The 57,671-nt window shown below is 71.5% G+C and carries 45 protein-coding genes (1 of these 45 only partly in view); 21 read left to right on the plus strand and 24 right to left on the minus strand.

All coding sequences use genetic code 11. The annotated features are described in order from the left end of the window. The first annotated feature begins 711 nt into the window (after positions 1-711). The 3 genes from ACFZBB_RS07340 to ACFZBB_RS07350 are packed head-to-tail and all read left to right on the plus strand — an operon-like array spanning position 712 to position 2,686. Positions 712-1,134 (plus strand): hypothetical protein, encoded by a 423-nt coding sequence (locus ACFZBB_RS07340; protein ID WP_188284393.1) that lies wholly within the window; start codon positions 712-714, stop codon positions 1,132-1,134. A gap of 11 nt (positions 1,135-1,145) precedes the next feature. Then, entirely contained in the window at positions 1,146-1,775 is a 630-nt protein-coding gene (locus ACFZBB_RS07345; RefSeq protein ID WP_391118743.1) for a cell wall protein, read from the plus strand. An 11-nt stretch (positions 1,776-1,786) separates the two neighbouring features. Continuing rightward, positions 1,787-2,686 (plus strand): MauE/DoxX family redox-associated membrane protein, encoded by a 900-nt coding sequence (locus ACFZBB_RS07350; RefSeq protein WP_391118745.1) that lies wholly within the window; start codon positions 1,787-1,789, stop codon positions 2,684-2,686. A gap of 77 nt (positions 2,687-2,763) precedes the next feature. Here the strand turns inward: ACFZBB_RS07350 and ACFZBB_RS07355 are convergent, their stop codons facing one another. Both ACFZBB_RS07355 and ACFZBB_RS07360 read right to left on the minus strand, forming a co-directional pair. After that, a complete protein-coding gene (locus ACFZBB_RS07355) occupies positions 2,764-7,356 on the minus strand; it encodes an endo-alpha-N-acetylgalactosaminidase family protein (protein WP_391118747.1) in 4,593 nt (1,530 codons plus the stop codon). Between the two features lie 243 nt (positions 7,357-7,599). Continuing rightward, the gene (locus ACFZBB_RS07360) at positions 7,600-8,628 is read right to left on the minus strand and encodes a substrate-binding domain-containing protein (RefSeq protein ID WP_391118749.1); all 1,029 of its coding nucleotides are present in this window, start codon (positions 8,626-8,628) and stop codon (positions 7,600-7,602) included. A 144-nt stretch (positions 8,629-8,772) separates the two neighbouring features. Here ACFZBB_RS07360 and ACFZBB_RS07365 point away from each other — a divergent pair, with 144 nt between their 5' ends. Continuing rightward, on the plus strand, positions 8,773-10,605 hold the full coding sequence (locus ACFZBB_RS07365) for a beta-galactosidase (RefSeq protein WP_391118751.1): 1,833 nt from the start codon (positions 8,773-8,775) through the stop codon (positions 10,603-10,605). Positions 10,606-10,637: 32 nt separating this feature from the next. On the opposite strand, the gene ligD is transcribed toward ACFZBB_RS07365, so the two are convergent. After that, complete coding sequence (ligD, locus tag ACFZBB_RS07370; protein WP_391118753.1) at positions 10,638-11,669, minus strand: non-homologous end-joining DNA ligase; 1,032 nt, start codon at positions 11,667-11,669, stop codon at positions 10,638-10,640. 77 nt (positions 11,670-11,746) lie between these two features. Here ligD and ACFZBB_RS07375 point away from each other — a divergent pair, with 77 nt between their 5' ends. Then, positions 11,747-12,808 carry an ATP-dependent DNA ligase gene (locus ACFZBB_RS07375; protein ID WP_391118755.1) on the plus strand — a complete coding sequence of 354 codons (1,062 nt, stop codon included), beginning with the start codon at positions 11,747-11,749 and terminating at the stop codon, positions 12,806-12,808. A gap of 36 nt (positions 12,809-12,844) precedes the next feature. On the opposite strand, the gene ACFZBB_RS07380 is transcribed toward ACFZBB_RS07375, so the two are convergent. Beyond that, the gene (locus tag ACFZBB_RS07380) at positions 12,845-14,062 is read right to left on the minus strand and encodes an extracellular solute-binding protein (RefSeq protein WP_391118757.1); all 1,218 of its coding nucleotides are present in this window, start codon (positions 14,060-14,062) and stop codon (positions 12,845-12,847) included. 326 nt (positions 14,063-14,388) lie between these two features. After that, positions 14,389-14,811 carry a secondary thiamine-phosphate synthase enzyme YjbQ gene (locus ACFZBB_RS07385; protein ID WP_355343711.1) on the minus strand — a complete coding sequence of 141 codons (423 nt, stop codon included), beginning with the start codon at positions 14,809-14,811 and terminating at the stop codon, positions 14,389-14,391. A 442-nt stretch (positions 14,812-15,253) separates the two neighbouring features. Here ACFZBB_RS07385 and ACFZBB_RS07390 point away from each other — a divergent pair, with 442 nt between their 5' ends. From ACFZBB_RS07390 to ACFZBB_RS07400, 3 genes are all read left to right on the plus strand, one after another. Beyond that, positions 15,254-16,459 (plus strand): LLM class flavin-dependent oxidoreductase, encoded by a 1,206-nt coding sequence (locus ACFZBB_RS07390; protein ID WP_391118759.1) that lies wholly within the window; start codon positions 15,254-15,256, stop codon positions 16,457-16,459. 167 nt (positions 16,460-16,626) lie between these two features. Beyond that, positions 16,627-17,460 carry a glycoside hydrolase family 3 N-terminal domain-containing protein gene (locus ACFZBB_RS07395; protein ID WP_391118761.1) on the plus strand — a complete coding sequence of 278 codons (834 nt, stop codon included), beginning with the start codon at positions 16,627-16,629 and terminating at the stop codon, positions 17,458-17,460. A gap of 230 nt (positions 17,461-17,690) precedes the next feature. Continuing rightward, positions 17,691-18,533 (plus strand): NAD(P)H-binding protein, encoded by an 843-nt coding sequence (locus tag ACFZBB_RS07400; protein ID WP_391118763.1) that lies wholly within the window; start codon positions 17,691-17,693, stop codon positions 18,531-18,533. Between the two features lie 13 nt (positions 18,534-18,546). Here the strand turns inward: ACFZBB_RS07400 and ACFZBB_RS07405 are convergent, their stop codons facing one another. Further along, on the minus strand, positions 18,547-19,065 hold the full coding sequence (locus ACFZBB_RS07405; protein WP_391118765.1) for a MarR family transcriptional regulator: 519 nt from the start codon (positions 19,063-19,065) through the stop codon (positions 18,547-18,549). A gap of 177 nt (positions 19,066-19,242) precedes the next feature. Here ACFZBB_RS07405 and ACFZBB_RS07410 point away from each other — a divergent pair, with 177 nt between their 5' ends. Both ACFZBB_RS07410 and ACFZBB_RS07415 read left to right on the plus strand, forming a co-directional pair. Beyond that, on the plus strand, positions 19,243-20,382 hold the full coding sequence (locus ACFZBB_RS07410; RefSeq protein ID WP_391118767.1) for an NAD(P)-binding domain-containing protein: 1,140 nt from the start codon (positions 19,243-19,245) through the stop codon (positions 20,380-20,382). A 169-nt stretch (positions 20,383-20,551) separates the two neighbouring features. Beyond that, on the plus strand, positions 20,552-21,190 hold the full coding sequence (locus ACFZBB_RS07415) for an LUD domain-containing protein (protein WP_391118769.1): 639 nt from the start codon (positions 20,552-20,554) through the stop codon (positions 21,188-21,190). On the opposite strand, the gene ACFZBB_RS07420 is transcribed toward ACFZBB_RS07415, so the two are convergent. Continuing rightward, positions 21,159-21,536: a hypothetical protein gene (locus ACFZBB_RS07420; RefSeq protein WP_355346613.1), complete on the minus strand. Its 378-nt coding sequence runs from the start codon at positions 21,534-21,536 to the stop codon at positions 21,159-21,161. The two genes, ACFZBB_RS07415 and ACFZBB_RS07420, sit on opposite strands and share 32 nt — an antisense overlap. 84 nt (positions 21,537-21,620) lie before the next feature. Continuing rightward, on the minus strand, positions 21,621-23,441 hold the full coding sequence (locus ACFZBB_RS07425; RefSeq protein WP_391118771.1) for an ABC transporter transmembrane domain-containing protein: 1,821 nt from the start codon (positions 23,439-23,441) through the stop codon (positions 21,621-21,623). A 95-nt stretch (positions 23,442-23,536) separates the two neighbouring features. Here ACFZBB_RS07425 and ACFZBB_RS07430 point away from each other — a divergent pair, with 95 nt between their 5' ends. Continuing rightward, positions 23,537-24,052, plus strand: a complete 516-nt coding sequence (locus tag ACFZBB_RS07430; protein ID WP_391118773.1) for a MarR family transcriptional regulator — start codon at positions 23,537-23,539, stop codon at positions 24,050-24,052. A 15-nt stretch (positions 24,053-24,067) separates the two neighbouring features. On the opposite strand, the gene mscL is transcribed toward ACFZBB_RS07430, so the two are convergent. Both mscL and ACFZBB_RS07440 read right to left on the minus strand, forming a co-directional pair. Next, positions 24,068-24,508 (minus strand): large conductance mechanosensitive channel protein MscL, encoded by a 441-nt coding sequence (mscL, locus tag ACFZBB_RS07435; protein ID WP_391118775.1) that lies wholly within the window; start codon positions 24,506-24,508, stop codon positions 24,068-24,070. An 87-nt stretch (positions 24,509-24,595) separates the two neighbouring features. Further along, a complete protein-coding gene (locus tag ACFZBB_RS07440; protein ID WP_391118777.1) occupies positions 24,596-26,350 on the minus strand; it encodes a carbohydrate-binding module family 20 domain-containing protein in 1,755 nt (584 codons plus the stop codon). A 440-nt stretch (positions 26,351-26,790) separates the two neighbouring features. On the opposite strand from ACFZBB_RS07440, the gene ACFZBB_RS07445 reads away from it, so the two are divergent. After that, on the plus strand, positions 26,791-28,665 hold the full coding sequence (locus ACFZBB_RS07445) for an ABC transporter transmembrane domain-containing protein (RefSeq protein WP_391118779.1): 1,875 nt from the start codon (positions 26,791-26,793) through the stop codon (positions 28,663-28,665). Further along, on the plus strand, positions 28,662-30,443 hold the full coding sequence (locus ACFZBB_RS07450) for an ABC transporter transmembrane domain-containing protein (RefSeq protein WP_391118781.1): 1,782 nt from the start codon (positions 28,662-28,664) through the stop codon (positions 30,441-30,443). Before ACFZBB_RS07445 ends, ACFZBB_RS07450 begins: the two co-directional genes overlap by 4 nt. Positions 30,444-30,512: 69 nt before the next feature. Here ACFZBB_RS07450 and ACFZBB_RS07455 read toward each other — a convergent pair whose 3' ends face one another. After that, positions 30,513-31,307, minus strand: a complete 795-nt coding sequence (locus tag ACFZBB_RS07455) for a metal-dependent hydrolase (RefSeq protein WP_391118783.1) — start codon at positions 31,305-31,307, stop codon at positions 30,513-30,515. Between the two features lie 133 nt (positions 31,308-31,440). Here ACFZBB_RS07455 and ACFZBB_RS07460 point away from each other — a divergent pair, with 133 nt between their 5' ends. Both ACFZBB_RS07460 and ACFZBB_RS07465 read left to right on the plus strand, forming a co-directional pair. Then, the gene (locus ACFZBB_RS07460) at positions 31,441-33,954 is read left to right on the plus strand and encodes a DUF3516 domain-containing protein (RefSeq protein WP_391118785.1); all 2,514 of its coding nucleotides are present in this window, start codon (positions 31,441-31,443) and stop codon (positions 33,952-33,954) included. Positions 33,955-33,979: 25 nt separating this feature from the next. Then, entirely contained in the window at positions 33,980-34,846 is an 867-nt protein-coding gene (locus ACFZBB_RS07465; protein WP_355346636.1) for an acyl-CoA thioesterase II, read from the plus strand. On the opposite strand, the gene ACFZBB_RS07470 is transcribed toward ACFZBB_RS07465, so the two are convergent. From ACFZBB_RS07470 to ACFZBB_RS07480, 3 genes are all read right to left on the minus strand, one after another. Further along, positions 34,733-36,124 carry a DUF6397 family protein gene (locus tag ACFZBB_RS07470; protein ID WP_391118787.1) on the minus strand — a complete coding sequence of 464 codons (1,392 nt, stop codon included), beginning with the start codon at positions 36,122-36,124 and terminating at the stop codon, positions 34,733-34,735. The genes ACFZBB_RS07465 and ACFZBB_RS07470 overlap by 114 nt on opposite strands. Before the next feature lie 103 nt (positions 36,125-36,227). After that, complete coding sequence (locus ACFZBB_RS07475; RefSeq protein WP_188284368.1) at positions 36,228-36,632, minus strand: roadblock/LC7 domain-containing protein; 405 nt, start codon at positions 36,630-36,632, stop codon at positions 36,228-36,230. 117 nt (positions 36,633-36,749) lie between these two features. Next, a complete protein-coding gene (locus tag ACFZBB_RS07480) occupies positions 36,750-37,085 on the minus strand; it encodes a YnfA family protein (RefSeq protein ID WP_355346642.1) in 336 nt (111 codons plus the stop codon). Between the two features lie 13 nt (positions 37,086-37,098). Between ACFZBB_RS07480 and ACFZBB_RS07485 the strand changes: the two genes are divergently transcribed. Then, positions 37,099-37,707, plus strand: coding sequence for a methyltransferase domain-containing protein (locus tag ACFZBB_RS07485; RefSeq protein WP_391118789.1), 609 nt, complete (start codon positions 37,099-37,101; stop codon positions 37,705-37,707). Positions 37,708-37,777: 70 nt separating this feature from the next. On the opposite strand, the gene ACFZBB_RS07490 is transcribed toward ACFZBB_RS07485, so the two are convergent. Then, positions 37,778-38,539 (minus strand): alpha/beta fold hydrolase, encoded by a 762-nt coding sequence (locus ACFZBB_RS07490; RefSeq protein ID WP_391118791.1) that lies wholly within the window; start codon positions 38,537-38,539, stop codon positions 37,778-37,780. A gap of 111 nt (positions 38,540-38,650) precedes the next feature. Here ACFZBB_RS07490 and ACFZBB_RS07495 point away from each other — a divergent pair, with 111 nt between their 5' ends. Together ACFZBB_RS07495 and ACFZBB_RS07500 are read left to right on the plus strand one after the other, a co-directional pair. Further along, positions 38,651-39,181 (plus strand): helix-turn-helix transcriptional regulator, encoded by a 531-nt coding sequence (locus ACFZBB_RS07495; RefSeq protein WP_391118793.1) that lies wholly within the window; start codon positions 38,651-38,653, stop codon positions 39,179-39,181. Positions 39,182-39,362: 181 nt separating this feature from the next. Then, the gene (locus tag ACFZBB_RS07500) at positions 39,363-40,262 is read left to right on the plus strand and encodes a hypothetical protein (RefSeq protein WP_391118795.1); all 900 of its coding nucleotides are present in this window, start codon (positions 39,363-39,365) and stop codon (positions 40,260-40,262) included. Positions 40,263-40,403: 141 nt separating this feature from the next. On the opposite strand, the gene ACFZBB_RS07505 is transcribed toward ACFZBB_RS07500, so the two are convergent. After that, positions 40,404-41,783: an FAD-dependent oxidoreductase gene (locus ACFZBB_RS07505; RefSeq protein WP_391118797.1), complete on the minus strand. Its 1,380-nt coding sequence runs from the start codon at positions 41,781-41,783 to the stop codon at positions 40,404-40,406. Between the two features lie 371 nt (positions 41,784-42,154). Here ACFZBB_RS07505 and ACFZBB_RS07510 point away from each other — a divergent pair, with 371 nt between their 5' ends. Next, entirely contained in the window at positions 42,155-45,133 is a 2,979-nt protein-coding gene (locus tag ACFZBB_RS07510) for a carbohydrate binding domain-containing protein (RefSeq protein WP_391118800.1), read from the plus strand. A gap of 57 nt (positions 45,134-45,190) precedes the next feature. Here the strand turns inward: ACFZBB_RS07510 and ACFZBB_RS07515 are convergent, their stop codons facing one another. The 5 genes from ACFZBB_RS07515 to ACFZBB_RS07535 form a co-directional block, all read right to left on the minus strand. Beyond that, the gene (locus tag ACFZBB_RS07515; RefSeq protein ID WP_391118803.1) at positions 45,191-45,748 is read right to left on the minus strand and encodes an NADAR domain-containing protein; all 558 of its coding nucleotides are present in this window, start codon (positions 45,746-45,748) and stop codon (positions 45,191-45,193) included. 104 nt (positions 45,749-45,852) lie between these two features. Beyond that, positions 45,853-46,035, minus strand: a complete 183-nt coding sequence (locus tag ACFZBB_RS07520; RefSeq protein ID WP_188284361.1) for a hypothetical protein — start codon at positions 46,033-46,035, stop codon at positions 45,853-45,855. A gap of 150 nt (positions 46,036-46,185) precedes the next feature. Next, on the minus strand, positions 46,186-48,168 hold the full coding sequence (locus ACFZBB_RS07525) for a Xaa-Pro dipeptidyl-peptidase (RefSeq protein ID WP_391118805.1): 1,983 nt from the start codon (positions 48,166-48,168) through the stop codon (positions 46,186-46,188). 126 nt (positions 48,169-48,294) lie between these two features. Continuing rightward, the gene (locus ACFZBB_RS07530) at positions 48,295-50,730 is read right to left on the minus strand and encodes a Tex-like N-terminal domain-containing protein (protein WP_391119287.1); all 2,436 of its coding nucleotides are present in this window, start codon (positions 50,728-50,730) and stop codon (positions 48,295-48,297) included. Between the two features lie 164 nt (positions 50,731-50,894). Then, positions 50,895-51,416, minus strand: coding sequence for a GNAT family N-acetyltransferase (locus ACFZBB_RS07535; protein ID WP_391118807.1), 522 nt, complete (start codon positions 51,414-51,416; stop codon positions 50,895-50,897). Positions 51,417-51,599: 183 nt separating this feature from the next. On the opposite strand from ACFZBB_RS07535, the gene ACFZBB_RS07540 reads away from it, so the two are divergent. Next, positions 51,600-52,742: a fatty acid desaturase gene (locus ACFZBB_RS07540; RefSeq protein ID WP_391118809.1), complete on the plus strand. Its 1,143-nt coding sequence runs from the start codon at positions 51,600-51,602 to the stop codon at positions 52,740-52,742. Between the two features lie 41 nt (positions 52,743-52,783). Here ACFZBB_RS07540 and ACFZBB_RS07545 read toward each other — a convergent pair whose 3' ends face one another. After that, positions 52,784-53,254: a macro domain-containing protein gene (locus ACFZBB_RS07545; RefSeq protein WP_391119289.1), complete on the minus strand. Its 471-nt coding sequence runs from the start codon at positions 53,252-53,254 to the stop codon at positions 52,784-52,786. Between the two features lie 48 nt (positions 53,255-53,302). After that, entirely contained in the window at positions 53,303-54,754 is a 1,452-nt protein-coding gene (locus ACFZBB_RS07550) for a M1 family aminopeptidase (protein ID WP_391118812.1), read from the minus strand. A 96-nt stretch (positions 54,755-54,850) separates the two neighbouring features. Between ACFZBB_RS07550 and ACFZBB_RS07555 the strand changes: the two genes are divergently transcribed. Beyond that, positions 54,851-55,582, plus strand: a complete 732-nt coding sequence (locus ACFZBB_RS07555; RefSeq protein ID WP_391118814.1) for a MerR family transcriptional regulator — start codon at positions 54,851-54,853, stop codon at positions 55,580-55,582. Positions 55,583-55,628: 46 nt separating this feature from the next. Here the strand turns inward: ACFZBB_RS07555 and ACFZBB_RS07560 are convergent, their stop codons facing one another. Continuing rightward, on the minus strand, positions 55,629-57,671 hold the 3' portion of the coding sequence (locus tag ACFZBB_RS07560; RefSeq protein ID WP_391118816.1) for a 3-hydroxyacyl-CoA dehydrogenase NAD-binding domain-containing protein. The gene runs 132 nt beyond the window's last position; only the last 2,043 of its 2,175 coding nucleotides appear in the window; the start codon falls outside the window, past its right edge; it ends in the stop codon at positions 55,629-55,631.

Consider the following 57,671-nt stretch of genomic DNA (forward strand, 5'->3'; position numbering starts at 1 on the left):
CGGCAGGCGGCAGGCGGCAGGCGGCAGGCGGCAGGCGGCAGGCGGCAGGCGGCAGGCGGCAGGCGGCAGGCGGCAGGCGGCAGGCGGCAGGCGGCAGGCGGCAGATCGTAGGCGTACGCGAGCCGCCGTGGCCGCGCCTGGCTGGATCACGACATCCCGGGCACCCCGCGAAAGACGGTCCACGCGTCCGCGCGGCGCGCCACGGCCGTGATGCCCGAGGCCAACACCCGGTCCCCCGCACCGCGCGGCTCGTGCCGCCCGCACCAAGGGCCTCTCGTGTCTCCCGCCCTCTGGCGGACGCGCGTAGAAGCGCGCATCATGGCCGTGTTCCACCATCACTGCCGACCCATCCGACGCACACCTTGTCATGGGCATGCAATTCTCCCGGCGTCCCCATATGCCCCGGAATCCCCGCAGGACCCGCGCCGCCCTCAGTACTCGCAGTGCCCGAACCCCCCACCGTCCCCCTACGCATCGAGCGCACCACGCGCCTCGCACATCCGCGCGATTCACGCCACACCGCCCCACCGCCTCGCGGTCCCGCCCGTCGCCCCACTCCCCCGCGAGCGCGCGCATCGCGGACGCCGAACGCCCAGCACCGCCGCCGTCCCCGCCGGCGGCCCAGTGTCACGTGTCACGCATGGCGCGGCACGCACCCATGTGTTGTCATGCGCAGGTCACAACACCTGCGCGCGAGCGAAGGGAATCGACATGGCTTGCGGATCGACCAGTCTCTGGGCAGGTGAGACCACCTGGTTCTGCTGCGGCAGCGCCTGGGGCCCCTGCGGCAGCACCGGCACCGGTGCCTGCGGCACCTGCCAGTCCAACGCCCACCAGGCGGCGTGGCCGAACGCCTCCCAGGCGTGCTTCGACATCACCCGGCCCGACCTGTGCGGTGAGACGATCGCGCGCCGCGGCTGCGGCTCGGTGATGAACGTCAAGCACCAGTGCTCCGGCGCGACGGTCTGCGTCACGGTCTCCGACTGCGGACCGCGCACCAAGAGCTTCTGCGGCGAGTCCGCGTGCTGCAACGGCGTCTGCCGCACCAACCGCGTCATCGACCTGACCCCGGCCGCGTTCTCCGCGATCGGCAATCTCAGCTCCGGCAAGCTCCCCGTCTACATCTACGAGTGAGGAGGACCGACATGAGCCACGACCAGAATCCCGCGGGCCGCAGCCGGATGGACCGCCGGCGCTTCCTCACCACCGCCGCGCTCGGCGGTGCGACCATCGTCGGCGCCACCGCGCTCGGCGGCATCGACGCGGACGCCGCCTTCGCCGCGCCGATGCCGTCGCTCGACCCGGCGATCTCCAAGTCGGCGTTCGCCGAGGGCCGGATCACCGCGATCAACGGCACCGTGCTGGAGGTCGCCGGTTCCTACGGCGACCAGCACCTCATCCAGCTCACCAACGCCACCAGCGTCTGGAAGCTGCGCCCGACCACCGCGGCGGAGATCAAGGTCGGCGACGGCCTGTACGCGCGCGGTGTCGACATGCCCGACGGCACCATCGCGGCCGACGCGGTGTGGGTGAACATCGTGAATCTCTTCTGCGAGATCCAGGGCATCGCCAAGGACCGGCTGCACCTCACGCACGGCAACAACCACGCCGTCGTGGGCCGGATCGTCACCGAGACGACCACCGCCTCGTACCTGGGCGGCGCGCTCACCTCGGACCTGTCGCGGGTGCGGATCGGGCAGTCGGCGCAGATCCTCGGCGCCTGGCGTCCCGAGGACGACACCATCGACATCGCCCGCGTGACCGTCGGCCACTAGGAGGGAGCGCGATGATCTCCGTCATCCCGAGTCTGGCGCCGCTGCTGTGCGGGGTCCTGCTCACCGTGACCGGCGCGCCGAAGCTCTTCGGCCGCCGTACGGCCCAACTGGCCGCGAACACCGTCCTGGTGCGGGTCCTGGGCAACGGCCACCGCGCCACCCGGGCACTGCGCGCGGTGGGCGCGGTCGAGCTGCTGATCGCGGCGGCGCTGCTCGCCGTTCCCGAGGCCGTGGCGCCCGCCGTGGCAACGGCGGTGCTGGGCGCGGGCTTCACCGCGTATCTGGGGTACGCGCGGGCGACGGCGCCCGAGTCGTCCTGCGGGTGCAGCGCCCGTGACGAGGGGCCGATCGGCTGGCGGTCCTTCACCCGTGCCGGTCTGGTCGTCGTGGGCGGTCTGGCCGCCGTGGCCGCCGACCGTACGTGGTGGTCGAGGATCGGCGGGGATCCGGTGCCGTCGGCCGTCGTCGTGGTGGTGGCCGCGGCGGTGCTGCTCGGTCTGTCCTCCGACCTCGACCAGCGGTGGCTGCGGCCGTTGCGCAAGCTGCGGCTGCGGGTCCTCGGGCATCCGCTGAGCGGTTCCGGCGAGCGGGTGCCGGTCGCGGCGTCGGTGGAGCTGCTGGAGAACTCCCTGGCCTGGCAGGCGACGGCTCCCGTCGTCCGCTCCGCCCTGCTCGACCACTGGGACGACGAGGGCTGGCGCATCCTGCGGTTCGCGGGCGTCCACGAGGACTCGCGCGGGGCGCGGCCGGTGAACGTGCTGTTCGCGCTCGACCTGGCGGCGACCATCGACACGGCGCCCGTGCCCGCGGTGCGGGTGTCCGTCATCGACGACGTCACGGAGGAGCCGGTCGACGTGGACCCGCTCATCTCGGCGGCCGAGCGCCTTCAGCTCCTCCCGCTGGTCAACTGACCCGAAAGAGACGGGGCGCGCCCCCTCCCCGGTACGGGAGGGGGACGCGCCCCGCGTGGTGCCCGGACGAACCGTGGTCAGGCGCCCGGTGCGGGATCCGGCGGGTAGCCGACGGGCGTGTCGGCGTAACTGCCGTAGGCCCGCATCTCGGCTGCCGCCGCGAACGGCAGTCCGTTGAGCGCGCTGAGCGCGGTGAAGCGGACATAGCTCGCGCGGACCCGGTCGAAGGCGATGACCTGGGTCGACGGGGAGTCCACGAGGGTGCCGCGGGCGACGGTCGTCCAGGTGGTGCCGTTGTCGGAGACGGCGACCTCGTAGCCGGCCACCCGGCCGTTCTGGCCGCCGGTCTGGCGGTCGAGGTAACCGAAGCCGTCGAGGTCGGCGGGGCCGCCCAGCTTGAGGGTCACCCAGTGCGGGTACGGCGCCTCGGAGTTGGTGTAGTCGGTGTGCCAGATGGTGCCGGGGTCACCGTCGAGCACGTTGGAGACCGGACCCTCCGCGGCTCCCGAGGAGAGGTTCTCGGAGTCCGCGGTCGCCGTCATCGAACTGGGCGAGAGCAGCGCGCGGGTCGCGACGGTCGCCTTGGCGTCCGCCGACACCGACTTGGTGGCGCCGTCGTTGGTGTAGCCCGCCACGACCTTCCAGGAGGCGGCGGTCCCCGCCGCTCCCGCGGGCGGGGTCAGCAGCCAGGTGGTGCTCACCGACGCGCCGGGCTTCACCGTGGCGAAGCTGTTGCCGTGCTCGGTCTTCACTGCCGCGGTCCACCCGGCGGGCAGGCCGTCGAGCCGCTGGACGACGCCGGTGGCGTCGGTCAGCTCGCTGTTGGTGAAGGTGGTCACGTACTCGCTCGGCACGCCGGGGCTCAGCTCGGCGGTCGGCGGCGTCGTCACACTCGCGCACGCCGGACCCGCCGGGGCGGGGCCCAGGTCGGTCACCGAGAAGTCGTCCAGCACGAAGTCCGTGCCGTTGGCGCCGCCGAGCTTGCGCAGCCCCACCCAGGTGTCGCCGCAGCCCGCGACGATCTCCTTGGAGTACGTGGCCGTGTCGAGCGCGGGCGCGAGCACGTCGCGCGTCACGTCCTTGGACGCGACCTTTCCGCCGCCGACGACGTCCGCGCCGGTCACCCAGGCCCACTGGCCGTCGAGGTTGGTCTGGTAGCGGAAGGAGACCGCGTACTTGTGGGCCGCCACGAAGGGCACGGTCGCGGGCACCGTCCGGTAGACCAGACCGCTGTTCTCCTCGTGGGCTTTGAGCGAGTGGTTCCCGCTGATGACGTCGTCCACCGCCTGGCCCTTGAGGGTCCCGGAGTTGTACGGCGAGTAGGTGTTCTTCCAGGTCTTCTGGCTGTACGGGGCGTGCAGGTCGCTGATGCTGGTGCGCGGGTCGGTGGCGCCGCCCGCGTCGCCCTTGACGAAGGGGCCCCAGCCGGGCTGATTGCCCTCGAAGTCGTCCCGAGCGAGGACGGTCCCGTCAGAACCGCCCGCTTTCTTGGGCAGCGGCAGCGTGGTGTCGGCCATCAGGCGTATGTCGTCCAGCGTGACGGCCGCGCCGCCCGCCACCGCGCTGACGGCGACGGTGACCTTGCCGTTGGACGGCGCGGTGAAGGTCACCGACGCGCGCTGCGAGTACGTGCCCTTCTTGGCGTCCGCGGCCATCTGGTTGGCGGCGGGCGTGGTGTCGAAGGTGTTCGCGGCGGGCTGCTTGCCGCCGGTGACGGCGAGGGTGGTGGCCCGGCGCTGCCCCTTGGCGATCTCGACGTTGGCGCTGAGGGTGTAGGTCTTGCCGGACGTCAGGCCCTTGACCTGCTGCGAGATGCCGGAGGCCGCGGTGCCGAGCCGGGCGACGTTGTCACCGCTGGCGGTGCGTACGGTGGTCGCGCCGCCGTGGGCGTTCCAGGCCGTGAGGTCGCCGGCGTTGAAGCCGGGGTCGTTCAGACCGGTGCCCTGCCCGAAGTCGACGTTGGTGTGCGGCGCCTTGCCGGACTGCGGGGCGAGGACGTACGGCTGATTCTTGTCGCCGCTGATCGTGACCTTGCCGGCGGTCGGGGTGATGTCACCGGCCTTCACCCGGCCCTGGTCGGTGAGCTTGTAGAGGGTGAAGCGCTTGGTGCCCGCGAACTGCCGTGTCACGTCGAAGGTGTGGGCGCCGCCGGACGCGCTGAAGTAGTACATCTTGTCGGCGTCGCTCGGCGAGGAGGTGCCGTTGCCGTGCTTGGCGTCGCCCCACGGCAGCAGGTAGCTGTCGCCGTCGAGGACGAGCGCGCCGCCCATCGTCACCTGGCGCTTGCCGCCCGCCATCGCGACGTGGACACCGCCGGTGAGGTCGGCGGAGGCGCCGAAGTCCCAGTGGGTGACCTGGTAGTGCTGGAGGAATTTGGTCGGCAGGTTGTCGGTCCAGATGTTCCGGTAGAAGGCGTTGTAGTCGTCCTGGCCGGTCCAGCCCTCGAACTCCTTGATGTCGGAGCCGCCGAGCAGCGGGTCGACGTTCCACACGTCGCGGTCGGAGTTGGCGATGAAGCGGACGATGTTGGAGTTGATGCCCTTGTTGGTGGCGCCGCCGTAGTTCTTGTCGCTCGCCCAGTGCGACCAGATCGAGTCGCCCTCGAATTTGTAGGCCCACTCGCTGGCGACCTCGAAGCCCATCGCATGGAGCTGGCGGGCCAGTTCGTCGGCGAGCCAGCCGCTGGAGTAGTAGGCGTCGATGTAGACGGTCTTGATGCCGGGCGCCTGCTTGCGCAGTTCCTTGAAGCGGTCGAGGACGGCGCCGCTGCCGAGGTCGGTGCGCTGGTCGATGTGGTACGACTGGTTGAGCCAGTCCCAGCCGTTGACCTGGCCCTGGATGAGGCCCGAGCTGAAGTTCTTGGCCTGCGGGTACGCCTCGGTCACGTTGACGTGGACGGCGATGTCCGAGTTGTAGTCGCCGCCCACGGCGGCCAGCTTGTTGAGGTCGGTGAGGCCGCCGGCCCTGACGTTGTAGTCGCCGCCGTAGTCCGGGTGCGCGGAGTCGTGGCCCTCGTTGGCGTAGCCCTTCTCCAGCACCCACTGGCCGAGGTCGTCGGTGGCCAGCGAGATCCGCTTGACGTTGTCGAGCGTCTTGAGGAACGGGTTGGTGGCCTGGCTCGCGAAGTTGAACGGGATGTGCTGCACGACGCGTTCGGGCACCCGGTCGGCGCCGAGCGGGCGCGTCATCGCGGCGCGGTAGGCGAGCGCGCCGTCCTCCCAGGTCACCTTGTTGTCGCCGTTGGCGTCACCGGAGAGCACGACCGTGGTCCGCGGCAGCGTGTACGTCGCCACCCGCCGGTCCGTGGCGCCCTTGGGCGCGTAGGTGTAGTTGCCGACGGACAGCTCCGCGCGGCGCGCGCCGCCGCCCGCGTCCACGATCCGCGACTGGAGCCGGGTGTTGCCGTTGTCGTTGTTGTCCTGCGCGGCGTCGTCGGTCGCGTCGGTGATCAGCCCGCCCGCGAGCGTGGAGTTGCTGACGAAGCCGTACGGGGTGCCGACGGACGCCTTGTCGGGCTTGGCCGCCGCGCTGATCGTGAGGAACTGGTCGGCCGTCGTCGTGGAGTCCGTGGAGATCTTCGTACGGGCCAGGCTCGCGTGCGGGTCGGAGGAGTCGACCGACAGCAGCGACTGGCCCGGGATCGAGAACTGGTTGACGGTTGGGGCGGCGCTGCCGGTGATCTTCCGGACGGCGAAGACGACGGTCTTCTTCGCTGTCACGGTGATCGTCGAGGTGATGGTGACGTTCGGCAGGTCGGCGAAGGTCGAGGTGTACGTCGCGGTGTCGCCGTGCGCGGACATCTTCGTGGTCGCGTTGTGCGCGGCGCCGTTGATGTCGAAGGTGTGCAGGACGGACGCCTGGCCGGCGAGCGTGCCGCCGTTCAGCGCGTACGAGATGACCTGGGGGAATTCCTTGGCGACTGTGACCTTGAGCGCGCCGTGCCCGATCTCGACGGGGGTCGCGGGGTCGGCCGGGGGCGGCGGGTCGACGGGCGCGGGCGTGGTGTCACCGACGGCGCGGACCCTGATCTCGGAGGCGGAGGCGTTGTCGGACCCGTTGACGGCGCTCTCGGCCTCGACCTTCACATAGCGGCCGGTGACGGGCTTGTCGAAGACGACGGTCTGCACCTCGGTGTTGCTCGTCGGCTGGTGGAAGGAGCCGGTCGCGGCGGGCGCTCCCCAGTTCCCCTTCGGGTCCTTGGCGACGGCCGCGTCGTCGGTGACGAAGATCCGGTAGCCCTTGACCGGGCCGTTGGCCTGGTTCTTCACCGAGTAGTCGACACCGGTGAGGGTGAAGGAGCCGCCGACGTCGAGGGTGATCCAGTGCGGCATCGGGGTCTTGGCGACGCCGACGCCGCCGACCACGTCGTAGGCGACCGTCCACTGCGTCGACGGGTCGTTGTCGAACGCGGCGAGCGCCGTGCCGTCCAGGGCCGGGGGCGCGGGGTAGGCGGGCGACTCGGAATCTGCCTGGACCAGCGTGTACTGGGCCGGGTCGATCGGGGTGCCCGCGGCGGCGGCCTTGTCGGCCGACGTCTGCGGCGGGGCGGCGAGCGCCGGAGTGACGCCGACCGACAGCAGGGCGAGCGAGGCGAGCAGGGCGGCGGCGGTCGCGGACCGCTGCCGCCGCCACCTTCCGCGGTGGGGTGATCGGGGCGAGCGCGAGGTCATTCCTGTACCACCTAGGGCCTTGAAGAGCCGGGAGCGAGTCGGGAGTGGTGGAGACTGTAGCGGCGATGGCATCGATAACACCAGAGCCCGACAGAGCTTCTTGAACAGGTGATAGCGGGCGACATCGGGGGGTCATGGAGCCGGTGTGGTCCGGGAACGCGGACAGGCGGCGGTACGGACGGCAGGGGTACGTACACCCCCGCGCGCGGTGAGGCCCTCCGGCCGACCGTCGGCGCCCGACCGTCAGCGGCGGGCGGGCGCCGTGCTGGCGCGGACGACCAGCGTCGGCTCCACGGAGGCCGGTTCCAAGGTGGCGTCCGGGTCCGCGATGTACCGCATGAGGTGGGAGACCGCGAGCGCCCCCATCTCGGCGAAGGGCTGGGCCACCGTGGTCAGCGAGGGCGAGCAGTACTCGGCGAGCGCGATGTCATCGACGCCCACGACGGAGATGTCCTCCGGCACCCTGCGGCCCAGTTCGTGCAGGGCCCGGATCACGCCGAACGCCATCTCGTCGCTGGCCACGAAGACCGCCGTGACGTCGGGGATCCGGCCGAGGATGAGGCCGTTGCGGTAGCCGGAGGCGGGCGACCAGTCGCCCGTCAGCTCCGGCGGCACCGTCCTGCCCTCCGCTTCGAGCACCGCGCGCCAGCCCTGCGACCGGCTCGCCGCGTCCAGCCACTCACCGGGTCCCGCGACGTGCCAGACCGTCTCGTGGCCCAGGTCCAGCAGGTGCCGGGTGGCCAGCCGCGCCGCCGCCGACTGGTCGACGGCGACCACTTCGGTCGCCGACGTGCGCGAACCGTCGACGGTGATGGTGGGCACGGCGCTGGTGAGCTGCTCGATCTGGCGGCTCACATGGATCAGCGGAACGGCCAGCACGACGCCTTCGACGTGCTGGTCGGCCAGCCGCAGCATCGAACTCTCGATGGCAGAGGTGTCCAGCGACGCGGTGGTGGCGGTGCTGACCGCGTAACCGGCTTCCTGAGCGGCCCGTTCGATGCCGAGGGTGAGGGCGGTGCGGGAGTAGAAGCTGGTCTGGAGGGTGACCACGCCGATGGTGCGGCTGCGGCCGGAGGAGAGCATGCGCGCCGCGTTGTTCCTGCGGTAACCGAGCTGGTCGACGGCGGCGAGCACCTTGGCGCGGGTCTTGTCCTGCACATTGGGGTGACCGGCCAGGGCCCGCGAGACGGTCTGCGCGGAGACCCCGGCGACCCGTGCGACATCCGCCATGCCGGGCGGACGGGAGGCGTCGCGCGCGCTCTGGTTCTTCATGGGTCCCTTCCGGCTGATCCGCTGCCGCCGATGATAGCGGTCGCACCCGCCCAAAGGGGGCGCTCTCCAGCTCGTGATCCCGCCCCGGACCGGCTGAAGGCACCGCGTTGGCATCGATAACAATCTGTGCGACAGTTCGGTGCTGTGAGCCTTCCGACCACCACCGCACCCGCGGACGCCAACGGCCGACCCGCGCCCCTGCTGTCGTATCCGCACGGCACGTTCCTGCGCGGCGGGCAGCCGCACCGCGTCCTGGCGGGGTCGCTGCACTACTTCCGGGTCCACCCCGAGCAGTGGGCCGACCGGCTGGAACGCCTCGCGGCCATGGGGCTCAACACCGTGGACACGTACGTCCCGTGGAATTTCCACGAGCCCCGCCGGGGGCGGCCGTCCTTCGAGGGCCCGCGCGACATCGAGCGGTTCGTCGCGCTCGCGCGGGACACCGGCCTGGACGTGATCGTGCGCCCCGGCCCGTACATCTGCGCCGAGTGGGACAACGGCGGGCTGCCCGCGTGGCTGACCGGGAGGCCCGGCATGCGGCTGCGCTCCTCGCACCGGCCCTTCCTCGACGAAGTGGCGCGCTGGTTCGACGCGTTGATCCCGCGCGTCGCCGCGCTCCAGGCGGCGCGCGGCGGGCCGGTGGTCGCCGTGCAGGTGGAGAACGAGTACGGCAGCTACGGCGACGACCACGGCTATGTGGCGTGGGTGCGCGACGCGCTGGTGGAGCGGGGCATCACCGAACTGCTCTACACCGCGGACGGGCCGACCGACCTGATGCTCGACGGCGGCGCCCTGCCGGGCACGCTGACCACGGCGACCTTCGGGTCCCGCGCCGCGCAGGCCGCCGAACTGCTGCGCTCGCGCAGAGCGGGCGAGCCGTTCGTCTGCGCCGAGTTCTGGAACGGCTGGTTCGACCACTGGGGCGAGAAGCACCACATCCGGACCGTCGACAGCGCCGAGGCCACGCTCGCCGAGATCCTGGACGAGGGCGGCTCGGTGAGTGTCTACATGGCGCACGGCGGCACCAACTTCGGCCTGTGGGCGGGCGCCAACCACGACGGCGACAGGCTCCAGCCGACCGTGACCAGCTACGACTCGGACGCGCCGGTCGCCGAACACGGCGGCCTCGGCCCGAAGTTCTTCGCCCTGCGCGACCGGCTGCTCGCGGTGACCGGCGCGGCCGAAGCCTCCCGGCCGCTGCCCGCGACCGCGCCGCCGCTCACCGCTCGCACGCTCCCCGTGGTCCGGGGCGCCGGCCTGCTGGACGCGCTCACCGCCCTGTCACGGCCGGTGGCGTCCCCGCATCCGCTGAGCTTCGAGGAGCTGCAACAGCCCTCGGGGCTGGTGCTCTACCGCGCCCGCCCCCGTCTGCCGCGCGGCCCGCAGGAGATCACCGTGCACGGGCTGCACGACCGCGCCCAGGTCTTCGTGGACGGCGCGCCCGCCGGTGTGCTCGACCGGGAGACCGGCTCGCTCACCGTCGAGGGCGCCGGCGAGCCCGTACTGCTGGAACTCCTGGTCGAGAACCAGGGCCGGATCAACTACGGTCCGCTGCTCGGCCAGGGCAAGGGCATCCTCGGCGGGGTCCGCGTGGAGCGCCGCCTGGTGCACAACTGGTCGGTCCACGGACTGCCGCTGGACGAATGGCCCGCGGCCGACGTGGAGCGCGCGCCGTCGGTCGCCCCGCCGTCCGGCGACGCGGGTTTCGCGAGCGCACGGTTCACGGCGGAGGCCCCGGCCGACACCTTCCTGGCCTTTCCCGGCTTCGGCAAGGGCTTCGTATGGGTGAACGGCACACTGCTCGGCCGGTACTGGGAGATCGGCCCGCAGGTCACCCTCTACGTGCCCGCGCCGCTGCTGACGGCCGGCGAGAACACCGTCACGGTGCTGGAGCTGGAGCGTTTCGGCGACCGCGTCGAGCTGCGCGACCGGCCGGAGCTGGGGCCGACCGAGGAGTACGTCGAGACGTTCGACTGAATCGCGCGGCCGGAGGCCACCGCTTCGCGTCGCTACCCGTCCGCGTCGCTGTCCGGCGCGGCCTTCTTCGCGCGGCTCGGCTGCACCCGCTTGGGCTCGCCCTTCATCTTGGGGTGCTCCGGCGGGTAGGGCAGGTCGCCGAGGCCGTGCTCGCGCTCGTCCTTGTCGGCCAGTTCGAGCGCCGCGTCCAGCCGGAAGGCGTGCTCGTCCATGTCGGCGTGCACGTCGCCGACCTCCGCGAACCGCCCCGGCATGGTGCCCAGGTCGAAGTCCTCGGGCACGGCGCTGCTCACCTCGTCCCAGCGCAGCGGCGCGGAGACCGGGGCGTGCGGGAACGGCCGTACGGAGTAGGCGCTGGCGATCGTGCGGTCGCGCGCGGTCTGGTTGTAGTCGACGAAGATCCGCTCGCCGCGCTCCTCCTTCCACCAGGCGGTGGTGATCCGGTCGGGCGCGCGGCGCTCCAGTTCGCGGCCGATCGCGATGGCCGAGCGCCGTACCTGGGTGAAGGTCCACTCCGGCGCGATCGGTACGAAGACGTGCAGGCCGCGTCCGCCGGAGGTCTTCGGCCAGCCGGTCAGGCCGAGTCCGTCCAGCACCTCGCGCAGCATGAGCGCCGCGCGTACCGCGTCACCGTAGTCCGTACCGGGCTGCGGGTCGAGGTCGATGCGCAGTTCGTCGGGGTGGTCGGTGTCGGCGCGGCGCACCGGCCAGGGGTGGAAGGTGAAGGTGCCGAGGTTGGCGGCCCACAGGACGGCGGCGGTCTCGGTGGGGCAGATCTCGTCGGCGTACCGGCCGCTGGGGAAGGCGATCCGGGCGGTGGGGATCCAGTCGGGCAGATTCTTCGGGGCCCGCTTCTGGAAGAAGGACTCGCCCTCCACGCCGTGGATGTAGCGCTCCAGTGTGGTCGGTCGGTCCCTGACCGCCCGCAGGATGCCGTCGCCGACGCTGAGGTAGTACCTCACCAGGTCGGCCTTGGTGAATCCGCGCTCCGGGAAGTAGACCTTGTCCGGGTGGGACACCCGGACGGCCCGCTCGCCGACGGTCAGTTCCAGCGTCTCGGCCATGCGACCACGCTAGGCCGTACGGCCGGGCGGCGCCCGTCGGCGGGCGCCGCCGGGCGGGGCCGCGCACAATCACCAGCATGGACCTTCCGGTGATGCCTCCTGTGCGGCCGATGCTGGCGAAGTCCGCCGCGGCCGTCCCGCCCGGCATGCTCTACGAGGCCAAGTGGGACGGGTTCCGGGCGATCGTCTTCCGCGACGGCGACGAGATCGAGTTGGGCAGCCGCTCGGGCAAGCCGCTGACCCGGTACTTTCCTGAACTGGTCGAGGCGCTGCGGGAGCGGATTCCGCCGCGCTGCGTGCTGGACGGCGAGATCGTCATCGTGCGGGGCGGCCGGCTGGACTTCGACGCGCTGCTGGAGCGGATCCACCCGGCGGAGTCCCGGGTCCGCCATCTGGCGGAGGTGACGCCCGCGTCCTTCGTCGCCTTCGACCTGCTGGCCGTGGGCGACGAGACGCTACTGCCGGTGCCGCAGCGGGACCGGCGCGAGGTGCTGGTGGAGGCGTTGCGGGAGGCGACGGCGCCGGTGTTCACCGCGCCCGCCACACAGGACATCGATACGGCCAAGGAGTGGTTCTCGCGCTTCGAGGGCGCCGGTCTCGACGGGGTCGTCGCCAAACCCCTGCATCTGCCGTACCGGCCCGGCGAGCGCGTCATGATCAAGGTCAAGCACGAGCGCACCGCGGACTGCGTGGTGGCCGGGATGCGGCTGCACAAGAGCGGTCCCGTGGTCGGCTCGCTGCTGCTCGGTCTGTACGACGCCGAGGGAATGCTTCAGCACGTCGGCGTCTGCGCGTCCTTCCCGATGCGCCGCCGCGAGGCGCTGATGACGGAACTGGAGCCGCTGCGGATGGCGTCCGTCGAGGGCCATCCGTGGCAGGAGTGGGCGAGCGAGGAGGCGCAGGCCGCCGCCCGGCTGCCAGGGGGGCCGAGCCGGTGGACCGGCAAGAAGGACCTGTCGTGGATCCCGCTGCGCCCCGAGCGGGTGGTCGAGGTGGCCTACGACCACATGCAGGGTGACCGGTTCCGCCACACCGCGCAGTTCCGCCGCTGGCGCCCGGACCGGGAGGCCGCGGAGTGCACGTACGCGCAGTTGGAGGAGCCGGTGGGGTACGACCTGGCGGAGGTGCTGGGCGCCTGACCGGCCGTCCGGCGGCGCCCTCGTCCGCTCCTCGAACTACCTGACGCCGTCGCTGCGCTGGGCGTCGCGCTGGAGGCCGGCCAGTACGACCTTGGGGTCGCGGTGCACGGCCTGTCCTATGTCCTTCTTCAGTTCGGCGCTGACCGGGGCCCAGGACGCCTTGGCGACGGGATAGAACGCCGCGTCCGACAGCAGGTTCATGAATGGCACGAGATCGCGGGACCGCGGATCCATCCTGACCGTTTCCGCGACTTTCACCGTGACCGGGAGCAACTTGTACTCCTGTTGGAATTTCAACAAATTCTCTTCGCTGTATATGTACTGGAGGAACTTGGCGTCGGCCTCCCGGTGTCCCTTCTGCCGGAAGGCCATCATCCAGTCGGCGTTCCCGAGCGCCTGCGAACTGGGGCCCGTCCTTCCGGGCAGCGGCGCCACTCCAATGTCGATTCCGGCCGCCTTCGCGGAGGGAAGCAGCGTCAGATGGCCGTTGAGCATCCCCGTGCGACCCGCGAGGAAGTCGCTGAAGGCATCGCTGACACTCGTCCTGGCCGGGTCCCTGGGGCCGACGAGACCGGCGTCGACGAGGTTCTTCTTCAGCCAGACGAAGGCGTCGACATTGCGTACCGAGTCCAGGTTGTACGAGCCGACGTTGTCGGTGTAGCCGCCGTCGTTGCCGATCATCCACATCATGGTCTCGGCTTCCGCTTCCTGCGGGCCGAGCGGCAGTCCGTACGGCACCGGGACGCCGTGCTCCTTGAGCTTGACGGCGTCGCGCCTGATGTCGGCCCAGGTCTCCGGGGCGCGGGTGACGCCCGCGCGGGCGAAGAGCTTCTTGTTGTAGAAGAACATCCGGGTGGAGGCGACCCACGGGATGCCGTACTGCACGTGGTTGACGGAACCGGCGTCCGTCAGCGACGGGACGAAGGCGGACTGCATGCTGATCGGGAACAGCTCGTCCGCGCTGTAGAGCTGCTTGTCGTCGGTGAAGGCGCTGAAGGAGTCGAGCTGCGCGAGATCGGGCGCCTGGCCGTCCTCGACCATGGTGGCGACCTGCGCGTCGGCGTCTGCGACAGGCACGAACTGCACGTCGACCGTGATGTTCGGATTCCGCTCCTCGAACGAGCGGGCCAGGCTGTTCCAGGTCTGGGCCACCGGACTCGCGGTCTTCAAACCGCTGTAGTCGGTGGCGACCACGTGCAGGGTGATGTCCTTGCTCCGCGGTGAGGTGTTCCCGCATGCGCCGAGGGTGGTCACCGCCAGCACCATCGAGCCGCCGACCGCCGCTAAGCCCAGAAATCGTCGCCGCCGCACCGCTTTCTACCGCCTTCGTATATTACTCGCCCCGTATTAACCGTGCCGAGTTTTCCGCACGCCTTCACCAACGGTCAACACCACACGTGATATCCGTCAGAAGAAGCGGAGCGCCCAGGTACAACACATCGCGGTATATCGGAAATCGCGCCAGCCATATCCGCCGCAAAAGGCGGATATGACTGGCGTGAGGTGTGTCGGGGGGTCGGGATGTGGCGGCGCTCCGGTCGAGCCGTGCGGGTCAGCGCTTCTCGGCGAGCGCCCGCCGGTCAGCCCAGAAAGCTCAGCCGGACCTGGCGGCGCGGATTGTCGACGTTGGTGTCCACCAGGACGACCGACTGCCAGGTGCCGAGTTCCAGGCGGCCGTCCAGTACCGGCAAGGTGGCGTGCGGCGGGACGAGCGCGGGGAGTACGTGGTCGCGGCCGTGCCCGCGGCTGCCGTGGCGGTGACTCCAGCGGTCGTCGGCGGGGAGCAGGTCCTGGAGCGCGGCGAGCAGGTCGTCGTCGCTGCCCGCGCCCGTCTCGATGACGGCCACGCCCGCGGTGGCGTGCGGCACGAAGACGTTCAGCAGCCCGTCGCGCCCGGCCGCCGCCTCGCGCAGGAACGACGCGCAGGCGTCGGTGAGGTCGTGGACGGTCTCGCTGGAGCCGGTCGCGATGTCGATGACGCGTGAGGTGAGGTTGTCGGCCATACGTCCATGGTCACTCAATTCCGCGGGCCGGCGGGGTGTCGGCGCGGCGGGTCGCCGGGGTCCCCGCGTCCGGCGGCGGGGCGCGGACTCCGGCCAGGCGGGCGGCTTGCGCCGCGATCAGCCGCCATCCGCCGCCATCCGCGAGGTGAGACGGCGTTGACCTGCCGACGGACGCGTGACTACCGTCGTTGTATGCCGCGTCCCTGCATGCTCACCTCGCGTGGTCACATCGACCTCCTGCGGGTGGCGTCTGCCGCGTGTTGTCGCGGTCGCTGACGTTTCGCGCCGCTTCCCCTCCCCGCGCTTCCGCAGCTCTTCTTCGCGTTCCGGCCCCGCCGGCCCCCTCGGGACGTCCCCGCGGTGATCCGGCGGACCTCCCGTGCCGCGCGCCGGGATCCCGCCGGACCGCACCGGATCCCGCCCACCGAAAGGCGTCCGCCCGATGTCCGTACACCTGCACTGGTTCCTGCCCACCGGCGGCGACGGCCGCACGCTGGTGGACCGCCACGTCTACACCGACGGAGGCGTGAAGCGCTCCCGGATCACGCCGGTCTCCGGCATCCGCGCCCCCGACATCGAGTATCTGGCCCAGATCGCGCGCGCCGCCGACCAGTTGGGGTTCGAAGGGGTGCTGACGCCGACCGGTACGTGGTGCGAGGACGCGTGGCTGACGACGCTGGCGCTGACCCAGCACACCGAGCGGCTGAAGTTCCTGGTCGCCTTCAGGCCCGGGGTGATCTCGCCGGTGCTCGCGGCGCAGATGGCGGCCACGTATCAGCGGATCAGCCGGGGGCGGCTGCTGCTCAACGTGGTGACCGGCGGCGACTCCACCGAGCAGAAGCGGTTCGGCGACCACCTCGACCACGACAGCCGGTACGGGCGCACCGCGGAGTTCCTGTCGGTGGTGCGCGGGGTGTGGGAGGGCAAGCCGTTCGACTACGACGGCGAGCACTACCAGGTGGCGGGCGGGCTGGTGGCGCTGCCGCCCGAGCCCCGCCCCGACATCTTCTTCGGCGGTTCCTCGCAGGCCGCAGGACCGGTCGCCGCCCGGTACGCCGACGTCTATCTGACCTGGGGCGAGCCGCCCGAGCAGGTGAAGCGGAAGATCGACTGGATCAGGGGGCTCGCGGAGGCCGAGGGCCGTACGGTCAGATTCGGCATCCGGCTGCACGTCATCGCGCGGGACTCGGCGCGCGACGCGTGGGCGACCGCGGACCGGCTGCTGGCCGACCTCGACGAGGACACGGTCGCCGCGGCCCAACAGGCGCTCGGCCGCAGCGAGTCGGTGGGCCAGCAGCGGATGCTGGCGCTGCACGGCGGGCAGCGGGACAAGCTGGAGATCTCGCCGAATCTGTGGGCGGGCGTCGGGCTGGTGCGCGGCGGCGCCGGTACGGCGCTGGTCGGCGCCCACGCGGAGGTCGCCGACCGGATCGAGGAGTACCACGCGCTGGGCATCGACCACTTCATCTTCTCCGGCTATCCGCACCTGGAGGAGGCGTACTGGTTCGGCGAGGGCGTGATGCCGGAACTGGCCGCGCGCGGTCTGCTGGAGGCCCTTCCGTCGCCGCTGTCCGCCGTGCCCGCCGCCAACGGCCGCCCGCCGTCCGCTCCGGGCGGGGCGCCGCTGCTGCTGTCCGGGGGCCGCTGAGCGGTCCGCGGCCGTGGGGCCGGCTGTGGTCGCGGGGGTCACCGAGGGGACGCGGACCTGGGGTGATTGCCGCCTCCGGGCATTGGTCTGTACCATTCGGCGGGCCTCGGGATATCGCCGGGGCTCGGGACATCCGCCTCTGTCGCGCCCCGAAGGGGGACCACCACGTGAACGCGCTGCACCGGCTCGCCGTGCTCGTCGACTCGTGCCTGCTGCCCGCCGTCGACGGCGCGGACGAGAGACTTCCCGACTGGATCCTGCGCGGCCTGGAACGCGGCACCCCCGGCGTCGCGGTGCACGCGCGCGGCCAGGTGGCGCGCAAGGCGTCCGACGCGCTGCGTGCGGCGCTCCCCGACGCCCTCACCGGCCACCCGGAGCCGCACCGGCCGGGTGGCGGCAGCGCCGCGGCGGCCGAACTCATGGCGGCCGGTGCCAATCTGCACCTCGCCGTACGGCCCGGCACCCGCGCTGACGAGACGCGGGTCTTCGTGACCGACCTCCAGACACACGGAGTGGCCGCCGCACTGGGGCCGTTCACCGGTACGGGCAGCCTGCGGCCCTTCGCCGAGGGGGCCGCGGCCGGTGTCCGCGCGATCACCGCGGGGCGCTCCCCCGTACCCGGTGAGGACGGTCTGCCCGCCACGCTCAGCGGCCCGGCCGTCACCGGCATCCTGCGCGGCGAGCTGGGTTACGGCGGGGTCGTGGTCAGCGACACCCTGGACGCGCCGTCGATCGTCGACGGCTGGGGCGTGCCGGGCGCCGCCGTCCTCGCCTGGATCGCCGGGGTCGACCTGGTACGCCTCGGCCCCGCGAGCGGCGCGGGTGTGCACGACGCGATCCACACGGCGGCGGCCCGCGCGGTCGCCGACGGCGACCTGCCGCTGTCCCGGTTGGAGGAGGCGGCGGAACGCGTCTCCCGGCTGCGCCGTTGGGCCTCGGAACCGCGCATGCCCGCCCCGGCCGGGGTCACGGGTCCGTCGGCCCGCACACCGGCCCCCTGAGGCGGCGCACGCTCCTCGGATCGCGGCGGCGGCGCGGCTCCGTCGCGCGCCTGCGCCCTGTAACCCATCCGTTTGACAGCCCTGGAGATGACGCCCATATTTATCTGCGTGACACAGATTCTTCGTCGCACATAGTTTTTGCCACGACTGCTCCCTCCGACCTTCCGTCGGCCGCACGGCTCCTTGTGCCACCCGCTCCCAAGTCCTTTCCACGAACGGGGAACACCGCCATGACCGTCCTCATCACCGGAAGCCGCGGGCGCGTCGCCCGCGCCCTCACCGCGCTCCTTCACGACCGGGGCTCCGACGTACGCGTCGCCTCGCGGAAGCCGGAGGAGGTCGAACCGCCGGTAGGGGTGCGGACCACCGCCCTGAGCCTGGACGAACCGTCCGGCTTCCCCGCCGCGCTCGCGGGGGTCGACTCGGTGTTCCTCTACGCCGAGGCGTCGCACATCGGCGCGTTCCTGGAGCAGGCGGAACGGGCGGGGGTCGGGCACGTGGTGCTGCTCTCGTCCGCCAGCGTCATGGAGCCCGACGCCGAGCGGGACCCGATCGCCCGGCACCACTTGGAGGTGGAGACCGCGCTCGCCGCCTCACCGATCGCCTCGACCGTGCTGCGCCCCGGCGCCTTCGCCGCCAACGCCCTCCAGTGGGCGTGGCCCATCAAGGCGTCAGGCGCGGTGAATCTGCCGTATCCCGGCGCCTACACCGACCCCGTGCACGAGGCCGATCTCGCCGAGGCGGCCTGCGCGGCGCTCACCGATTCCCGCGTGCGCGGCGGGACATACCACCTGACGGGACCCGAGTCGCTGAGCTTCGCCGAGCAGGTCGAGGTGCTCGCGGACGCCACGGGACAGCCGATCGCCGCCGTGCCGGTCAGCCGTGAGGCTTGGCGGGCGGAGACAGCCGAGCATCTGCCCGAGGCGTTCGCCGAGGCGCTGCTCGACTGGTGGAAGGCGCTCGACGGTACGCCCACGGTGGTGACCGACACTCTTGAACGGCTGATCGGGCGCCCGCCGCGCACCTTCACGTCCTGGGCGGCGGAGAACGCCGCCGCCTTCACCCGCCCGTAGCGGGTACGGCGGATCAGGCCCCGGCGGCGGCGCCGCCGGGGCCTGCCACGTCACCCGCCCGCAGCCGGGCGATCTGTGCGGTGCTCAGGTCGACGGTGCGGCGCATATGGGCGAGCAGGAGCGCGAGTTGGTCGTCGTCGTAGGCCTCGAGCATCCGCCACCAGCCGCCGCTCAGGCCGCCCCACACACGGCCGAAGTCCGCCATCCGGTCGGGCACTGTGGTCACCATGACCCGGCGCCGGTCCTCGGTGTCCCGCTCGCGGACCACGTAACCCGCGCGTTCCAGCCGGTCCACGAGCCGGGTGGCGGAGCCGGTGGTGAGGCCGGTCAGCTCGGCGATCCGCCCGATGGTGACCGCGCGCGACTCCAGACTCAGCAGATTGAGGCACTGCACGTCCGTGGGGTGCAGCCCGAAGTAGTCGGCGAGCGCCTGGTTGAACAGCGCGTACGACGCCGTGTAGTGGCGCGAGGCCACGGACAGCTCGGACAGCAGATCGGAGCGGCGGCCGGTGGGGGCGTCGATCCGCGCCATGGTGCCTCCTGCGTGGTTCCGCGCGGCCGCGGGGGCCCGCGCCCGTGCCGTCGCGCTTCTCTGCGCGACGCAGACAGTTTGGCAGACCGCCGCCCGCCCGGAGACCGACGTCTCCCGGGTCCCCCGGCCGCCTGCGCGCGGGGGAAGCTTTCACTCGCCCCCACCGTTGGGTGAAACATGAACGACTTGGGTGACGCGGCGGACGGGCCGGACGTGGCCGGCGTGCGGAACGTGCGGACGGTCGTGGTCGGCGCCGGGCAGGCGGGGCTCTCGGCCGGGTATTTCCTGCGCCGCGCGGGGCTGCGGTCCGGCACGGACTTCGTCGTCCTCGACCACTCCCCCGGCGCGGGCGGCGCCTGGCAGTTCCGCTGGCCGTCCCTCACCTACGGCAAGGCGCACCGCGTGCACGAGCTGCCCGGCATGCCGCTGGGCGACGCCGACCCCGACCGGCCGTCCGCCGAGGTGGTCGGCGAGTACTTCGCGCGCTACGAGCGGGAGTTCGACCTGGATGTCCGGCGGCCGGTCGACGTCACCGCCGTACGGGAGGGGGTCGCGGGGCGGCTGCGGGTGGAGACCGACGCGGGTGTGTGGTCCACGCGGACACTGATCAACGCGACCGGCACCTGGGACCGGCCGTTCCTGCCGTACTACCCGGGCCAGGAGACCTTCCTCGGGCGGCAGTTGCACACGGCGGAGTACCGGGGAGCGGCGGAGTTCACCGGGAAACACGTCCTGGTGGTCGGCGGCGGTACGTCGGCGGTACAGCTGCTGATGGAGCTGGCCGAGGTCGCCCGCACCACCTGGCTGACCCGGCGCCCGCCGGTCTTCCACAGCGCGCCCTTCGACCAGGAGTGGGGACGTTCCGCGGTCGCGCTCGTCGAGGACCGGGTCCGCCGGGGGCTGCCGCCGCAGAGCGTCGTCAGCGTCACCGGGCTGGCCGCGACCGACGCGATCCGCGACGCGCGGGACCGCGGTGTCCTGCGGCCCGAGCCCGTCTTCGACCGGATCACCCCGTACGGCGTCGCGTGGTCCGACGGCCGCACCCTGGACGCCGACGTCATCTTGTGGGCGACCGGCTTCCGCGCGGCCCTCGACCACCTGGCGCCGCTCAAGCTGCGCGAGCCCGGCGGCGGCGTCCGGCTCGACGGCACCCGCGTGGTCAAGGACCCCCGCATCCACCTGGTCGGCTACGGCCCGTCGGCGAGCACGATCGGCGCCAACCGGGCCGGGCGGAGCGCCGTACGCGAGATCCGCGCCTTCCTGGCCACCCGAACAGCCGAACCCACGAGCGAGCGTTCGCTCGAACGCGTGCACTGAACGCGAGTTGTCCCCTGCGACCCACGGGACGGGTGATGCTTACCGAACGCGAGCGACGGACTGCAGAACGTCATCGCGACTCCGGCCGAAGCCCGCTTCCGCGCCGGAGAGTTGGTCCCACACTCACAGTGCAATGCGCAAGACTGCCGCGGCGCGGCACGGAGGGGACATGCGCGTAGCGCTTTTCGTGACATGCGTGAACGACCTGCTGTACCCGGACACCGGGCGGGCCGTCGTCACACTGCTGGAACGGCTCGGCGTCGAGGTGGACTTCCCCGCCGCTCAAACGTGCTGCGGACAGCCCCAGTTCAACACCGGCTACCGGCACGAGACCGAACCGCTGGTCCGCCGCTACGCCGCCGCCTTCGACGCCTACGACCACGCGCTCGACAGCGGCGCGCAGGTGCTGTGCGGCGCGGACAACTCCTGCCTGATGCACTTGGACGGTCTGTTGCGGCGGCAGGACGCCGATCTGCGGGCCGTGCATCTGTTGGACGAGGTCGACAGTGTGATCACCGGCTGCGCGCTGGCCATCGCCGAGACCGGCGCCATCGTGCTGGACGCGGGCGCCGACCAGGGGCGGCGGATTCTCACGCTCGTCCCCGACCACCACATCTGCGTCGTGCGGGCACCGGATCAGGTGGTCGCCTCGGTCCCCCTGGCTCTGCCTCGTCTGGACGCCACCCGGCCCCAGACCTGGATCTCGGGCCCCTCCGCCACCAGCGACATCGAACTCGACCGCGTCGAAGGCGTCCACGGCCCCCGCACCCTGGACGTCATCCTCGTGGGTCCGCCGCCGAGCGGCTGACCTTCAGCGCCCACACCACCAGAGGTATCTGGACAGGGAGCCGGGCGTAGGCCGCGGCCTTCAGGGGTGCGGGGCGGTGCCGCCAGTCGTAGGCCATCTTGACGTTGGCGGGGAAGACGGCGGCGAAGAATCCGGCGGTGACCAGGGCGCCGGTACGGCGGGTCGCGGGGAGGGCGACGGCGGCGGCCAGCGCGAGTTCGGCGACGCCGCTGGCTCGGGTCCAGGCACGGGGACTGCCCGGAAGGGACTCGGGCACGATCGCCTCGTACGGTCCGGGGGCGAGGAAGTGGGTGGCACCGGCTCCGGCGAGCAGGCCGACGAGCAGTCGAGTGGAACGTGCGGGCACCGGGCACCTCCTGAGCGGGCGGGCGATTCCCGCCGCACTCTCACCTTACCCATGAGTAAGGTCGGGGCGGCGGCCCCTTCCGCGTTACGAGGCGGTGGTGGCGAGCTGCGAGTCGCGCCGTACGAGCGCGGCGTAGCGGCCGTCCTGGGCGAGCAGTTCGTCGTGCGTGCCGCGCTCCATGATCCGGCCCGCGTCGAGGACCACGATCTGGTCGGCGTCGCGCACGGTGGACAGCCGGTGGGCGATCGTGATGGTGGTGCGTCCCGTGGACAGCGAGTCGATCGCTTCCTGGACGTCGTGTTCGGTCCGGGTGTCGAGCGCGCTGGTGGCCTCGTCCAGGATGAGGACGGGCGGGTCGCGGAGGATGGTGCGGGCGATGGCCAGGCGCTGCTTCTCGCCGCCGGAGAAGCGGTAGCCGCGTTCGCCGACGAGGGTGTCGTAGCCGTCGGGCAGCCCCGAGATGTGGTCGTGGATCTGGGCGGCCTTCGCGGCGGCGCGGATCTCGTCGTCGGTGGCCTCGGGCTTGGCGAAGCGCAGGTTCTCGGCGACCGAGGCGTGGAAGAGGTACGTCTCCTGGGAGACGACGCCCACCGCGTCGGCGAGGGTGTCGAAGGTGAGGTCGCGTACGTCGGTGCCGTCGAGCGTCACCTTGCCGCCGGTCACGTCGTACAGCCGGGGCACCAGGTAGCTCAGGGTGCTCTTGCCGGAGCCGGTGGCGCCGACGACGGCGAGGCTGCTGCCCGCGGGGACGGTGATGTCGATGTCGCGCAGGGTCGGCGCGCCGGACTCGGGGTCGTAGGCGAAGTCGACGTGCTCGAAGCGGACGTCGCCGCGCACCCGGTCCAGGGTCCGGGCGTCGGGGCGCTCGGTGATGTCGACGGGCAGGTCGAGGTATTCGAAGATGCGCTGGAAGAGCGCGAGCGAGGTCTGGACGTCCACGCCGGTGGACAGCAGCGACACGGACGGGCGGAAGAGGCCCTGCTGGAGCGAGACGAAGGCGACGAGGGTGCCGATGGAGACGGCGGGCGCGCCGTTGGACATGGTCAGCCCGGCGGCCCAGTAGAGCAGTGCGGGCATCGCCGACATGACGATGCCGATGGTGGACATCCGCCAGCGGCCGGACATGCTGGAGCGCACTTCGAGGTCGACCAGGCGCTCGGACTCGGTCGAGAAGTCGCGGGTCAGGGAGTCGGAGCGGCCCATGGTGCGGCCGAGCAGGATGCCGCTGACGGACAGCGACTCGGTGACGATCGCGGACATCGAGGCCATCTGCCGCTGCCGGTTGGTGGCGATCCGCTTGCGTTCGCGGCCGACCCGGCGGGCGATCCAGACGAAGAGCGGGAGCAGCAGCAGCGAGACGACGGTCAGCCGCCAGTCGAGGGCGAGCATCGCGATGACGGAGGCGATGACCGCCGTCAGGTTGGAGACCAGGGAGGTCGCGGTCGAGGTGACGGTGGCCTGCATGCCGCCGATGTCATTGGCGATCCTGGACTGCACCTCGCCGGTGCGGGTGCGGGTGAAGAAGGCCAGCGACATGCGCTGGAGGCGTTCGTAGACGGCGGTGCGCAGGTCGTGCATGACGCGCTGGCCGACGGTGGTGGAGATCAGGGTCTGGAGCACGCCGAAGACGCCGGTGGCGACGGCGGTGGCGATCATGCCGAGGGCGAGCAGACTCAGCAGGCCGGTGCGGCCCTGCGGTATCGCGGTGTCGAGGATCGCCCGCAGCAGAAACGGCGAGGCGACCGAGACGAGGGAGGAGAGGCCGACCAGGGCGCCGACGACGGCGAGGCGGCCGCGGTAGGGACGGAAGAGCCGCAGGATGCGGCGCATGTCGACGGGGGTGTCGGGCTTCTTCTTCGGTGATGTCCACCGGGAGGCGAGTTCTCGTTCGTGATCGGGGCGCAAAGGACTCCTTGAGAGTTCAGGCAGATGCTGACATTGGGAGTATAGGTCATTGTTACCTATGCTCACAATGGACATGGTCCTGATACGCTCGTCACATGGAATCCCGCACGACAGCCGTGCCGTCGGGCCCGGTGACCGCCGGCCTCACCACGACCTCGCCGGACGAGATCACGGGACGGCTCGCCGACCAGCTCATCCGGCTGAGCCGCCGCCTGCACAAGTCCCAGCGCCACCTCATGGAGCCGCTGGGGATCACCCCGGCCCAGGCGCGACTGCTGCGCACCCTCGCGCACTGCGACGAGCCGCCGCGGATGGCCGATCTCGCCCGGCGCCTGGAGGTCGTGCCGCGGGCCGTGACGACCCTGGTGGACGCGCTGGAGGGGCTGGAGCTGGTACGGCGGGTGCCCGATCCGAGCAACCGCCGGGTGATCAGGATCGAGCTGACCGAGGCGGGCGGCGCCGCGCTGCTGGAGCTGCGCGGGGCCCGCCGTACGGCCGCCGCCGAACTGCTGGCCCCGCTCGACGACGGCCAGCGCGCGGCACTCACCGCGCTGCTGGCCGTACTCGACGAGGAGGCGCCGCACGGCGGCGGCCACCGGCCGTCGCGCTGAGCGGCGCCCGCGGGCTCACTCGGCCAGGTCCGCCGGGGCGGTCTGGCCGCCGATCTGCGGCCCGACCTCGGCGGTGCACGCGCTGCACCGGCGGGCGGCGGTCGGTATCGCGGTCAGGCACTCGGGGCACTCGCGGACCGGGGCCGCCGCCGCCTTGGGGAAGAACTTCTCCTGCATGCGGTTCATCGGCAGGACGACCAGGAAGTAGATCACCGCGGCGACGATCACGAAGCTGATCACCGCGTCGATGAAGGCGCCGTAGGGGAAGGTCACGCTGGAGACCGTGAACTTCTGAGCGGCGAAGTTGCCCGTGGCGCCGGAGGCCAGGCCGATGAGCGGCGTCAGGAACGCCTTGACGAAGGCGGTCACCAGAGCGGTGAAGGCCGCGCCGATGACGATGCCGACCGCGAGGTCGACGACGTTTCCACGGAGCAGGAACGTCCGGAAGCCTCTCATGGGTGGGGGGTCCCCTCTGTAGTCAGGAATTGGAACACCACAGTGTGCCGGTCCTCACCACAGAGGGGTAATCGGTCGATGAGCAGATCAATTACGCCAGGTGTCGTTGAGTGTGACCGCCCCGCTCGACGGGACCGTCGCCGTCCGGTTGGCGCCGGATTCCCACGTCACGTTGCCGCTTCCGTCCTTCCGTATGTACTTGTACTGGAACGAGGTGCCCGCGGGCATCGCCACGTCGAGCTTCCACACCGGGTAGCTCGCCGACGACAGCAGCAGGGCGCTGCCGGTGTTCCAGTTGCCGAGGGTGGAGTTGTCGCCGACGACGTAGATGTTCTGGCCGAAGACCGTGGTGGCGTTCACCGCGAAGGAGGCGGCGGACGACGGGTTGGTGCTGCCCCCGGTGCTGCCGCTCGTGGTGCCGCCGTTCGTCGTGCCGCCGTTCGTCGTGCCGCTGCCGCAGGGCGCGCCGACGTACAGCGCGACCGCGTCGTTGGAGCCGATGGTGGCGGTGAACTTGCCGTCGGAGCCGACGGTGTAGCTGGTGCCGCTGTGCTGGACGTCGCAGTAGGAGCCGGCGGGCAGTGAGGTGGTGAAGGTCTGGGTGAGCGGGCCGCCCTCGTGGTTGATCGCCACATACCCCTTGCTGCCCCGGCCGAACGCGATGGCGTTGTTGCCGTTGGACCACCAGTTGGTGACGGCGGTGCCGGAGACCGCGTTGCGGAAGCCGACCATGTTGGCGATCTGCGGCCAGGCGTGCTGGCACTTCCAGCCGTCGCTGTAGCAGGCGTTGACGGTGCCGCCGTTGGGCGCGCCGGCGTCGTTGTTGGAGAACTCGTAGCCGGAGTAGACGTTGGGCGAGCCGTACGGCCAGGCCAGCAGGTAGACATTGGCGAGGGTGTACGTGGCGCCGTTCTTGTAGCTGAGGGTCGAGCCGTTGCGCTCGGTGTCCCAGTTGTCCACGAAGGTGCGGGCCTTGTCGCTCGACAGGTAGCCCGCGCCCCACGACGCGCCCCAGTTGCTGAGGGAGGCCAGCTTGTCGCCGGTGAAGATGCGCTTGAGGTCGAAGGCGCCCTGGAAGGCGTCCACGTCACCGGTGTTGACGTACTCGCCCGGCTGTACGGCCTCGCCCGCGCCGTAGATGGCCTCCTGGGCCCAGTAGATGCCCGGGTTGCTGAGCTTGGCCTTGATGGCGGCCAGGTCGGTCTCGGCCATGTGCTTGGCGGCGTCCACCCGGAAGCCGTCCACGCCCAGCGCGATCAGGTGGTTGAGGTAGGCGGCGATGGTGCCGCGTACGTAGTCGCTGCCGGTGTCGAGGTCGGCGAGGCCGACCAGCTCGCAGTTCTGGACGTTGTTGCGGTCGCCGTAGTTGTTGATGTCACTGCGGCAGGTGTGGAAATCCTGGTTCTGGTAGTAGCCCGGGTAGTTGTACTTGCTGTACGTCGTACCGCCCGTGCCGGTGCCGGAGCCCGACGTCATGTGGTTGATCACCGCGTCGGCGACGACCTTGACGCCCGCGCTGTGGCAGGTGCTGACCATGTTCTGGAACGAGCTCTCGTTGCCGAGCCGCCCGGCGATCTTGTAGCTGACCGGCTGGTACGAGGTCCACCACTGGTCGCCCTGGATCTGCTCGGAGGCCGGGGAGACCTCGACGAAGCCGTAGCCCGCGGGGCCGAGGGTGTCCGTGCAGGCCTTCGCCACGGAGTCGAACTTCCACTGGAAGAGCGTCGCGGTGACGTCCTTGCTGCCGGGCGGAGTGGCGTCCGCCTGTTGCGAGGAGAGGGCGAACAGACCGGCGGCGGCGACGATCGCGGCCAGCGCGCCGTTCAGGACGCGGGATCTCATGGGCGGCTCCTTCGGTGAACGGGCAGAGTTCTGCCCTCGAAGGCAGCCACGCGCCTGGCCGCCGGGTGGGGGGTACGGGCCCCGTTGTCCTCGGGGCCCTCGGGTTCCGCCCAGGAGCTTCCCGCCGTGCATGCGTACACGTCAAGATGTCGGCGGAAGAACTTTCGCTGTTTTGCTGCAAGTTGTTGCCGAAACACTCCCCCGCGGACCTCGGCTCGTTCCCGTCGCTCACAGGAAAACCTGTTGACCCGGTACGGGCCGCAAGACGAGCCTTGCTCCTCTCCGACCGGATTCCGGCGGGATGTCCGCACGGGCGGAAGCCGTCAGGTACGCGGCTGCCCGCCGACATCTCGCGCGAACCTCCAGCGGCCGTATCCGCAACCGCGGCCGTAGCCTCGTCCGCCGACACTCGCTCACACCCGCACCGAACTCAGGACATCATGCCGTCCCTCCGTAAGCTCCCCCTGTCCGATCCGGGCGTCCCCGACGCCCGGACGGGATTCCGCTTCCTGCTCTGGCTGTCATTCCGCGAGGGGAAGGGCCTGGCAGCCGCCACCGCGTGGGGCATCCTGCACATGGCGGCCGTCGCGTCGTTCCCCGCGGCCGTCGGAATGGCCGTGCAGTCGGTCGTGGACCGCTCGGGGTCGCGGCTGGCGCTGTCGGGCGGGCTGATGCTGCTGCTCGGCGTGCTCACCGCGCTCGGCGACACGATGCTGCACCGTACGGCCGTCACGAACTGGATCAGCGTCGCGGCGCGGGTCCAGCAGTTGCTCGCCCGTAAGACGGTCGAGCTGGGCTCGGTGCTCACCCGCCGCGTCGCCGCGGGCGAGGTCGTCGCGGTCAGCACCGGAGACGTGGAGAAGATCGGGTGGTTCGTCGAGGCGCTGGCGCGCTTCACCTCCGCCCTGGTCGCCACGGTCGGCGTGGCCGTCGCGCTGGTCGTCTACGAGCCCGCGCTCGGCGTGATCGTGGCCGCGTCCGTACCGGTGCTGGCGCTGGCCGTACTGCCGCTGCTTCCCGCCGCCACCAAGCGGGCCGACCTCCAGCGGGAGAAGGCGGGCAAGGCCACGGAACTGGCCTCCGACACTGTCGCCGGACTGCGGGTGCTGCGCGGCATCGGCGGCGAGGAGCTGTTCCTCGACCGCTACCGTCGCGCGTCCCAGCAGGTCAGGACCGCCGCCGTGCACAGCGCCCGGATGTGGGCGGCGATCAGTGCCGTCCAGGTGGTGCTGCCGGGGCTGCTGCTGGTGGCCGTCGCCTGGGACGGCGCCCGGCTGGCGATGGACGGCCGGATCTCGGTCGGCGCGCTGGTGACCGTCTACGGCTCGGTGGCCTTCCTGATGTTCCCGCTGCGGAATTTCGAGGAGATCGCCATGGCCTGGTCCTTCTCGCGGCCCTCGGCGAAGCGGGCCGCGCGCGTACTGGCGCTGACCCGGGAGACCGCCGGGGGCGCGGCCGTCTTCTCCGAGGGGAGCGTCGCTCCCGAGGAGGCGGGCGCGCTGGTCGGGGAGATGTACGACCCGGAGTCGGGGCTGCGCGCTCCGGCCGGGCTGCTGACCGCCGTGGTGTGCGGCGACCCGGACGCGGCGGGCGTACTGGCCGACCGGCTCGGCGGGCACAGCCCGGTCCGCGCGGAGGGCGAGGCGTCGGCGCTGCTGGGCGGGCAGGCGCTGGACGCGCTGCCGCTCGCGGCGGCCCGCGCGGCCGTGCTCGTCCAGGACAAGGACCCGGTGCTGCTGTCGGGAACGCTGACCGAACTGCTGGGTGTGCCGTCCTCCGGCCGGGTCACGGCGGAGCAGGCGCTCACCGCCGCGCAGTGCGCGGACGTGCTGGACGCGCTGGCGCAGTCCGCCGCCGACCCCGCGGGGGTGGCGGGCGACCCGATGTCGGCGCGGATCACCGAGCGCGGCCGGTCACTGTCCGGCGGCCAACGGCAGCGGCTGGCACTGGCCAGGTCACTGATCGCCGACCCCGAGGTGCTGGTGCTCGACGAGCCGACCTCGGCGGTGGACGCGCACACCGAGGCCAGGATCGCGCGCGGCCTCAAGGAACTGCGGGCGGGTCGCACGACGGTGGTGCTCACGTCGAGCCCGCTGGTCCTGGACCGCGCCGACCGGGTGGTCTTCGTGGACGAGGGCACGGCGACGTCGGTCGGCGACCACCACGAGTTGCTGCGCACCGACCCGCGCTACCGGGCGGTCGTGACCCGCGAGAGCGAGCCGTCCGACAACCGCGATCCCGGCCACAGCCCCGTCACCGCGTCCGTCGCGGGCTCCGGGGCCGTACCCCACACATCGATGGAGGAATCCGCATGATCGGCCTGCGACCGCCGGAGTACGACCCGGCCGCGCCGCAGGAGAGCGCCACGCTGCCGGTGGGCTCCCCCGCGACCGTGCGCGGCTATGTGCGCGAACTGGCGAAGCGGCATCGCGGTGCCTTCGCCCTGCTGGTGACCGTCAACACCGTGTCGGTACTGGCCTCGATGGTGGGGCCCTACCTACTCGGCGGTCTGGTCGAGGACCTGTCGAAGGGCGAACAGGACATCCATCTCGGACGGGCGGTCAGCCTGTTCCTGGCCGCCCTCGTGGTGCAGGCGTACTTCGTGCGGCTGGTACGGCTGCGCGGCGCGATCCTCGGCGAGGAGATGCTGGCCGATCTGCGCGAGGACTTCCTCGTACGGTCGGTGTCGCTGCCGCCGGGTGTGCTGGAGCGGGCGGGCACGGGCGATCTGCTGTCGCGGATCACGACGGACATCGACCGGCTGTCGAACGCGATGCGCGAGGCGGTGCCCGAGCTGGCCATCGCCGTGGTCTGGGCCGGGCTGCTGCTCGGCGCGCTGACCGTGACCTCGCCGCCGCTCGCCCTGTCGGTGCTGGTCGCGCTGCCGCTGCTGCTGGTGGGCTGCCGCTGGTACTTCCGGCGCGCCCCAAAGGCCTACCGCTCGGAGGCGGCCGGATACGCGGCGGTGGCGGCGGCGCTGGCGGAGTCCGTGGACGCCGGCCGCACCATCGAGGCGCACGGTCTCGGCGACCGGCGCGAGAAGCTGTCGCGGCAGCGGATCGGGCAGTGGGTGGCGTGGGAGCGCTACACGATGTGGCTGCGCAGTGTGCTGTTCCCGGTGATCAACATGACGCACGCGCTGATCGTGGTCGCGGTGCTGATGATCGGCGGCACCTTCGCCCTCAACGGCTGGATGACGGTCGGCGAGCTGACCACGGGCGCGCTGTACGCGCAGATGCTCGTCGACCCGGTGAACATGATCCTGCGCTGGTACGACGAGTTGCAGGTCGCCCAGGTGTCGCTGGCCCGGCTGGTCGGGGTGCGCGAGGTGGCCGAGGACGAGCCGGACCACACCGTCTCGCCCGACGGCCGCGAGATGGCCGCCGACGAGGTGCGGTTCGGCTACCGGGCGGGCAGCGACGTGCTGCACGGCGTCAGCCTGACGGTGCCGCCGGGTACCCGGGTGGCGCTGGTCGGCCCGTCAGGCGCGGGCAAGTCCACGCTCGGGCGGCTGCTCGCGGGTATCTACGCGCCGCGTGCGGGCGAGGTCACGCTGGGCGGCGCCCAGCTGGCCCGGATGCCCGCCGAGCGGGTGCGCGAGCATGTGGCGCTGGTCAATCAGGAGCACCACGTCTTCGTCGGCACACTCCGCGACAATCTGCGGCTGGCGCGGACCGGTGCCACCGACGACGAGCTGTGGACGGCGCTGCGCGCTGTCGACGCCGAGGACTGGGGCCGCAATCTGGCGACCGGTCTCGACACCGAGGTGGGCTCGGGCGGCGCGGTGCTCACCCCGGCGCAGGCGCAGCAGCTCGCGCTGGCCCGGCTGGTGCTGGCCGACCCGCACACCCTGGTGCTGGACGAGGCGACCTCGCTGCTCGACCCGCGCGCCGCCCGGCATCTGGAACGCTCGCTGTCCCGGGTGCTGGACGGCCGTACCGTGATCGCCATCGCGCACCGGCTGCACACCGCTCACGACGCGGATGTGATCGCGGTGGTCGAGGACGGCCGGATCAGCGAGCTGGGCAGTCACCACCAGTTGGTGGACGCCGACGGTGCCTACGCGGCGCTGTGGCGGTCGTGGCACAGCTGACCGCGGTGGTGTGGCGCGGGGCCCCGCGGCACTGCCGCCGGGCCCCGCTCGCGTGCGAGGGGTCCCGCGTCAGCCGAAGACGCCCAGCGCGCCGAGCGCGCAGCCGCCGCCCGCCAGGAAGAAGACCGGGGTGAGCACCTTCAGCTCCACCCAGCTCCCGGCCCGGAAGCGCATGAACTTCGGCGGTCCCATCGGGTACCAGCGGCGGCGGCCGATCGGGATCGGCCACAGGATCGGGCACCCGGAGACGGTCAGCGCGTCTCCGACGCAGTGCACGAGCGAGCCGAGCACGATGGGCAGCCCGATCCACAGGTAGTGCTGGCCGGGGTCGGTGAACAGCCAGTCCTTGCCGTTGCCCGGATTGTCGAGCACGTCGGCGAGCACCCAGGCGCTGGTGGCGCCGAGCAGCCAAACCAGCACGTCACTGGACATCCGGGCCTGCCGCCACAGCAGTCCCTCGACGGCGAGCACCATGTGTATGAACAAGATGACCAGCACCACCCAGCGCCCGCCGTAGACCGCGCCGGCCGAGAAGCCGCCGCCGATCAGGACCGCCCAGAGCCAGGTGTGGGTGAGGGTGCGGTGGCCGCCCGCCCGTCGCGGGTCGCCCTGCATCCGGGTCGCCTTGTAGACGGCGTGCGCCAGGTGCTCGATGATCTTGCACAGCACGCGGGAGATCGGGCCGAACGCGCGCGAGATCGTCGCCGCCTGATGGTCCAGGTCGGGGGCGAGCGCGGCACCAGCACAGATCAGCGCACCGACGACGAGCGTCGGCCAGGGCATGGCATGATCCACACCCGCCGCGACCGCTCCGACGGCCAACCAGGCCGCCGCTCCCGAGAGTGAGTGCGCAGGTCCCATCATGGTGGTGCTCAGCCCCCTACAAGGCCGCCCGCAGGCGGAGTTGACGCATCGTTGACGGCACACCATATCGTTGATGATCACCGCGGCCCGCTCCGGTTCAGCCGCGCGCCCCCGGTACAGGCAAGATGGTGGGGTGACCCTTATCGATCAGATGCCTCCCGCCCCGGACCCCGATGCCCTCTTCGAAGCGTTTTCGACGTGGGCCGAGGGTCAGGGGATCACTCTCTATCCGGCGCAGGAGGAGGCGCTCATCGAGGTGGTCTCGGGTGCGAACGTGATCCTTTCCACCCCCACCGGGTCGGGAAAGAGCCTGGTGGCGGCGGGTGCGCACTTCGCCGCACTGGCCCGGGACGAGGTCACCTTCTACACCGCGCCGATCAAGGCGCTGGTGTCGGAGAAGTTCTTCGACCTGTGCAAGCTGTTCGGCACCGAGAACGTCGGGATGCTGACCGGTGACGCCTCGGTCAACCCGGACGCGCCGGTGATCTGCTGTACCGCCGAGGTCCTCGCCTCCATCGCGCTGCGCGACGGCAAGAGCGCCGACGTCGGCCAGGTCGTGATGGACGAGTTCCACTTCTACGCGGAGCCGGACCGCGGCTGGGCCTGGCAGATCCCGATTCTCGAACTGCCCCAGGCGCAGTTCCTGCTGATGTCGGCGACGCTGGGTGACGTCTCCCGCTTCGAGGAGGACCTGACCCGCCGGACCGCCCGCCCCACGGCGGTCGTGCGCTCGGCGACCCGGCCGGTGCCGCTGTCGTACGAGTATGTGACGACGCCTTTGACGGAGACGCTGACCGAACTGCTGGAGACCCGGCAGTCCCCGGTCTACATCGTGCACTTCACGCAGGCTGCGGCCGTCGAGCGGGCCCAGGCGCTGATGAGCATCAACATGTGCACCAAGGCCGAGAAGGACGCCATCTCCGATCTGATCGGCCACTTCCGCTTCACCACCACCTTCGGCCGCAACCTTGCGCGCTTCGCCAAGCACGGCATCGGCGTCCACCACGCGGGGATGCTGCCCAAGTACCGGCGGCTGGTCGAAAAACTCGCCCAGGCGGGTCTGCTGAACGTCATCTGCGGCACCGACACCCTCGGGGTCGGCGTCAACGTGCCCATTCGCACCGTGCTGTTCACCGCGCTCACCAAGTACGACGGCACGCGGGTGCGGACGCTGCGGGCGCGGGAGTTCCACCAGATCGCGGGGCGCGCCGGGCGGGCCGGTTTCGACACCGCCGGGTTCGTGGTGGCGCAGGCGCCCGAGCACGTCATCGAGAACAAGAAGGCGCTCGCCAAGGCCGGGGACGACCCGAAGAAGATCCGCAAGGTGGTCCGCAAGAAGCCGCCCGAGGGTTTCGTCAACTGGTCGGATCTCACCTTCGAGAAGCTGATCGCCGCCGAACCGGAGCCGCTGACCTCCCGCTTCCGCGTCACCCACACCATGCTGCTGTCGGTGATCGCCCGGCCCGGCAACGCCTTCGACGCGATGCGGCACCTGCTGGAGGACAACCACGAGGACCGCCGCCACCAGTTGCGGCACATCCGCCGGGCCATCGCCATCTACCGCTCGCTGGTCGACGGCGGTGTGGTCGAACGCCTCCCCGAGCCGGACGCCGAGGGCCGCATCATCCGGCTGACCGTCGAACTCCAGCAGGACTTCGCCCTCAACCAGCCGCTGTCCACCTTCGCCCTGGCCTCCTTCGAACTGCTCGACAAGGACTCCCCCTCCTACGCCCTGGACATGGTCTCGGTGGTGGAGTCGACCCTCGACGACCCGCGGCAGATCCTGGCAGCCCAGCAGAACAAGGCCCGTGGCGAGGCCGTCGCCGAGATGAAGATGGACGGTGTCGAGTACGAGGAGCGGATGGAGCGTCTTCAGGACGTCTCCTATCCCAAGCCCCTCGAAGAGCTGCTGTCGCACGCCTACGGCATCTACCGCCAGAGCCACCCGTGGGTGGGCGACCACCCGCTGTCGCCCAAGTCCATCGTCCGTGACATGTACGAACGCGCCATGACCTTCGGCGAGTTCACCTCCTACTACGAGCTGGCCCGCACCGAGGGCATCGTGCTGCGCTACCTGGCCGGCGCGTACAAGGCGCTGGAACACACGGTGCCCGACGACCTGAAGTCGGAGGACTTCCAGGACCTGACGGCGTGGCTGGGCGAGTTGGTGCGCCAGGTCGACTCCAGCCTGCTGGACGAGTGGGAGCAGCTCGCCAATCCGGAGGTGGAGACGGCCGAGCAGGCGGCGGAGCGGGCCGACCAGGTCAAGCCGGTCACCGCCAACTCCCGCGCCTTCCGCGTGCTGGTGCGCAACGCGATGTTCCGCCGGGTCGAGCTGGCGGCGCTGGAGAAGTACCACCAGCTCGGCGAGTTGGACGCCGAGGCCGGGTGGGACGCAGACGCCTGGGCGGACGCGATGGACGCGTACTGGGACGAGTACGACGACCTCGGCACCGGTCCCGACGCACGCGGCCCGAAGCTGTTGCAGATCGAGGAGCAGCCGGAGCACGGCTTGTGGCGGGTCCGGCAGACCTTCGCCGACCCCAACGGTGACCACGGCTGGGGGATCTCCGCCGAGGTCGACCTCGCGGCCTCCGACGAAGAGGGCCGCGCGGTGATCCGGCTGACCGATGTCGGCGAGCTGTGATCCGGTGCACGACGAAGGGGACGCGATGACGAACCCGGCCGAGAGGCTGGTGGATCTGCTCGACCTGGAGCGGATCGAGCAGGACATCTTCCGCGGGCAGAGTCCGCAGGAGCGGTTGCAGCGGGTTTTCGGCGGCCAGGTGGCCGGGCAGGCGCTGGTCGCCGCGGGCCGCACCACCGACGGCGGGCGGCCGGTGCACTCGCTGCACGCGTACTTCCTGCGGCCGGGCCGGCCCGGCGTGCCCATCGTGTACCAGGTCGAACGGGTCCGTGACGGCCGTTCCTTCACCACCCGGCGGGTGGTGGCGATCCAACAGGGCCGGACGATCTTCAACCTGACCGCCTCCTTCCATCAGCCGGAACCGGGATTCGAGCACCAACTGCCGATGCCCGAGGTGCCCGAGCCCGACGACCTGCCGGGACTCGGCGAAGAACTGCGTGCGCATCTGGACGTGCTGCCCGAGGCGCTGGAGCGGATGACCCGTCGCCAGCCCTTCGAGATCCGCTATGTGGAGCGGCTGCGCTGGACGCCCGAGGAGATCGAGGGCGCCGAGCCGCGCAGCGCGGTGTGGATGCGCGCGGTCGGGCAGCTCGGCGACGACCCGCTCGTGCACACCTGCGCTCTCACCTACGCCAGCGACATGATGCTGCTGGACGCCGTACGTGTGCCGATCGAACCGCTGTGGGGACCGCGGGGGTTCGACATGGCGTCCCTCGACCACGCCATGTGGTTCCACCGGCCTTTCCGCGCCGACGAGTGGTTCCTGTACCAGCAGGAGTCACCCGTCGCGACGGGTGCCCGCGGTCTGGCGCGGGGGCAGATCTTCGACCGGCGGGGACGTCTGCTGGTCTCGGTGATGCAGGAAGGGCTGTTCCGCAAGATCGGCGGCTGACCTGCGTCCGCGCAGCAGCCCCAGCAGCCCGCGTCGCGGGCGCCTGCCCTCCCCGACCGGCCTGCCCGGCGGCCGGCCGGCGCCCCGCTTCCGGTGCGGCGCCGCGTGCCGGGCCCGCTCGGGCGCGGGCCTCCCTCCCGTGTGCGGCCCGCCTGGCTCACTCGGCCCCGGCTCCGGCTCTGGCTCCGGCTCCGGAAGTCGTTCAGGTTGCTGCGGCACCCGCTCCACAGGCGGGAGCGCGAGCGGCGGACGGTCCGTCGGGGCGAACGCCGGGTGCGGTGCGGGCTGTTCGGTCCGGGCGCGGCCCAGCGCGTCCGCGAGGGCGACCAGGGCCAGCGCGATCTCGTCCGGATGGTCGGCGGTCGTGAGGCTTCTCGTCAGCTCGGGTGAGGCGAGCGGTCCTGGGCGGCCCGGAGGCAGCGCCGCGCGGATTCCGCGCAGCCGGGCCCGGTCGAAGGGGTCGGGCACGGCGTCGTCGGTCACATCGGGACCGAGCAGCGCGGCCCAGACGGCGGCCTCGTCCCATGCGTCATGGCAGTCCCGTAGGAGCTGGGCGACCCGGCGGGACCGCCAGCCGAGGGCCCGCTGATCCTGCCCGGCGTCCAGCGCGTCACGCAGTCCCGCGGGCAGCCGCCCCTTCAGCATCGCGGGGCTCGCGGCGGCGAACTCCCGGAGCTCATGGCCGAGGTACACCCACACCAGCGCCCGGTACCGGTTGACGTACCAGCGCACCGGGCGGATCAGCCCGAGCCTCGCCAGCCGTACGAGGCGGTCCCGGCTGATCCCGATCATCGCCGCGCCCTCGGTGCTGGTCACCAGTCGGAGCCGGTCGAGCAGCGCCTGTGGATGGCCTTCCGCCTCCCGCAGCCGGGTCAGCTCGTCCACGGGCACCCGCCACTGGCCGCTGCCGCGCGAGACCGTGCGGATCTCGCCGAGTTGGAGCGCCAGCTCAAAGAGCGTGAAGTCCAGGCCCAGCTCCTCCCGCGCCCGGTTCAGCGTCACCGTCTCCGGCGCCGCCCGCCCGCCTCCCGGCCCTTGTCCCGCCCCGCCGCCCGGCGTCCACGCCACCTGCCGCGTCTCGACGGTCGCCGTACCCACGCTCGTCGCCGCCGTCGTCCCGGCCCTCGCTCCGGCCCTTGTCCCGGCCGCTCCGGCTCTCGTCCCGGAAGCCGCCGCGGAACCCGTTCCCGGCATCGAGGCGGGCGCCGTCCCCGTCGTCGCCTTCGCGTTCTTCGTCGTCGTCGTCTTCGTCGTCGTCGTCTTCGTCGTCGTCTTCACTGTCGTCACTCCCCCGCGAACTTCGATCACTGACAGTGACGAATCTATCGCGTACGGACGACAGCCCGTTCGAAGCCTGTGGATAACTTCGGGACGCCCCGGCTCAGGAAGGTGCCGCGCCCGGTTGCCTGGGAGCCACGCCGAGGTGTTCGCCGACGCGGTGGACGAGCAGCGTCATCTCGTAGGCGACCTGGCCGACATCGGCCTCCATGCCGCTGAGCACGGACAGGCAACTGCCGTCGCCCGCCGCGGTGACGAAGAGGAAGCCGTCGTCGAATTCGACCATCGTCTGGCGCACGCCGCCGACGGCGAACTGCCGCCCCGCGCCCTTGGCCAGGCTGTGGAAGCCCGAGGACACGGCGGCCAGGTGTTCCGCGGTCGGCCGGTCGAGATCGCCGCTGGCGCCCGTGACCAACCCGTCGTTGGAGAGCACGAGCGCGTGCTTCACGTGCGGCACCCGCTTCGTCAGGTCGTCGAGCAGCCATGCGAGCGGTTTGCCCACCGTCATTGCCTACCTCCCGTCTCCGCTGCGGTACGAGCCTGTCCTGCCGGGCCCGCTTCGGCAACCCCCTCTCGGGCCGGGCGGCGCCCGACCGGAGCCGTGAAAGGAGGCGACCGGCGGAAATCAGCCGCCGCGTGGCGCGTACATGATGACACCCACTCCGACCAGGCAGATGACCGCTCCGACGATGTCGAATCGGTCGGGACGGTAGCCATCGAGAGCCATCGCCCACAGGAGAGATCCGGCCACGAAGACCCCGCCGTAGGCCGCCAGGATCCGGCCGAAATCGGCGTTGGGCTGGAGTGTGGCGACGAAGCCGTAGAGGCCGAGCGCGACGATCCCGGCCCCCGCCCAGCCGACGCCGCGGTGTTCGCGCACCGCCTGCCAGATCAACCAGGCACCGCCGATCTCCAGGACGGCGGCGAGCAAGAAGAGCCCGATGGAGCGGAACGTGATCATGCGACCATGATGCATGGCCAGTTTCGAGAGCGGACGCCGCCAGGTCAGGGAGTTCTTCGCCGCGAAGGCCGTGGGGTGGGAGAAGCGGTTCCCCGACGACACTCCCGTCTACGCGGCGGCGGTCGGCGAGTTGGGGCTGCGGCCGGGCGGCCGGGCACTGGACGCGGGCTGCGGTACGGCGCGGGCGCTGCCGCTGATGCGGGCCGCCGTCGGTGCGGCGGGCACGGTGGTCGGTGTCGATCTGACCCCGGAGATGCTGCGGGAAGCCGTCACCCTCGGCCGGGACCAGGACGGAGCGCTGATCGAGGCGGCCGGCGAGGAGCTTCCGTTGCGGGACGCGGCTTTCGACGCCGTCTTCGCCGCCGGACTCGTGCACCATCTGCCGGACCCGGCGGCCGGACTGCGCGAATTGGCCCGGGTGACCAGGTCCGGCGGCCGGTTGGCGCTCTTCCATCCGATCGGCCGCGCCGCCCTCGCCGCCCGCCGCGGGCACGAACTGCGCGCCGACGACGTACGCGCCGAGCCGCAACTGCGTCCCCTGCTGGCCGCGACCGGCTGGGAGCTGGCATCGCTGGACGACTCCGCGGAGCGGTATCTGGCGGTGGCCGTCCGACACGCGTGACCCTGCTCGGCGCCCCGCCACCTGTGACCTCCTCCCAGCGCGCCCCCGGCGCCTCAGCGGCAGCGGTGCCTCAGGCCGCCGCGCCGCCGATCGCCTCCGCGTACGCCTGCGGGTTGTCGAACATCAGGCAGTGGCCGGAGCGCGGCACGGTGATGACGTCCACACCGGCTGCGGCGAGGCCCGCGCGGTCGCGGACATCGGCGCTCAACTCGCCCACCAGGAAGGTGCGGGGGATGTCCAGCCCCACCAGCATGGCGCGCATCGTCGGTTCGGTGCCGCGCGCCAGCGCGCACGCGGTGCGGTGCAGCGCCACCGGGTCGGCGAGCCGCATCGTGGAGCGCCACAGCCAGCCGACGCGCTCCAATGTGGCGGCGAATCCGCCGCAGTGGACGAATTCCTCCTCCGTGTAACCGGCGATGCCGCTGCCCCCCGCGGCGCGGGGCGGCTCCGGATCGAGGTTGGCCTCGGCGAGGACGAGCCGCGAGACCAGCTCCGGCCGCCGATGGGCGAGGACGATCGCGACGGCGCCGCCCATACTGTGTCCCACGACCTCGGCGCCGCGCACATCGGCGGCGTCCAGGACCGCGGCCAGCGCGTCGGCGTGCTCCTCCAGCGAGTAGCCGAAGTCCGCGGGGCGGTCGCTGATGCCGAAGCCGGGCAGGTCGACGAAGAGCGTACGGCGGTTCACGAGCGCGGGATGCGCGGATATGTGCGCGGTGTACGCGCCCGACGCCGCTCCCAGTCCGTGCACATGGACGCGGGCCGGCCCGTCGCCCGCCGCCTCCGTCCACCGCACGTACGCACCCTTTGGTCCGAATTCCGTCTGTCGCACCGCTGCCACCTCTCCTGATCGGCGTCTGAGGCGACCACCATACATCGTCACCGATGTATCGCGTCAACGGTGTATATCGAACATGAGGCAGAGTTGAGGCAGAATGACGGCATGCTGGAACTCGCGATCCTCGGCTTCCTCCACGAGACCCCGCTGCACGGCTACGAACTGCGCCGACGCATCGCCGCGCTCACCGGCCACGTCAGACTGGTCGCGGAGAGCACCCTGTATCCGGCGATCAAGCGGCTGGAGAAGGCCGGTTGGCTGCGGCGCGACACGCAGCCCGGCGCGGTGGCCGCACCGCGCCATGTGCTCACGCTCACCGCCGAGGGACAGGCGGAACTGCGGCGACGGCTCGCCGACCCCGCCGAGTTGGACATCACCGACGAGAACCGGTGGTTCACGGTGCTGGCCTTTCTGCGCCACCTCGCCGACCCGGCGGCGCAGGCCGCCGTACTCCGCCGCAGGCTGGCCTTCCTCGAACAGCCCGCCAGCTTCTTCTACGACGGCGACCGTCCGCTGCGCGCCGAAGAGGTCGACGATCCCTTCCGGCAGGGTGTGCTCACCATCGCCCGGGCCACCAGCCGCGCCGAACTCGCCTGGCTGCGAACGACGTTGACCGCACTCGACGCGAAGAGCTGACAGCGCGGCCGGGACCGGGCCGACGCCGGGCGATCACCAGGTGCGGACCGTCGGGAAATCGGCCGTTCGGCGCCGTACCGCCCGAGCGGATTTCCGGCCATCGCGACCTCTCGACGCGGAGGTTACTCGCTGGTTAAGGTGCGCGGACGAGAGACGGCGGGCGAGGCGAGAGGGACGACGGATGACCGCGGCCGAGAGCCCGGAGGACGACGACGCGCTGTTCGTGCTGACGGCCGCGATGCTGACGCCGGGGCAGTTCCCGGGCGTCCTGGGGGACGACTATCCGGCCGCTTGCGCCGAGTTGGGTCTCGAACCGCTGGCCGACGGCTACGGCCTGGTCTTCGGGCAGGACGGCGGCGGGGCGCGCTGGACCGTGGCGACGACGGACACCGCCACGGTGGCGTGCGCGCTGGCGGCCTGGGACTGCGGACTCGAGTACGACCTGGCGCCCGACGAGAACAGCCTGGCCGCCTCGCTGCCCGGCTGGCCGCTGCCGGTCGCCGTCGCCGTACCCGGCATCCCCGCCCCGCACGACCCGACGGACGAGGAGGGCGGCCGCGCCCCGCTCTCCCCGCCCGACACCTCCGTCTGGGGTCCGCCACAACGGCGCCTCGGGGCCGACGAGATCGCGGTCCGCTGGTTCGAGTGGCGCGACCAGCTCGACGTACCGGCGGAGGCGACTCAGGAGGCGGCCAAGGAAACGGCGGCGGGCACGGATACGGATACGGAGGCAGGCACGGGCACCGACGCCGGAACAGCCGTCGGCACCGAGACGGAAGCCGAGCCCCAAGACGCGGCCGGCGTCCCGGCCGACCCGCCCTCCATCTCGCACACCGGCATCCGCCGCGTCCTCGAAAGCGCGGAGGAGTACGTACGCAATCCGCCGCCGCCCGGCCGCGTACGGGCCGCATATGGTGCGGTGCGGGCGGACGGACCCGGCTGGAGCCTGGTGGGCAGGACCGACGACATCGCCTTCGTGCTGCTGGACGACGCGCCCGGCGAGGTACTGCCGGTCGGCCGCGGCGCCGCCCTGCCGCCGTTGCTGGAAGCCCTCAGCAAGCTGGCCGCGGCCCCGTCCTGACCGCGAAGCCGCGCGAAGAGCCGCGAACACCCATCAGGACTCGCGGGGACCCGCAAGGACTCGCAAGCCCTGCAAAGCCCTGCAAGGCACCGCAAGGGCCCGGAACCGCAAACCGCCGCATATTGCTGCCGAAAACCGCCGTCAGCGCGCTCTGACGTCCGCCACCACCGCGTCCGCCGCCTTGCGCGCGGCGATCAGCACCGGGTCCCACACGGGCGAGAACGGCGGCGCGTAGCCGAGGTCGAGCGCGACCATGTCCTCGACCGTCATCCGCGCGGTGAGCGCGACGGCCCCGACGTCGACCCGCTTGGCGGCGCCTTCGCGGCCGACGATCTGGAGGCCGAGCAGCCGCCCGGTGCCGCGTTCCGCGAGCATCTTGACGGTCATCGGGTCGGCGTCCGGGTAGTAGCCGGCCCTGCTGGTGGACTCGATGACGGCGGTCACGTAGTGGAGTCCGGCGCGGCGCGCCTGGGACTCCTTGAGGCCGGTGCGGGCGATCTCGACGTCGCAGACCTTGCTGACGGCGGTGCCGACGACGCCGGGGAAGGTGGCGTAGCCGCCGCCGATGTTGGTGCCGATGATGCGGCCGTGCTTGTTGGCGTGGGTGCCGAGGGCGATGTGCTGGAGGTCGCCGGAGACGAGGTTGAGGACTTCCACGCAGTCGCCGCCCGCCCAGACCCGCTCGTGGCCGCGTACGCGCATGGCCAGGTCGGTCAGCAGGCCGCCGTGCGCGCCCAGCGGCAGTCCCGCGTCGCGGGCGAGCGCGGTGCCGGGGCATACGCCGATGCCCAGGATCACGATGTCGGCGGGGTATTCGGCGTCGTCGGTGGCGACCGCGCGGGCCCGGCCGTCGGCGCCGGTGAGCACCGCGCGGACGGCGGCGCCGGAGACGACGCGGACGCCGAGTCCCTCCATCGCGCCGCGCACCAGGCGTCCCATGTCGGGGTCGAGGGTGCTCATCGGCTGCTCGGCGCGGTCGACGAGGGTCACGTCGAGGCCGTGCTTCAGCAGGGCCTCGGCCATCTCCACGCCGATGTAGCCGCCGCCGACCACCACGGCGCGGCGTACGCCGACCCCGTCGAGGGTGGCCAGGACGCGCTCGCCGTCGTCCAGGGTCTGGACGCCGTGCACGCCGGGCGCGTCGATGCCGGGGACGGGCGGCCGTACGGGTTCCGCGCCGGTGGCGACGACGAGGTGGTCGTAGCCGGTCCACTCCTCGCGGCCGTCGGCGTCCCGCGCCCGCACCCGGCCGGCGGCGAGGTCGATGTCGACCACCTCGGTGCCCATCCGCAGGTCGATGTCGCGCTCGCGGTGCTCCTCGGCGGTACGCGCGACCAGCGCGTCGGGGCCTGTGGTGTCGCCGCCGATCCAGTACGGGATGCCGCAGGCGGAGTACGACGTGTGCCGTCCGCGTTCGAACGCGACGATCTCCAGGTCGTCCGCCGCTCTGCGGCGGCGGGCCTGGGACGCGGCCGACATCCCGGCGGCGTCACCGCCGATGACCACCAGACGCTCCGTCATCTTCCGTGGGTCCCCTTCCGCTTACGGTCCGCCGGGGTCCGAGGCCGGGGTCCGGGTCCGATCCGTACGGTTCTCCGACCGGTCGGCCGGGTACGTCACCCGCCCGTCTCGGGAACCCTACGCGGCGGCGCGGCGGGACCCGGGAACGCAACCCCGTCAGACCTCTTTACGTCCATGACATGTCCCAGTAATCTCACGACCGTTCTCGCAGCAACTTGTTGCAGCAACTTGCGCAACTTGTCCGGCCGTTTGTTCCGTGGCGCGCGGACGTACGGCTTCCTCTACCGGCCGCCCTCGCGGCCCCGTCCGAGGAGCACGACGTGACCGTCGCTTCGCGCCACAGATATCGACCAGGTCCGCTGACAGCAGTGGTGGCTGTCGTCTTGGGACTCCTGGCGGCCCTGCTCCCCTCCCTTTCCACCGGTTCCGCGCACGCCGCCTCGGCCGCGGGCTCGAACACCGCAACCGTCTACTACTCCACCGCGACGACCAACTGGTCGTCGTACAACCTGCACTGGGCGCCCGACGGCGGGAGCTGGACGACCGTGCCCGGCGTCGCCATGCAGAGCGCCTGCACCGGCTGGGTGAAGAAGACCGTCGACCTCGGCACGGCCACCGGCTGGCAGGCGACCTTCAACAACGGCCAGGGCACCTGGGACAACAACGGCGGCAAGAACTACGCCCTGGGCACCGGCACCATCACCGTCAACAACGGCGCCATCGCCCACAGCGACCCGTGCGCGAGCGGCGGGGACCCGGGCGGCGGCGAGACGGGCAGCCCGTCCGGCACCTCGGCCACCGTCTTCTACTCCACCGCGACCGTCGGCTGGACCACCGTCAATCTGCACTACGCGCCGACCGGCGGCGCGTGGACGACCGTGCCGGGCATCGGCATGGAGGCGGCCTGCACCGGGTGGGTGAAGAAGACCGTCGACCTCGGCACGGCCGCGGGGCTCGCCGCCACCTTCAACAACGGCAACGGCACCTGGGACAACAACAACGGCGCCAACTACGCGCTGTCCAAGGGCGTCAGCACCGTCAAGGACACCAAGGTCACGGCCAACGCGGCCGATCCCTGCGCGGCCGTCGTCCCCGACACGACGCCGCCGACCGTCCCCGGCACGGTGAAGGCGACCGCGACCGACACCTCGATCGTGGTGACCTGGAATCCGTCGACCGACGACACCGGGGTCACGGGCTACCGGGTCACCAGGACCGGCGGCACCAAGGGCACGATCGTCACCAGTGTCGGCTCGACGGTCTTCTCCGAGTCCGGCCTGGAGGCGGACACCGCCTACACGTACACCGTCCAGGCGCTGGACGCGGCGGGCAACATCTCCGCCGCCTCCGCTCCGGCTCGGGCGACCACCGGCCACGCGCCGCCGCCCGCGACTCCGGGCACACCGCTCGGCACCGACCCGCGCAAGGACCCGATCTACTTCGTGCTCACCGCGCGCTTCTACGACGGCGACACGAGCAACGACCGCGGCGGCAACCAGGACGTGGCGTCGGGGAACGCGGCCAACAACGACCCGATGTTCCGAGGTGACTTCAAGGGCCTGGTGCAGAAGCTCGACTACATCAAGGCGCTCGGTTTCTCGGCCATCTGGATCACGCCCGTGGTGCTCAACCGCAGCGACTACGACTACCACGGTTACCACGGCTGGGACTTCTACCGGGTCGACCCGCGCCTGGAATCGGCCGGGGCGTCGTATCAGGATCTGATCAACGCGGCCCACGCCAAGGGGATCAAGATCTACCAGGACGTGGTCTACAACCACAGTTCCCGGTGGGGCGCCAAGGGGCTGTTCGTACCGACGGTCTACGGCGTCAGGGACTCGCAGTGGTCGTGGTATTACGACGAGAAGGAGCAGGGCTTCGAGTACGACGGTCTGACGATCGATCCCAAGACCGGCAAGTCGTACTACAACGGCGATCTGTGGTCCACTGCCGAGCCGTCCGGCAACACGTGCCTGAACTGGGGCAAGCCAACGGGGCAGAAGAGCCCTGAGGGCTACACGATCTACAACTGCCAGTGGCCGAACCCCACTTCGAAGATGTTCCCCGCGTCGCTCTACCACCAGTGCTGGATCGGCAACTGGGAGGGCGAGGACTCGCGTTCCTGCTGGCTCGCCGACGACCTCGCGGACTTCAACACCGAGAACGCGCAGGTGCAGAACTATCTGATCGGCGCGTACAACAAGTACATCGACATGGGGGTGGACGGCTTCCGCGTGGACACCGCCGTGCACATTCCGCGCGTCACCTGGAACCGGCGTTTCCTGCCCGCGATCCAGCAGCGCGAGATCCAGGACTGGGGTCCCGACAAGGCGCGGAACTTCTTCGTCTTCGGTGAGGTCGGCGCTTTCGTCAACGACAAGTGGAACCGCGGATCGGTCAACCACTCGGCGCAGTTCTACACCTGGAAGGAGCGCAAGGAGTACAGCGCGGACGACGCCACCGCGTCGATCGAGCAGTACAACTACGAGGAGCAGCTCGGCACCGGAAATCAGCCGACGTCCGCGAACGCCTTCCTGGAAGGGAACGCGTATCACACCCCGGACCACAGCAAATTCTCCGGTATGAACATCATCGACATGCGCATGCACATGAATTTCGGTGACGCGCACAACGCTTTCAACAACGGCAAGGACTCGGACGACTCGACGAACGACGCCACGTACAACGTCGTCTATGTCGACAGCCACGACTACGGTCCCAACAAGTCGTCGGTGCGCTACACCGGCGGACAGGACGCGTGGGCCGAGAACATGGCGCTGATGTGGACTTTCCGCGGCATCCCGACGCTCTACTACGGGTCGGAGATCCAGTTCCAGGCCGGGAAGACGATCGACTGCGGGCCGAGTTGCCCGCTGGCGACGACGGGGCGCGCGTACTACGGCGACCATGTGGCGGGCACGGTGACGGCCTCGGAGTTCGGGAAGGCCGACAGTGCCTCGGGGGCGGTGGCCACCACTTTGGCGCAGCCTCTGGTCAAACACCTCCAACGGCTGAATCTGATCCGGCGCGCCATTCCGGCGTTGCAGATGGGCCAGTACAGCACCGAGGGGGTGAACGGCGGCGGCATGTCGTTCAAGCGTCGTTACACCGACACCGCGTCGGGCGTCGACAGCTTCGCGCTGGTGACGGTGACGGACGCGGCGTCCTTCAGCGGCGTCCCCAACGGCCGTTACGTGGACGCCGTCTCGGGTGACGTGCGGACCGTGACGGACGGGACGCTGGCCGTCGCGGCGCCCGGCAAGGGCGACATGCGGGTGTACGTGCTCGACCTGGGCGGCAAGAACGCGGCGCCCGGCAAGATCGGTACGGACGGACCGTACCTGAAGTAGCCCGACCGGCCCGGCCTGCGGCGGAGGGACCCTCCGCCGCAGGCCGGGCTCGCAGGACTAGCCTTCCGCCGCCAGCCGGGCTCTCGCCTCCATCAAGGCGAAGCCCAGCAGATTCAGCCCGCGCCAGGTGGCCGGGTCCGCGGCGCGCTCGTCGTCGGCGGCCAGTCCGATGCCCCAGACCCGGTCCATCGGGCTGGCCTCGACCAATACGCGGCTCCCGGTGCCGAGCAGGTAGGCCAGCAGGTCGGGGTGCTGGCGGAATTTGTGGACATTGCCTTCGATGACCAGGTCGAAGCGCTCCGCTTCCCACACGGCCTGGTCGAAGCCGCGGACGGTGCGGCCGACGCTCTTGGCGGTCTTCGGGTGGCCCGCCGCGACAGCCCGCCGCTCGGCGTCGGGGTCGTCGAAGAGCCGGGCCTTGCCCGCCATCATCCAGTGCTCGGCGGTCGCGTAGGTGACGCCGTCGACGGTGAAGGGCGCGGGCCACCACTGGCTGAGGCAGCCGGCGCCGACACTGCCGTCGCGCTGCGGGCGGTGGCCCCAGAAGTACAGATACTTCAGCCGGTCCCCAGCGTGGTCGAGCAGGTCCTGGGTGGACCGGATGTCCGTCGCCATCGTCTGATCAGGCCCTCTCGTGCCGCGGCGACACGGGAACGGGACGTGTTCGCCCGGCTTCGGTGCCCTGGTCGCAGCGGCACACTATCGGGGGTCGTACCAGGTCAGCGACCTATTTGCCGACGGCTCACGCGCCGCAGCCGACGCCGCTGCGAGGAGTCGAGGGAGAAGTAGGCGATCGCGGGCACGCCCACGATGACCAGGACGACAGCCCAGAAGGGGATCCAGATCCACAGGAACAGACCCAACGCCACGCCACCGATGACGATCTTCGCGCGATTCGACATTTCCCCGCCTCCGTTCACGGCGGCAAGCGCCGCGCCCTCACCGCTTCTACCCAGGAGAACGCGCCGCGGACAACCGTGGTTCCCCCCGCGTCCCGAGGGCCGTATCCCTGTAACCGTAACGCCGGGAAGCGGGGGGAACCAGGCCGGGCGTCAGCCCAGCCGGGCGGCCGGGGCCACGGAGGGCGCCGGAGCCGGGGTCAGCGCGGCCTTGCCGCGGGGCGCCGCGCCCGCACGGGTCGACAGCGCGCCGGAACCGCCGACCAGCGGCAGCCTCAGCAGGGAGTGCGACAGGTCGACGGTGACCTTGGGCGTCGTGTCGGGCGGCAGGATGAGGCCGCCGTCGGTGCCCGCGACGATCAGCGCGAGCCGGTGCCCCGCCGGTACGACGTGGTCGGTGGCCGCGAGCTGGACGGTCATCGTGTAGGGCTTGCCCGGGGTGAGCGGCACGCCGTGGGAGAGCGACGCGTAGTGCCCGAGGTCGGCCCAGCCGCGGCTGAAGACCGTGTGGTCGACGGTCGTGGTGTCGGCGGCGGTGTCGAGGTAGCAGGCGCTGTCGCCCGCGGTGCTCTCCCCGTAGCAGGAGCGGGTGGCCAGAGTGGTGATGCCCTCGCCGTTGCCGAGGAAGTCACGGATGGTGGCCGGCCCGAGGTCGACCAGGACCGCCGACAGGTGCGCGCTGGTGGTGGACGAGGTGGCGGTCACGGTGAACGTGCCGCCGCCGGACAGCCGCAGGTCCTTGGCGAGCGTCCCGGTGGTGAAGACGGTCTTGGCCGCGGTCGCGGTGTCGGCCGCCGCCGCCCAGTCCTCCTCCCACAGATTCGGGTCGTCGGTGAACGACTCGGTGCCGCCGGGCCCGGCGTGCCGGGTGCCGAGCGTGCCCAGGCCGTCGGTGGCCGTCGGGCTCAGGCTGAGCGAGGTCGTGCGGGTCGCGGCGGGCGGCCACACGCGGTCGGTGGTCCAGTGGTCGACGGTGCGCTCGATGTCGGCCATCGGCTGCCGCTGGATGCCGTTGTCGACGCCCAGCAGGTAGTGGTCGAACCAGCGCTGGAGGGTGGGGACCCAGTCGGTGCGCCGGTAGTCGAAGGGGTCGACGTGGCCGGTCTGCGACAGCCACACCTTGCGCTCGACGCCGTGGGCGGCGAGCGCCTGCCACCACTGGCCGAAGTGCTTGGTGCGGACGTTGAGGTCCTGCATGCCCTGCACGGCGAAGACGCTGGCCCGTACCTTGCCCGCGTCCTTCACGTAGTCCCGCGCGGTCCAGAACGGCGTCCAGTCCCCGCTGCGCGGCGAGCCGTCGATGATCTTCTGCTGGGCGGCGGCGCAGTGGGCGTGCGCGCTGTCGCTCTCGACGTAGTCCGACAGCCACTCGGGGCCGTCCTGGAGCGCCGCGCCCTGGTGGAAGTAGTAGTCGTACCAGGAGGAGATGGAGCTGATCGGCACGATGGTCTTCAGGCCGCGCACCCCGGTGGCGGCGACGCCGTTGGCGATGGTGCCGTCCCAGCTCTTGCCGATCATGCCGACGTTGCCGTTGGTCCAGCCCGCCGAGACCGCGTGGCCGCCGGAGCGGGCGCTGTAGCCGCGGGCGCGGCCGTTGAGCCAGTCGACGACGGCCTTCGCGGACTGCACGTCGGAGGGGCCGCCGACGTCCACGCAGCCGTCGGAGCGGTCGGTGCCCGCGAGGTCGACCAAGACGGTCGCGTAGCCGCGGGGCACAAAGTAGTTGTCGTAGAACAGCGGCGCCCGGACGATGTTCCCGTTGGCGTCATAGGTCTTGAGCTGGCTCTCGTTGCCGCGTCCGCAGCAGGAGTAGTACGGGCTCGCGTCCATGATCACGGGGACCTTGCGCCCGGCGGCGGCGGGCTCCGAGGGGCGGACGATGTCCACGGCGACCCGGTCGGTGCGGCCGTCGCCGTCACCGTCGAGACCGGTGTCCACCCAGACGGCCTCGCGGATCGCGTTGGCGTAGGAGTAGTCGGGTTGGCTGAGACCGTGCCGTACGGTTCCGCCTCCTCCGCCGCCGGGGGTACCGGCGTACGCGGAGGACGGAGCGGTGAGTACGGCGGCCAGGGCGGCGAGTACCGCCACCACCACGGATATCCACTGGAAGCGGGCAGCCCGCGTGAGGGAGAGCACGCCAGAGGCTAGCGCCTGACCAGGCCACGTCAACAGGGGGCGTACGTAAGGTCCTGGGACGGCTGAGGCGGCGGGGGGGTGTGCGGAGGATCTGGCCCCGCCGCCTCAACGGTCGTACGTCGTCGGCTACTTGTTGCCGGTCAGGCCCGCCCTGCGCAAGGCGTCGGCCATCGCGCCGCCGGGCGCGGGCTGTTGACCGCCGCCGCGGCGTCCGCCGCCCTGGCCCTGGCCGCCGCCCTGACCCTGCCTGCCCTGGCCGCCGCCTTGCCGGTTCTGACCCTGGCCACCCTGCCGGTTCTGACCCTGGCCGCCGCCCTGCCGGGGCGGTCCGCTGCGGCGCTCGCCGGCGCCAGCGGCCCCGCCGCCGCGCTGTTGGCGCCCGGTGCCCGGCTCGTCGTCCAGGCGCAGCGTCAGCGAGATCCGCTTGCGCGGCAGGTCGACGTCCAGCACCTTCACGCGGACGATGTCGCCGGGCTTGACGACCTCGCGCGGGTCGGACACGAAGGTGTCGGAGAGCGCGGAGACATGGACCAGGCCGTCCTGGTGGACGCCGACGTCCACGAAGGCGCCGAAGGCGGCGACATTGGTGACGACGCCTTCGAGGATCATCCCCGGCCTGAGGTCCTTCATCTCCTCGACGCCGTCCTTGAAGGTGGCGGTCTTGAAGGCGGGACGCGGGTCGCGGCCCGGCTTCTCCAACTCGGCGAGGATGTCGGTGACCGTCGGCAGACCGAAGGTGTCGTCCACGAAGTCCTGCGGACGCAGCGTCCGCAGCACCGTGCCGTTGCCGATCAGCGACTTGATGTCGGTCTTCGCGGTGCCGCTGATCCGCCGCACCACCGGATACGACTCGGGGTGCACGCTGGAGGCGTCCAGCGGGTCGTCGCCGTCCACGATCCGCAGGAAGCCCGCGCACTGCTCGTACGCCTTCGGGCCGAGCCGCGCGACCTCCTTGAGGTCCTTGCGGGTACGGAAGGGGCCGTTGGCGTCGCGGTGGGCGACGATGTTGCCCGCCAGGCCCTCGGTGATGCCCGAGACACGGCGCAGCAGCGGTACGGACGCGGTGTTGACGTCCACGCCGACGCCGTTGACGCAGTCCTCGACGACCGCGTCCAGGGAGCGGGAGAGCTTCAGCTCCGACAGGTCGTGCTGGTACTGGCCGACGCCGATCGAGCGCGGGTCGATCTTCACCAGTTCGGCGAGCGGGTCCTGGAGGCGGCGGGCGATGGAGACGGCGCCGCGCAGGGACACGTCGAGCTCGGGGAGTTCGGCGGAGGCGTAGGCCGAGGCGGAGTAGACCGAGGCGCCCGCCTCGGAGACGACGGCCTTGGTGAGCTTCAGATCGGGGTGCAGCTTGATCAGGTCGGCGGCGAGCTTGTCGGTCTCGCGGGAGGCCGTGCCGTTGCCGATGGCGATCAGGTCGACGCGGTGGGCCTTCGCGAGCCGGGCGAGGGTGGCCAGCGACTCGTCCCACTTGTTGCGCGGCACGTGCGGGTAGATCGTGTCGGTGGCGACCACCTTGCCGGTGTCGTCGACCACGGCGACCTTGACGCCCGTGCGCAGGCCGGGGTCCAGGCCCATGGTGGCGCGGGTGCCCGCGGGCGCGGCGAGCAGCAGGTCGCGGAGATTCGCGGCGAAGACCCGTACCGCCTCGTCCTCGGCCTCCTGGCGGAGCTGGACGCGCAGGTCGATGCCGAGGCGGACCAGGAAACGGGTGCGCCAGGCCCAGCGCACGGTGTCGCCGAGCCATTTGTCGGCGGGGCGTCCGCGGTCGGCGATGTCGAAGTTCTGCGCGATCCGCCGCTCGAAGCTGGACGGTCCCTCGGTGGGCTCCTCCGGCTCCAGGGTGAGGTCGAGGATCTCCTCCTTCTCGCCGCGGAGCATGGCCAGCACGCGGTGCGAGGGGAGCTTGGTGAAGGGCTCGGCGAAGTCGAAGTAGTCGGAGAATTTGGCACCCTGCTCCTCCTTGCCCTCGCGCACCTTCGCGACGAGCCTGCCGCGCGTCCACATCCGGGTGCGCAGCTCGCCGACCAGGTCGGCGTCCTCGGAGAAGCGCTCGGTGAGGATGGAGCGCGCGCCCTCGAGCGCCGCCGCCGGGTCCTCCACGCCCTTGTCGGAGGAGACGTATTTCGCGGCCTCGGCCTGCGGGTCGGTCTCCGGGTCGGCCAGCAGCAGGTCGGCCAGCGGTTCCAGACCCGCCTCGCGGGCGATCTGGGCCTTGGTGCGGCGCTTGGGCTTGAAGGGCAGGTAGATGTCCTCCAGGCGCGCCTTGGAGTCGGCGGCCATGATCTGCGCCTTCAGCGCGTCGTCCAGCTTGCCCTGGGACTCGATGGACTCCAGGACGGCCGCGCGCCGTTCGTCCAGCTCGCGCAGATAGCGCAACCGCTCCTCGAGAGCGCGCAGTTGCGCGTCGTCCAAGGTGCCGGTGGCTTCCTTGCGGTACCGCGCGATGAACGGCACGGTCGCTCCGCCGTCGAGCAGTTCGACGGCGGAGCGCACCTGCCCTTCGCGTACGCCCAGTTCCTCGGCGATCCTGCGCTCGACCGATCCGTTACCGCTGATGATCTCGCTCCTCGTGTGCTCGGCTGTTCACTGCATGTTAGACGTCACCCGGCCGCGACCGGCCGCAGGCGGCGGGAACGATGCGCGGTTCCGGCTCGTTGTGCGGGTGCGGTGAGGCTGTTGACAGTGGCCCCCGCACCAGGCCGTGTCCCCGCCGAATCAGCTCACCGCAGCCGCTTTTCGAACCAGTGGTCCGCGTATGGGCTCGTGTTGTAGCGGGCGATCTCCCTGTAGCCGTGCTTGGCGTACAGCGCACGGGCCTCCACCAGGTCCTTGCGCGTGTCCAGGCGGATCGTGTCCGCGTGGAAGGTGTCGCGGGCGAGGGTTTCCGCGGCGCCGACGAGCAGGCCCGCGACGCCCTGGCCGCGAGCTTCGGGGCCGACATACATCCGGGTCAGCTCCATGGTGTGCGCGTCGAGGACGCGCAGGCCCACACAGCCGACCGGTACGCCGCGGGCAGGAGCGCCGGCGAGCCGGACGGCGAGGAATTCTCCGGTGGGTGGCACGAGATCGTCGCTGGGCTCCTCCGCGAGCACGGCGGAGACCTCGGCGTCGTCCGTCGGACGGCCGTAAAAGCGGCTGACCAGCTCGGTGTAGTAGCGGCGCAGCAGCGTCGCCGCCTCGGAGCCGGTGATGGGTACAGGCGCGACCGCCCAGCCGGTCGCGTGCGTGTTGTTCGTCGTCACGCCGGACATCCTGGCAGCGCGTAGGTGGGGTTATCCCCAGGTTTTTCCGGGGTCTGCCACCCCGGGGAACCGGGTGATGGCGCCATGGTCGGGGATCAGTGGCAGTCCATAGCGTCGAGGTGTGGCCGGTCAGGCCTCACACCGGACGTCGAACCGGCCATCGCCGGACCCCGAGGAGCGCCCATGGCTACAGCGACCAGCACGATCATCGACGCGCCGGGACGGCGGTCCGACGGGACGGCGGGCCCGGACGCGGACTCCGCCGGTACGGGGGCGGACTCCGGTACGGGGGCGGGGCCAGGATCGGGATCGGGATCGGGATCGGGCAGTGATTTCGCACCGCTGCTGCGCGAGGTCAAGGCGGCCGGGCTGCTGCGGCGGCGCGTCGACCACTACGCGAGGTCGATCGCGCTGAATCTCGTGGCCGTCGCCGCGGTGTGGTCGGCGGTGGTGCTGGTCGGCGGGACGGGCTCGTGGTGGGTGGTGGCGCTCGCGCTGCCCGCGGCGGTGCTGGGGGCGCGTACCGCGTTCATCGGGCACGACGCCGGGCACCACCAGATCGCCGAGAGCCGTCGGACGAACCGGCTGATCGGGCTCATCCACGGCAATCTGCTGCTGGGCATGGGCGCGGGCTGGTGGACCGACAAGCACAATCGGCACCACGCCAATCCGAACCATGTGGGCAAGGATCCGGACGTCGAGGTCGGCGCGCTGGTGTGGACGCAGGCGCAGGCGGTCGAACGGGAGGGCTTCGCACGCTTCCTGACCCGTCATCAGGCGCGGCTGTTCTTCCCGATGCTGCTGCTGGAGGGGCTGGCCCTGAAGGTGGCGAGTCTCCAGGAGCTGAAGCGGCAGGAGCCGCGGCAACGGCTGGTCGAGGGCTCGCTGTTGGTGGCCCACCTGGCGGGTTACGCGGCGCTGCTGCTGTTCGCGATGCCGGTGTGGCAGGCGGTCGTCTTCGCCCTGGTGCACCACGCGCTGTTCGGGCTGCACCTGGGCTGTGCGTTCGCGCCCAACCACAAGGGCATGGAGATGCCCGAGGAGGGCTCGCGCTGGGGCCATCTGCGCCGTCAGGTGCTCACCTCCCGCAATGTGCGCGGCAATCCGCTCACCGACTGGTTCCTCGGCGGGCTCAACTACCAGGTCGAGCACCACCTCTTCCCCAGCCTCCCCCGCCCCCACCTCCGGCTCGCCCAGCCGCTGGTGCGCGCCCACTGCCGCCGTCTGTCCGTCCCCTACACCGAGACCGGCCTGATCGACTCCTACGTCCAGGCCCTGTCCCACATGCACTCCGTGGGCGCCCCCCTGCGCTCCCCCGCCGTCTGAACTCCCCACCGCCGCAGTCCCCTTCCGCCACCCCCGGCGGTTCAGCCGTCACGGTCGTAGACCGTGACGGCCACCCCGCGTTCCACGAGCCGCGCGGTCACCAGCGGCTCGACCCGCGCCCACCGCCCGCCCGCCAGACCGCAGCCGATCCTCGGCATGTGCACGGAGGCTCCCAGCTCCAATGCCCGGTCGCCGAGCGCCGCGAGGGCGGCGTCGATCGCCTCGTACCGCACCGGCGCACCCTTGCTGCCGGTGCGCATGCCGCGCTGGCCGATCAGGTTGGCCACCCACACATAGCTGCCGACCCGCACCCACTGGATTGCGCCGAGGCCGAAGTCGTTGCGCGCCCGCTCGCGGTGCCAGCGCCGGTAGGCGGCCTCGGGCTCCGGCCAGCGGCGCGACACGGCGACGACGAAGCCCTTGCCCCAGCCGCCCAGGCCGTTGCAGACATGCGCGATGACTTTGACGCCCTTGCCCTGTGGTGCGGGGGCGTCCCCCCGCACATATGTGATCTCCCCATGCCGCCACGGTAAGCGCGACCACTGACAACGCACCCGCGCTCAAAGCGACGACGGGTGGTGGGTGGTGTGGAGCCAGGCGGTGAACAGCGGGGTGAGGTCGTGGGGGGTGAGGCGTTGGCAGAAGGCGGTGAAGTCGGCGGTGGTGGCGTTGCCGTGGCGGTGGGCGGCGGGCCAGGTGCGCAGGAGGGTGGCGAAGGCGGTCGGGCCGAGGGCTTCGCGGAGTTGGTAGAGGACGAGGGCGCCGCCGCCGTACACGGGGGCGTCGGAGATGTGGTCGGGGCCGGGCGGCGCGGCGGGCGGGAAGGCGCTGTTGGCGGGGTCGGCGAGGGCCGCTGCGGCGCTCCGCTCGACGGTGCGCCCGCCCTCGTGCTCCTGCCACAGCCACTCGGCGTAGGTCGCGAAGCCCTCGTTGAGCCACATGTCCTGCCAGGCGGCGGGCGTGACGGAGTCGCCGAACCACTGGTGGGACAGTTCGTGGACGAGGGTGTCCAGCGGCACGGCGGGGTCGCCCGGCTCGCCGTCGCCGGGGAAGACCGGCTTCGTCTGGGCCTCCAGCGCGTACCCGACCCGCCCGCTCGGCAGGTGGTCGACGATCGCGCCGACGGACGAGAAGGGATAGGGCCCGAACAGCCCGCTCTCCCAGTCCACGATCTCCGGGATACGGCGCAGCGCCGCCGCCGTCGTCGGGTCGTCGGAGCGCGGGTCGACCGCGACGTGGACCGGCACCCCGCCACCGGTACGGGACCGCGTGATGTCGAAGTGCCCGATGGCGACGGTGGCCAGATACGTCGCCATCGGCTCCTTGGCGCGCCAGTGGAACGCGGTCCTGCCGCCGTGGCCGGCGCTGTCGACCAGTTCGCCGTTGGACACGGCGGTGAGACCGTCGGGGACGGTGACGGTGATGTCGTAGGCGGCCTTGTCCGAGGGATGGTTGTTCGAAGGGAACCAGGCCATGGCGCCGACCGGTTCGCCCAGGGCGAGCGCGCCGTCGTCGGTACGGAACCAGCCCTCGTGCGAGCCGTCCGGGTCGGTGAGGGTCGGCGGGACGCCTTCGTACGTCACGGTCGTCTCGAAGCGCGCGCCGTCGCGCAGCGGCGTCGCGGGCGTGACCCTCAGCTCGCTGTCCGCGCGGTCCACGGCGGCGCTCCGCCCGTCGACGGTCACGCGGGTGACGGTGAACCCCGACAGGTCGAGGTCGAAGCGCGCGAGCGGCTGGGTGGCGGTGGCGGAGACGACCGCCGTGCCGCGCAGCTTTCCTGAGCCGGGGTCGTACGCGAGGTCGAGGCCGTAGTGCGTGACGTCGTATCCGCCGTTGCCCGCCCGCGGGAAGAGCCGGTCGTCGACTCCGGGCGCCCCGACGTCGGTGGAGCCCGAGGCGTGGCCCGTACGGTCGGGGGCCGCCGTGCCGCCGCCGGAGCACGACAGGCAGCACGACAAGGAGCACGCGAGCAGGATCGGCAGGGCCGCGCGCGGCGGCGGAAACAGGCGCACGCGGGCCAGCGTACGAGGCTCGGGGCCGGGCGGAAGCGTCCGCCGTACAGCGTGCGAGGACTTTCACAGCGCTGGTGCGACAGCGATACTGTCCAGGTGCCCCAGACCGCTCTCACCATCGACGAGCTGGCCGCCCGCGCCGGGGTGACGGTGCGCACCGTCCGCTTCTACAGCGCCCGCGGCCTGCTCCCGCCGCCCGACATCGGTCCGCGCCGGGTGGGCCGATACGGCGCCGCGCACCTGTCCCGGCTGGCGCTGATCGAGGAGTTGCAGCACCAGGGCCTCACCCTGGCGGCGATCGAGCGTTATCTCCAGCAACTCCCCGCCGACATCAGCGCCCACGACCTGGCGATCCACCGCGCCCTGGTGGCGTCCTGGCTGCCGGAGGGCAGCCAGGAGATCGACCGGGAGCGGCTCGAACGCCGCGCGGGGCGCCCGCTGGACGACGCGGACCTGGACCGGCTCGCGGCCATGAACGTGCTGGAACGCACCCCCGACCCCGACTCCTTCCGGGTGGATCCGGGCATCCTGCACCTGGGGGTGCGGCTGCTGGACGTGCCCTTCCCCGTGGAGACGATCCTGGCCGCGCGCGAGGTGATGCTGGAGCACGCGCGGGCCGCCGCTCACGAACTGGGCCGGATCTTCCTGGACGAGGTGGGGGAGCCGGACCGCCCGGAGCGGATGCGGTCGCTGTCGGCCCAGATGCAGCCCCTGGTCGTACAGGCGCTGGTCACCGCCTTCCAGCGGTCGCTGAAGGAGGAGCTGCGGGCCTGGCCGGTGCCCCCGCCGAAGCCGGACCCCGAGCAGAACCCGCAGCATTCCCCGTAGCGCCTGAGCGCCTACGCCTCAGCGCCCGTCCGCCGGCTTCCGGGCGTCAGCGCCCGTCCGTGAACGTCTCGCCGCTCTCGGCCTTCGCCACCAGCAGCGCGGGCGGTGCGAAACGCTCGCCATAGGTGTCGGCCAGTTCGCGGGCGCGGGCGGTGAAGCCCGCGACGCCGCCCTCGTAGCCGTTGATGTACTGAAGGACGCCCCCGGTCCAGGCGGGGAAGCCGATGCCGAGGATGGAGCCGATGTTGGCGTCGGCGACCGAGGTGAGGACGCCTTCTTCGAGCAGCCGGACCGTGTCCAGAGACTCCGCGAAGAGCATCCGCTCCTGCATGTCCCGCATCGGGATCTCGATGCCGGGTTTACCGAAATGCTCCGCAAGACCGGGCCACAACCGGGTACGGCGGCCGTCCGCGTAGTCGTAGAAGCCCGCGCCGCCGCTGCGTCCGGTCCGCTCGAACTCGTCCACCATGCGGTCGATGACCCGCTCGGCCGGGTGCTCCTGCCACTGGCCGCCCTCCGCCTCGATCGCGGTACGCGTCTCGCGGCGGATCTTGCGCGGCAGGGTGAGCGTCAGCTCGTCGAGGAGCGACAGCACCTTGGCCGGGTAGCCCGCCTGGGCGGCGGCCTGTTCGACGGAGGCCGCCGCGACGCCCTCGCCGACCATGGCGACGCCCTCGTTGATGAAGTGGCCGATGACGCGAGAAGTGAAGAAGCCGCGCGAGTCGTTGACGACGATCGGCGTCTTGCGGATCTGCCGCACCAGGTCGAAGGCGCGGGCCAGCGCCTCGTCGCCGGTCCGCTCGCCCTTGATGATCTCCACCAGCGGCATCTTGTCGACCGGCGAGAAGAAGTGCAGGCCGATGAAGTCGTCCTGCCGCCGCACGCCTTCGGCGAGCGCCGAGATGGGCAGCGTGGAGGTGTTGGAGCAGAGCAGCGCGTCGGGTGCCACGATGTGCTCGATCTCCTGGAAGACCTTGTGCTTGAGCGTGGCGTCCTCGAAGACCGCCTCGATGACGGCGTCACAGCCCGCCAGGTCCGCCGGGTCGGCGGTCGGGGTGATCCGGGCGAGCAGCGCGTCCCGCTTCCGCGGGGTGGTGCGGCCCTTGGCCAGCGCCTTGTCGAGCAGCGTCACGGAGTACGCCTTGCCGCGCTCGGCGGCCTCCACGGTGACGTCCTTGAGGACGACGTCGATTCCTGCGCGCGCGCAGGAGTACGCGATGCCCGCGCCCATCATGCCCGCGCCGAGGACGGCGACCTTGGTGACCGGCCGGGTCGGGACGCCCTCGGGGCGGCTGGCGCCGGAGTTGACGGCCTGCATGTCGAAGAAGAACGCCTGGATCATGTTCTTCGAGGTCCGGCCGCAGGCCAGCTCGGTGAAGTAGCGGGCCTCGATGAGGGTGGCGGTGTCGATGTCGACCTGCGAGCCCTCGACGGCGGCGGACAGGATCGCCAGCGGCGCCGGATAGGGCGCGCCCGCGAGCTGCTTGCGCAGATTGGCGGGGAAGGCCGGCAGATTCGCCGCGAAGGCGGGGCTCTTCGGGGTGCCGCCGGGGATCTTGTAGCCGGGGGTGTCCCAGGGCTGCCGGGCGTCGGGGTGGGCGAGGACGTACGCCCGCGCGCTCGCCAGCATGGCGTCCCGGTCGGTGGCGACCTCGTGGATGAGACCGGCCTCGAGAGCGCGCTGCGGCGCGTACTGCCGGCCCTGGAGCAGGACCTTCAGCAGCGCGTCGGCGATGCCCAGCAGCCGGACGGTGCGGACGACTCCGCCGCCGCCGGGCAGCAGGCCGAGCGTCACCTCGGGCAGGCCGATCTTGGTGCCGGGCGTGTCGAGCGCGATGCGGTGGTGGCAGGCCAGCGCGATCTCGTAACCGCCGCCGAGCGCCGCTCCGTTGATGGCCGCGACGACCGGCTTGCCGAGGGTTTCCAGGCGGCGCAGGCGGCGCTTGATGCGCAGCGATCCGGCGAGGACGTCGGCCGCGTTCTCCGGGGTGGCGCGGATCAGGTCGCGCAGGTCGCCGCCCGCGAAGAAGGTCTTCTTCGCGGAGGTGACGATGATGCCGCGTACGCCGTCGAGTTCGGCTTCGAGGCG

Source organism: Streptomyces sp. NPDC008139 (assembly GCF_042957025.1).
Lineage (GTDB): Bacteria > Actinomycetota > Actinomycetes > Streptomycetales > Streptomycetaceae > Actinacidiphila.

Bases quoted from the DNA above. Each gene is read 5' to 3' on its own strand.
- ACFZBB_RS07340 (WP_188284393.1), top strand. From the start codon at position 712: ATGGCTTGCGGATCGACCAGTCTCTGGGCAGGTGAGACCACCTGGTTC.
- ACFZBB_RS07345 (WP_391118743.1), top strand. From the start codon at position 1,146: ATGAGCCACGACCAGAATCCCGCGGGCCGCAGCCGGATGGACCGCCGG.
- ACFZBB_RS07350 (WP_391118745.1), top strand. From the start codon at position 1,787: ATGATCTCCGTCATCCCGAGTCTGGCGCCGCTGCTGTGCGGGGTCCTG.
- ACFZBB_RS07355 (WP_391118747.1), bottom strand. From the start codon at position 7,356: ATGACCTCGCGCTCGCCCCGATCACCCCACCGCGGAAGGTGGCGGCGG.
- ACFZBB_RS07360 (WP_391118749.1), bottom strand. From the start codon at position 8,628: ATGAAGAACCAGAGCGCGCGCGACGCCTCCCGTCCGCCCGGCATGGCG.
- ligD (WP_391118753.1), bottom strand. From the start codon at position 11,669: ATGGCCGAGACGCTGGAACTGACCGTCGGCGAGCGGGCCGTCCGGGTG.
- ACFZBB_RS07375 (WP_391118755.1), top strand. From the start codon at position 11,747: ATGGACCTTCCGGTGATGCCTCCTGTGCGGCCGATGCTGGCGAAGTCC.
- ACFZBB_RS07385 (WP_355343711.1), bottom strand. From the start codon at position 14,811: ATGGCCGACAACCTCACCTCACGCGTCATCGACATCGCGACCGGCTCC.
- ACFZBB_RS07390 (WP_391118759.1), top strand. From the start codon at position 15,254: ATGTCCGTACACCTGCACTGGTTCCTGCCCACCGGCGGCGACGGCCGC.
- ACFZBB_RS07400 (WP_391118763.1), top strand. From the start codon at position 17,691: ATGACCGTCCTCATCACCGGAAGCCGCGGGCGCGTCGCCCGCGCCCTC.
- ACFZBB_RS07405 (WP_391118765.1), bottom strand. From the start codon at position 19,065: ATGGCGCGGATCGACGCCCCCACCGGCCGCCGCTCCGATCTGCTGTCC.
- ACFZBB_RS07410 (WP_391118767.1), top strand. From the start codon at position 19,243: ATGAACGACTTGGGTGACGCGGCGGACGGGCCGGACGTGGCCGGCGTG.
- ACFZBB_RS07415 (WP_391118769.1), top strand. From the start codon at position 20,552: ATGCGCGTAGCGCTTTTCGTGACATGCGTGAACGACCTGCTGTACCCG.
- ACFZBB_RS07430 (WP_391118773.1), top strand. From the start codon at position 23,537: ATGGAATCCCGCACGACAGCCGTGCCGTCGGGCCCGGTGACCGCCGGC.
- mscL (WP_391118775.1), bottom strand. From the start codon at position 24,508: ATGAGAGGCTTCCGGACGTTCCTGCTCCGTGGAAACGTCGTCGACCTC.
- ACFZBB_RS07440 (WP_391118777.1), bottom strand. From the start codon at position 26,350: ATGAGATCCCGCGTCCTGAACGGCGCGCTGGCCGCGATCGTCGCCGCC.
- ACFZBB_RS07445 (WP_391118779.1), top strand. From the start codon at position 26,791: ATGCCGTCCCTCCGTAAGCTCCCCCTGTCCGATCCGGGCGTCCCCGAC.
- ACFZBB_RS07450 (WP_391118781.1), top strand. From the start codon at position 28,662: ATGATCGGCCTGCGACCGCCGGAGTACGACCCGGCCGCGCCGCAGGAG.
- ACFZBB_RS07455 (WP_391118783.1), bottom strand. From the start codon at position 31,307: ATGATGGGACCTGCGCACTCACTCTCGGGAGCGGCGGCCTGGTTGGCC.
- ACFZBB_RS07465 (WP_355346636.1), top strand. From the start codon at position 33,980: ATGACGAACCCGGCCGAGAGGCTGGTGGATCTGCTCGACCTGGAGCGG.
- ACFZBB_RS07475 (WP_188284368.1), bottom strand. From the start codon at position 36,632: ATGACGGTGGGCAAACCGCTCGCATGGCTGCTCGACGACCTGACGAAG.
- ACFZBB_RS07480 (WP_355346642.1), bottom strand. From the start codon at position 37,085: ATGATCACGTTCCGCTCCATCGGGCTCTTCTTGCTCGCCGCCGTCCTG.
- ACFZBB_RS07485 (WP_391118789.1), top strand. From the start codon at position 37,099: ATGGCCAGTTTCGAGAGCGGACGCCGCCAGGTCAGGGAGTTCTTCGCC.
- ACFZBB_RS07495 (WP_391118793.1), top strand. From the start codon at position 38,651: ATGCTGGAACTCGCGATCCTCGGCTTCCTCCACGAGACCCCGCTGCAC.
- ACFZBB_RS07500 (WP_391118795.1), top strand. From the start codon at position 39,363: ATGACCGCGGCCGAGAGCCCGGAGGACGACGACGCGCTGTTCGTGCTG.
- ACFZBB_RS07505 (WP_391118797.1), bottom strand. From the start codon at position 41,783: ATGACGGAGCGTCTGGTGGTCATCGGCGGTGACGCCGCCGGGATGTCG.
- ACFZBB_RS07515 (WP_391118803.1), bottom strand. From the start codon at position 45,748: ATGGCGACGGACATCCGGTCCACCCAGGACCTGCTCGACCACGCTGGG.
- ACFZBB_RS07520 (WP_188284361.1), bottom strand. From the start codon at position 46,035: ATGTCGAATCGCGCGAAGATCGTCATCGGTGGCGTGGCGTTGGGTCTG.
- ACFZBB_RS07540 (WP_391118809.1), top strand. From the start codon at position 51,600: ATGGCTACAGCGACCAGCACGATCATCGACGCGCCGGGACGGCGGTCC.